Below are 48763 nucleotides of genomic sequence, written 5' to 3' on the forward strand. Positions count from 1 at the left end.
GCCGCCAACCTAGAATATCATATCATATTCTCTGTTGTCAATTTTCGCTTTCCGGATCGCTCCGAAGCAACTTTTCTATCCTAGAACATCTCGTTTCCGGCTGTCAAACCCGGTCCCGAGCCGCCCTCCGGACAGCAACTTCTCCATCCTACCCTATCCGTCTGACCCGTGCAAACTCGGTGTCTCACCGAATTCTCTGGGCCATCCTCAAGGATGAGCGTCAAGAAGCCCTGTGACGTGACCGCCACAGTGTGCTCTGCACCGGGTTTCTGCCTTTCGGCTGTCTTCCCTGTGCCCTGAGCACGAGTAGAAACTTTACACAGCACCTCGCCCCCGCGCAAACCGGATCGGGGGTGATGTGCGTCTCAGACGAGAACAGCCGCGGCGCCGGCGTCCCAAGGGACGTCCGGGCCGCGGCTGCCGTGCCGGTCTGGGTCTCGGTGATCAGTCGCCGTTCCGGCGCACGATGGCCAGATTCTTCTTGCCGCGACGCACCACCAGGTACCGGCCATGGAGCCAGAGCTCCGAACCGGCCGGGGTCTCGCCGTCGTCGACCTTGGTGTTGTTCACATAGGCGCCGCCGTCCTTGACGGTGCGCCGTGCCTCGGACTTCGAGCTGACCAGACCGGTGGAGACCAGCGCCTCCACCACGGAGGCTGACTGCGGGTCGAGGTCTGCGACCGGCAGCTCAGCGGAGGCCGCGCGCAGGGTCGGTTCGTCGATCTCGGCGATCTCCCCCTTGCCGAAGAGCGCCTCAGAGGCTGCAATGACCTTTCGGGTCGCCTCCTCCCCATGGACCAGCGTGGTCACATCCCATGCCAGAGTCCGCTGCGCCTCCCGGGAGAAGGGGCGCTCCTCCACCTCGCGAGCCAGGGCGTCGATCTCTTCCCGACTGCGGAAGGTGAACACCTTCAGCCGCTCGATCACATCGGCGTCGGCCTGGTTGAGCCAGAACTGGTAGAAGGTGTACGGCGAGCACAGCTCGGCGTCGAGCCAGATCGCGTTGCCCTCCGACTTGCCGAACTTGGTGCCGTCCGAGTTCGTGATCAGCGGCGTGCCGAGGGCGTGCACCTGGGCATTCTCCACTCGCCGGACAAGCTCCGTTCCAGCGGTGATGTTCCCCCACTGGTCGGAACCCCCGAACTGGAGCGTGCAGTCGTAGTCTCGGTACAGCTGCAGGTAGTCCAGACCCTGGAGGATCTGGTAGCTGAACTCCGTGTAGGAGATTCCCTCATCAGAGTTCAGCCGCTTGGCCACCAGGTCCTTCTTGATCATGGTGCCCACACGGAAGTACTTGCCGATGTCCCGCAGGAACTCGATGGCGGTGATCCCCTGGGTCCAGTCCAGGTTGTTCACCATCTGCGCAGCGTTCTCCCCCTCGAAGGAGATGTAGGGGCGCACCTGGTCCTGGATGCTGCGCACCCAGCCGGCCACAGTCTCCGGAGTGTTGAGCACCCGCTCCCCCGACTCGCGGGGGTCGCCGATGAGGCCGGTGGAGCCGCCGACGAGCGCCAGGGGCCGGTGACCGGCCAGCTGGATGCGTCGCATCGTGAGCAGCTGCACCAGGTGACCCAGGTGCAGAGAAGCCGCCGTCGGATCGAATCCGCAGTAATAGGTGATGGGGTCCCCCGCGAGGGCCTCCTCCAGTGCTGACTCCTCCGTCGACACGTGCACCAGGCCGCGCCACTTCAGCTCCTGCCAGATGTTCTCGAAGCTGTCATCGTTGCGCTGGGTCTCCAGCGCCGCTGGGTTCTCCACGAGGTTCTTCTCCATCACAACTCGTACGGTAGCAGTGTCGGGCCCTGGTCCGGGGCCCGGTCTCGTCTCACCGCGCGTCGAACCCCGCCGGGAGCTCGCCCGAGTGCACGACGTGCAGCGACTGGGTGGGACGGGTGAGCGCCACATACAGGCTGCCGATCCTGCCCGCGGCCTCCTCGCGCAGCTCGGCGGGCTCGACCACCACCACGGCGTCGAACTCCAGACCCTTGGCGTCATCGGCGGTGAGGACCACGATGTCCTGGCTCAGTGAGCCCGCGCCGTCGCCGACCCGTTCGCCGAAGCGTTCCCGCAGGGCGCGCCGGGCGGACGCGTGGAGCCGCTCCGGGACGATGGCCGCCACCAGGCCGTCTCCGACCTTGCCGAACTCGGCGTCGACGGCCTCCACCACCGCCGGCACCACGGCATCGTCCGCCACCTGGTCCACTGCGGGAGCATGGTCGCCCTCGCGGACCGTGCGCAGCGAGGTGATGTCCAGTCCTTCGGAGCGGGCCACGGCCTCGGCCAGATCCACGATCCGGCGCGGGGTCCGGTAGTTGACCGTGAGCTCCTCGACGCGCATCCGCTCGCCGACGAAAGGCTCCATGGCGGCCTGCCAACTCGTCGCCGCCGACGCCGAGGAACCCTGGGCGATGTCGCCGACCACGGTGAAGGATTTCAGGGGGCACCGCCGCATGAGCACATGCCACTGCATGGGTGAGAGCTCCTGGGCCTCATCGACCACGACATGGCCGTAGGTCCAGGTGCGGTCCACCTGGGCGCGCTCAGCAGCACTGAGGCGGGCGGCGGTCTCCTCGTTGAGGCTCACCACGTCCTCCGCGCTCAGGAAGCCTTCGATGCCCATCTCGGCCATCGCGGGGGTGGCGTTCTCCACGGCCTTGCGGGCGTCCTCGAGCTGCCGCTCCCGGGCGGCCTTCTGCCGAGCCTCCTCCCGTCCGGCGGACTCGTCGAGGTCGCCCAGCAGCTCGGCGGCCTCGTCGAGCAGCGGGACGTCGGCGACGGTGAACGGCTCCCCGGGTTCCCGCCGCAGCAGGTCCCGCTCGGTCCGGGTCAGCATCGGTGCGGCCGCCTCCAGATAGGCCGGCCGGCTCCACAGGTCCTCCAGCAGATTCTGCGGCGTCCGCGGCAGCCAGCAGAGGTTCAGCAGCACGCGCACGTCGCGGGCGGTGCGGACGTCCTCCACCAGATAGGAGCGGTCCGCCTCGTTGCCCTCGGACCGCTTGGCCAGGATGCGCTCGAGCTTCTCCGCGATGTCCTTCACCACGACCTTCACGAAGGTCGTCCGCGCCTCGTTGTAGGGCTTGCCGGTAGCCCGGGCCCGTTCCCGGGCGCGGTTGATCATCGCCGGGGTGACCGAGACCTTGACGCCGTCGACGTCCACCTCTCGCGGCTCCGCATGGTGCGTTGACGCTGGGCCACGGCCGCACCGATGACCTCCGCCATCTGCAGCCGCCCCTTGATCTCAGCGACCCGGGAGTCCTGCTCCTCGACGCCGCGCACCCCGGGGTACAGCTCAGCCACCGACGACATCACCACGCCGGTCTCGCCCAGCGAGGGCAGGACACGGTCGATGTAGGACATGAAGGTGGAGTTCGGCCCCACGATCAGCACCCCGGCGGACTTCAGCCGCTCCCGATGGCTGTACAGCAGATAGGCGGCCCGATGGAGGGCCACCGCAGTCTTCCCCGTCCCCGGCCCACCCTGGACCACCAGGACTCCCGGCAGGTCCGAGCGGATCACTCGGTCCTGCTCCGCCTGGATGGTGGCGACGATGTCGCCCATCTGACCGGTGCGCCGGGCGTTGAGCGCCGCGAGCAGAGCCCCGTCCCCGTGGTTCTCCGCCGTCTCCTCGAGCAGGTCTGGGTCCAGGACCTCATCCTCCACGCCCTGGACGTCCCGACGCCGCAGCATCAGGTGCCGGCGTCGTCGCACGCCCTGCCGATCGAAGGCGGTGGCCTGGTAGAAGACGCCGGACTCCGGGGCTCGCCAATCCAGCATGAGCCGCTGCCGCTCGGCGGTGGTCAGCCCGATGCGGCCGATGTACCGACAGTCGCCGCCGTCGAGATCCAGGCGCCCGAAGACGAGCCGATCGTCCACGGCGTTGAGCTGAGCCAGCCGATCCTCATACATGGTGGCGAAGGCGTCGCGCTCCGAGACGTTCTGCATGGTGCCCACCGCCCCGGTGCTGCGCACCTCGGAGAGCTGGGTCTCCTTCTCCTCGCGGAGCTCGTCGAGCCTGCGGTACAGCAGGCCCACGTACTCCCGCTCCTCCTCGACGGCGGCGTCGAGCGCCGGGACGGGGACCTCACCGTCGGTGGGCATGTCTCCGGAGGCCCTCCGGAACGGCCGTTGCGCGCGGCCGGACGATCCGGGATGACCTCGGATGCGCTCGAGCTGGTCGTGTCACTCATCAAGCAGTACGGCTCTCATGTCTGAAACAGATGACCACCTATCCTACCCGCAAGAGGGTGAACAGGACATGACGGCGTCGCCGTCAGCTCTGCCGACGCTCCAGCACCTCCCGAGCGGGCACATCCCGACCCGGCCGGTAGGCCGAGACACTGGCTTCACCGGCCAGCCAGCAGCGCCAGGGGAACTCCGGGCCTCCGCCGACACCGGAGACGCCCACCCGCGGGCCCCAGAGCCTCTCGCCGACCGGCTCCCCGGGCGGCGAGAGGAGGAAAGCGACGTCTTCGGGGTCCGGATCCGCAGGCTGCGGCGCCTCGGGCGGCACCAGTGTCACCGGCGCGGCGTCCATGGTGAGCGTGATGCCCAGCCCTTGACCCAGACGCCCAGGCCCCGAGAGCAGCTTCACCCCGGTGTCCCGCCCCCGGCGCTCGACTGCGAGGCCGCGTCCGGCGAGCACCTCGCCGGCGCGCAGCAGCACTCCCCCGGCCGTGCCCTCGGGTCCGCAGGCCAGGTTCAGACAGCGATGGATCCCGTAGTTCAGGTAGACGTAGGTGCGCCGCGGAGGCCCGAACAGGGAGTCATTGCGGGCCGTGCGGCCGCGGAAGCTGTGCGCTCCGGGGTCCTCGCCCTGGTCACCGTAGGCCTCGACCTCAGTCAGCCGGACGGTGACAGCACCCTGTACGGTCACCACGGTCAGGCGGCAGCCCAGCAGGGCCGGAGCGAGCGCCGTGGCGTGCCCGTCGAAGAGCGTGTCAAGCTGATGAAGGTCCACGGCCGACCATTCTTCCATCCCGCACCTGTGGGACTCACCGTGCTCACAGATTCGGTGCGGTGCGCCAGTCCGGGAAGGGATCGGGGAAGGTGGACCAGGCCATGGGACCGGCCGCGAGCTCGTCGTCGTCCAGAGCCGCCTCGTCCAGGGCCGCGGTGAGCCTCCGGGTGTCCAGACCGAGCCCGACGACGGCGACGTCCTGCCCGAAGGCCAGCACTTCGTCCTCCTCCCGCATCTGGTGGTCGAAGCTCACCGGTTCCAGGGCGAATCCGGCCCCCACATGGTCCCACTGGGCGGTGACATGTGGCCGGGTCGCCAGTCGGCAGAACCCGGCGGAGCGCAGCACCTGCCCGGCGCCGCGTTCGAAGAAGAAGGTCTCCAGGACTGCATGCAGCCGGCCCGGGTGGAAAGGTCGCAGCTGGTCGTACCGCATCACCGTGACGTCCTCGGTGGTCACCTCCGGGGCGAAGTCCCCGTTGAGCTGGCAGATCCACCCGGCCCTCGTCTGCTCCTGGGAGTACTCCGTGCTCCGCCGAGGCCATCCGTTCGAGACGCCACCGTCGCGTCGCACCGTGGCCCGCGGACTCAGCGCGCTCAGCAGCGCCTCGAGCGTGCGGAGCCGGTGAGCCGGAAGGCCGGAGGTGTTGACCAGCACGATGTCCGAGGCGTATTCGATCTGCTGGACCATCAGTTCCGCCCGGGCCGCGTGGTGGGCCCCGTCCTGCAGCGGCACGAAGTCCTCCGCCTCCAGATCGTCGAGCAGATGCGCGGCGTCCACCACGCAGACCACGGCGGAGAGCCGAGTGGCCATGGTGGGGTCGGCCAGAAGGCCGATGATCTCCATGGCCGGCGTCTCCAGCGGGTGCTCGACCACCAGGCCCTGCGCCGCACGCATCCGGCCCAGGAGCGTCACCGCCTGATCGAGCACCTCCGGCTCGGCGCGCATCCTGCGCGCGGGCAGCAGCACCCGGTTCTCGGCGCGGGCCAGGCGCGCCGCGAGCTCCTGCCGCTCCGGTGCGCAGGCTCCGACGACGGCGACGACGTCCACCCGCCCTCCGATGCTCGCTCCCTGCGGCTCGTCCTCCGGCGTGATCTCCATTCGCGTCCTTCCAGGGTTGAAGCGTATGATCACTGCTAATGCTACTCATTATCACTAGGAGGATGCCATGAAGGTCCGAAAGTCCCTGCGCTCGCTGAAGAACAAGCCCGGCTCCCAGGTGGTGCGCCGCCGCGGCAAGACCTACGTCATCAACAAGAAGAACCCCCGCCTCAAGGCCCGCCAGGGCTGACAGCATGCCTAGGTCCCAACTCGACGAGTACGAGCTCATCGGTGAGCTCCATGATCTCTTCCTGAGCGAGGAGACGTGGAGCCCCATCAGGCCTGTTCTCCAGGAGCTCTTCGGAGAGCTGGGAGACAGCGCCGTGGTGATGGACATCGGCGCCGGCACGGGGCTGGGAGTCGACGCCCTGTCCCGGGTGTTCGACGGCCGCATCGCCGCCGTCGAGCCTTCGGCCATGATGCGGGCCGGCCTGCTGACCAGGATCTCGACCGACGAGGACCTGGCCGGGCGCGTCCGCATCATCGCCGAACCTGCACCCGCGGCCTTCGCCCAGCTCACCGGGCCCATCGACGGCTTCCTCTGCACGCATATGCTGGGCCACCTCAGCGGCCACCAGCGCCGGGAGATGTTCGCGCAGCTGGAACAGCGTATGGCGCCCGGAGCGTCCGGACTCGTCACCGCCGACCGGCACCTCGCACCGCCGTCGGGTCGGTCCGTGGAGCAGCATCGGCGCCTCGGCGGACTGGACTACGTGGCGCGCTTCCTCCCCCAGCCGGACGGCCTAGTGCAGCGCTACGAGGTCCGCGACGGCGGCACGGTGCTGCGCAGCGTGGAGGCTGTGAGCCGATGGCAGCCCGTCACACAGGCCGCGCTCGCCGCTGAGGCGGCGCCGGCCGGCTTCGAGCTGGTGAGCCGGGGCGACGGGCTCGCCACCCTCAGAAGGAGCCCGTTCAGAACGCCCCCGCGTACCGCTCAGCCCACCGGGCGACGTCATTGATGTAGGGCATTGAGCGGTTGTAGGCCCCCACCGCGGTGGCGAAACCCTCATCCTGCGTCAGCGGCCCACCACGCTCACACAGATAGACCGCGGCGGTCAGCGCGGCGTCATCGATGTTCTGCGGGTCCGGGCCCTCTTCGCGTGCCCCGGCAGAGCCGTCCTGAGCGTAGAGCCCCCAGGTGGTCGGGATGAACTGCATCGGTCCGACGGCTCTGTCCCACTCATCGTCGCCGTCGAGCTCGCCGCCGTCGGTGTCCCGGATCTCCGCCACACCCTCACCGCCGTCCAGGGCGATGCCGATGATCGGCGGTGAGGCCGTGCCGTCTGCCTCCAGGCTCGAGCCTGCGTAGGTGCCGTGCAGGGACTCCACCTGCCCGATCCCCGCCAGGGTGTTCCAGCCCAGACCGCATCCGGGCCTCTCGGCACGCTGCCGCAGGGCGGCACCCGCATAGGCCTCCAGCGCGCGCGGCGGAATCTCCTCCGACTCGGCCGTCGCGGCGACCCAGTCCGGGTCGGCGATCTCGCGCACGGGAAGATCCGCCAGCGAGGCCGCCTCACGCGCCTGCGCGGAGAACGGGGCCTGCCGCTGGACCGGAGCCTCCGGCAGCTCGGCGGACGTCTGATCGTCAGGCTCCTCCGGAGCTCCCCCGCAGGAGGTCAGGAGCACGACGACGCAGGCGGCCGCCCCGAGGAGTCGGGGCCGCCGCCTGCGCTGCGTCGTGGGATCTGAGATCGAGCGTCCGGAGGCCATCTCAGTCATCTGCGTCGCGCCGACCGCCGATGCTCAGCCTCCCAGCGCCGCGCGGCGCCGTGCCGACTCGGCGGCGGCGCCTCGAGCTGCTCGGCGACCCGCACCGGAGCGGTGCCGCCAACGGCGTCACGGGAGGCCAGGGAGCCCTCCACGCTGAGCACGTGACGCACCTCGGGCGTGAGAGCCGGGTGGATGGCGGCCAGCTCCTCATCGGTGAGCTCGTGCAGCTCCTTGACGGGCGCATGCTGCTCACAGGCCCGCACACATTCTCCGGCCACCTCATGGGCCACCCGGAACGGCACACCCTGCCGGACCAGCCACTCCGCGACGTCCGTGGCCAGGGAGAACCCCTGCGGGGCCAACTCGGCGAGTCGCTCGGGGTGGAACTCGAGCGTGGCGATCATCCCGGAGACCGCCGGAAGGAGCAGCTCGAGGGTGTCGACGGCGTCGAAGGCCGGCTCCTTGTCCTCCTGCAGATCCCGGTTGTAGGCCAGCGGCAGCGCCTTGAGCGTCGCCAGCAGACCGGTGAGGTCACCGATGAGCCGGCCGGCCTTGCCGCGGGCCAGCTCCGCGATGTCCGGGTTCTTCTTCTGCGGCATGATCGAGCTGCCCGTGGAGTACGCGTCGTCGAGCGTGACGAAGCCGAACTCCTTGGTGGCCCAGAAGATGACCTCCTCGCTGATCCGGGAGAGGTCCACCCCGATCATCGCGGTCACCCAGGTGAACTCCGCCACCAGGTCCCGCGAGGCGGTGCCGTCGATGGAGTTCTCCGTCGGCCCGTCGAAGCCCAGCTCGGCGGCCACCTGCGCCGGGTCCAGACCCAGCGAGGAGCCGGCCAGCGCTCCGGAGCCGTACGGGGAACGCGCCAGACGACGGTCCAGGTCCGCCAGACGGTCGACGTCGCGCAGCAGCGGCCACGCATGGGCGAGCAGATGATGGGCCAGCAGCACCGGCTGCGCATGCTGCAGATGGGTGCGGCCCGGCATCGGCGCCGTCGGGTGCCGCCGCGCCTGGGAGACCAGGGCCTCGACGACGTCGAGGACGCCGGATGAGATGACCGCGACCTGATCCCGAAGGTACATGCGCACCATCGTGGCGATCTGATCATTCCTCGACCGTCCGGCGCGCAGCTTGCCGCCGAGCTCCTGGCCCGCCCGCTCCAGCAGCCCGCGCTCCAGCGCCCCGTGGACGTCCTCGTCGGACTCCGCGGGAGTGAAGGCCCCGGAGCGGACGTCCTCGGCGAGGGCGTCCAGCGCCGAGAGCATCCCCTCCAGCTCGGACTCCGTCAGCAGCCCCGCCCGGTGCAGCACTCGGGCGTGCGCCCGGGATCCGGCGATGTCATAGGGGGCGAGCTTCCAGTCGAAATGCGTGGACTTGCTCAGCGCCGCCATCACATCGGCCGGCCCGGAGGCGAAGCGCCCACCCCACAGGGAGCCCTCGTTGGTGCCGTGCGTCTGGCTGGTCGACTCCGTTCCCATGCCGGCTGCGCTCACTTCTCGACGCCGGCGCCGGAGAGGTCGGGCTTGCCGTGGATCCGCTCCTCGCGCTGCGAGGCCGTCCGGGCGGACAGCCCGAAGATGTCGATGAATCCGGGCGCCGACGACTGATCGAAGGAGTCGCCTTCGTCGTAGGTGGCGAGGTTGAAGTCGTACAGTGAGGTCTCGGAGCGCCGGCCCTGCACCGTGGCGCGGCCGCCGTGGAGCTCCAGGCGGATCTCCCCGGAGACGTACTTCTGGGTCTCGTCGATGAAGACGTCGAGGTTGTTCTTCAACGGCGAGAACCACTGGCCGTCATAGACCAGCTCGGTCCACCGCTGATCGACCGTCTTCTTGAACCGCGCCTGCTCGCGCTCCAGGGTGATGTTCTCCAGCTCCCGGTGGGCGGCCATCAGGGCCATCGCGCCCGGCGCCTCATAGATCTCCCTCGACTTGATGCCCACCAGTCGGTCCTCCACGATGTCGATCCGCCCGATGCCCTGGGCGCCGGCGCGGCGGTTGAGCTCCTCGATGGTCTCCAGCGGCGTCACGCTGCGTCCGTCGAGGGCCACCGGCACGCCCTGATCGAAGGTGATGGTCACGACGTCGGCCGCCGGCGGGAAGGCCGGGTCTTCGGTGTAGTCGTAGACGTCCTTGGTGGGGCCGTTCCAGATGTCCTCCAGGAAGCCCGTCTCCACGGCCCGTCCCCAGACGTTCTGGTCGATGGAGAAGGGGTTCTTCTTCGTCGTCTCGATCGGCAGGTCGTTCTTCTCCGCGTACTCGATGGCCTTCTCCCGGGTCAGGGCGAGGTCGCGGACTGGGGCGATGCACTTCAGCTCCGGGCCGAGCGTCTGGATGGAGACCTCGAAGCGCACCTGGTCGTTCCCCTTGCCGGTGCAGCCGTGGGCGACAGTGGAGGCCCCGAACTGCTGAGCGGCGGCGACGAGGTGCTTCGAGATCACCGGTCGCGAGATGGCCGAGACCAGCGGGTAGGCGTCCATGTACAGCCCGTTGGCCTTCAGCGTGGGCATGCAGTACTGCTCGGCGAACTCGTCGCGAGCGTCGGCCACGTAGGCCTCGACGGCGCCGCAGTCCAGGGCGCGCTGGCGGACGGTCTCCAGGGACTCTCCGCCCTGTCCGACGTCGACGGCGACGGCGACGACCTCGGAGCCGGTCGCCTCGGCGATCCAGCCGATGGCCACTGAGGTGTCGAGGCCGCCCGAGTAGGCGAGAACGATGCGATCGGTCACGGGTCCAGCTCCTTGCATGTCGTCCCTGGGCGGCCAGGGAGGTGTGGTGGTCGGCTCACCGAGGAGTCTACATAAATATTCAGTCCATTGCATACTCACGCAGTGGGGCTCGGGGAACCGCCGTCTCCCTGGCAGGCTATCGCCTCAGGACGCCGCCGTCAGCGGCTCCGCGACACCGAGCCTCCGACTCCGACGACGATCCCTGCGACGACGCCGGCGCATCCACCATGACACCGCCGCCAGATGCGGGAACTCCAGCAGCATGCCGAGCACGATCACCGCAGTCACCACGGGATCCTCGCCCAGCACCAGGGCCGTGACGGCCAGCATCAGCGGCGCATTCCGAGCCGCCGTCGTGAAGATGACCAGGATCAGATCCGGCTCGGCCAACGCGGCACGCCGCGACACGGCCACAGCGAGCCCCATGCTGAGCGCGAAGAACAGGGCGACCACGATCAGCACCTGGACGAAGACCCACGGCGCCAGGACCGCCTCCGACGCCCCGGCGGCGAAGAGCACCAGGATCAGCGCGGCGATCACCCAGGGCAGGGCCGCGCCTCCGGCCCGCTGAACGGCGGCGAGCGCGTCACGGCCGGCCGCCCGACCGACCAGCAGGCGCACCAGCACCGCCGCTGCGGCCGGAATCAGCAGGCCTTCTGTGACAGCCGGCCACAGCGCCTCCATCACTCCAGGGAGGCTGCGCCCGGTGACCAGCGAGATCCACACCGGGTAGAGGAGCAGCTGCAGCACCAGGGAGACCGGGATCAGCGCCGCCCCCAGCACAGCGTTCCCACCGGCCACCCGGGTGAATCCGAGGAACCAGTCCGTGCAGGGGAACAGCAGATAGATCAGCAGCCCCAGACGCACGGCCTCGCTGTCGGGAACCAGCAGCGTCACCAGCCCCAGGGCGGCCGCCGGCAGCACGAGCATGTTGAGCACCAGCGCCACGACGGCGGCGCGGCGCGAGCGCAGCAGCTCCCGCGCCCCACCGACTCGCAGCTCCAGGAACACGAGCCCGAGCAGCAGCATGATCAGCGGATCCGTCGCATGCTCCGCCCAGGCGGCGTCCGAGCCGGTCAGTCCCAGCAGCAGGCCGACGGCGATCGCCAGCAGGAACAGCCAAGGCGGCGAAGGACTCAGCACGCGCATTCGGCCCCGCAGGACTCGACGTCCTCGGCGAGCATGCCGGCCTGACGCCAGGCCTCGAGCGCCGTGCAGTCCTTCCCGAGGGACTCGCCGACCACGCGGGCGACATGGGCGAAGCGCTGCCGGAACTTGTAGACGAAGCAGAAGCGCTGCGACCCGTGACGCAGCGCCGCTCCGGCGAGGAAGAGCCCGGGGGCTCGGGTGGACTGATCGTCGGCGTCCACCAGGGGCCAGCCGTCCTCCCTGCGGTCGAACAGATGCGCCGCGGGTCCGAGACCAGGCCCGAACCCGGTGCCCGCCACAGGTGCCGAGTCGGCCTCCAGCACGGTGCCGTCACTGAGAGAGACCGACCAGCGGTCTCCGTCGCGGGCCACCGACGAGGCATGCCGAGCCAGCAGGCGGAGCCTGCCGGTCTGCTGGGCGCGAGCCAGCCGCATCCTGGTGCGCGGCGCCAGGCGGAAGGACGGATCGGACCCTTCGCCGGCGTCCCAGGGATGGTCGGCATCGAGCACAGTGACCTCCGCGCCGGCCTCGACATGGTGGCAGGCGACGTCGAGGCCGGACTCGTAGCCGCCGAGCACCACGAGGCGACCCTGCCGCGGCCCCCAGGCCTCCTGGCGGGAGGTGTGGACCAGCGCGCCCTTCCCCGCCATCTGTGGCACGGCGGGGTCTTGGAACTCCCCGCCGGCCCAGACCACCGTCCGCGCTGGGATGGGCCCGTGCGGGGTGGTGGCGACGAAGCCGGCGTCGTCCTGCCGCAGCGAGGTGACCTCACACTCCGGAGCGACCGGCACCTCGAAGACCCGGGCGACACCGCGCAGGTACTTCGCGTAGCCGCGCCCGTCGGGATAGTCCACACCGAGGCTGAAGGCGGGAGAGGTCTCCGGGTGCACGGAGTTCAGGTCCGTGGACCCGTAGCCGTTGCCGGTGAAGGACGGGGTGAGGAATCGCTGCTCCTGCGGCCATCGCCGGAAGGTCTCGCCGATCTGGCCGCGGTCGACGACGCCGACGGTCAGTCCGTCGACGGCGTCGAGGGCGAGGGCGCACCCGATGCCGGCGGGGCCCGCCCCGACCACGAGGGCGTCGAGGGCCTGCGCTGGAGAGGGGGTCATGGAGCGACCTTCCTAGTTATTGAGAATGACTTTCAATAACCCAGCATACGCGACGGCGTCGATGACCTCGGACGACATGACACGCCGCCGTCGCCGGCTCGGCCTCCGATACACTCGGGGCCATGCCACACGACTCCTCCCCCGCCGCCGGACAGCCCCAGGACACCGGCGACGTCCCCGAGCTGACCGACGAACAGCTGGAGTTCCTCAACTCCATGTTCGACCTCGCGCGGCAGGGCCGTGGCGAAGAGCTGCTGGGCCTCATCGACCAGGGGATCCCGGTCAACCTGGCCAACGCCAAGGGCGACACGCTGCTGATCCTGGCCACCTACAACAACCACGTCTCCCTGGTGAAGGGCCTGCTCGACCGGGACGCCGACGTCGACCGGCTCAACGACCGCGGCCAGTCCGCCCTGACCTGTGCGGTGTTCCTGCAGAACGAGGAGACGGTGCGCCTGCTCCTCGACGCCGGCGCGGACCCCCGCCACGAGGGCCAGAACGCCTATGCGGCCATCGAGATGTTCGGCCTCGACGCGATGCGTGCCGTGCTCGACGAGCACCAGGGGAACCGCTCCGGGAAGTGACGAGGCCCCGTCATCCCACGGGAGCCCCGCCGATCCAGACACCGGCCACATCCGCCGCTGAGCCCAGCGAGAAGATCTTCGCCACCACATCCTGCGCATCACGGGCGTAAGGCAGGACCTGCTCCAGCGTCCCGCCCGTCTGGGGCCGCACCAGCACCGCGTCGAACTGACGTCCCACCGACAGATCCCCGATCTCCTCGGCCAGTCCCAGCACCTGAGCGCCGGAACGTGTCGCCAGATGCAGCAGGTCCGAGGGGCGCAGGTCCAAGCCCTCAGCACCGAGCAGACGCTGCCCGAAATAGGCCTGCAGGCCTTCCGCCACCAGGAAGAACCCCGCCCCGGCGCCGACATCGGTGCCCAGCGCGACCGGCACGCCCGCGTCCCGATGGCGCCGCCAGGGGAACAGCCCGCTGCCGAGGGAGAAGTTCGACGTCGGGCAGTGGGCCACCGCTGCACCCCGCTCCCCCAGGATGACCAGCTCCTCCTCCGTGGGATGCACATCATGGGCCAGCACCGCACGTGAGCTCAGCAGCCCGGCCCGGTCATAGGTGTCCACGTAGTCCCGGGCCTCTGGAAACAGCTCGCGCACGGCGGCGATCTCCGCCGGGTTCTCATTGACATGCGAGGTGAACCAGAGACCCTCGTCGCCCGGCCCCGTGCCCGCTCCCGCGGCGAGCAGCTCACCGCACGACCGCAGCATCTCCTGGCTCGCCGAGAGCGAGAACCGCGGAGTGACCGCATAGCGCAGCCGTCCTCGGCCATGCCATCGCCCCGCCAGGGTCCGGCCGGCCTCCAGAGCCCGCTCCGGGGTGACCAGCAGGCTCTCCGGGAGGAGGCGGTCGCTGACCACCAGGCCGGAGGTCATCCGCAGTCCGATCCGCTCCGCCTGCGTGAAGAGCGCGTCCATCGCCGCCGGGAAGTGGGAGCCGAAGACCAGCGCCGACGTCGTCCCGGACCGCACCACGGAGGAGAGGAAGTCCTCGGCCACCGCCTGGGCATGCGTCGCCTCGGCCAACCTCTCCTCCTCGGGCAGCGCGCACTGGTCGAGCCACTCCAACAAGGGCATCCCGAGCCCGCCGATGACGCGGATCTGGGGGAAGTGGACGTGGGTGTCCACCAGGCCGGGCAGCAGAACGCCGTCGCGAAGATCCACGACCTCGTGACCGGGATGGCCGGCGACGGCGGCGTCGAGCCCGGTCCGGGCGACGATCACCCCGTCCTCGACGACCAGGGCGCAGTCGTGGTCCGCCCGCAACGCGTCAGGGTCTCCCAGCTCCCCTGGAGTGTCCAACACCTGCGCCCGATAGATCGTCATGCGCTCGCTCCCCCAGGAGCTCCGACGGACCCACGGCGCAGATAGTCCGCCACGACGCTGACCGCGATGCTCACCGGGTCCTTGCCGGGCACCTCAGAGAGCCCGATGGGGCAGGTGATGCGGTCGAGGTGCTCCTCGGGGTGCCCGCTCTCCTGCAGCCGACGACGGAACCGGGCCCATTTCGCCCGTGACCCGATGAGCCCCGCGTAGCCGAGATCCTCCCGCCCCAGGGCGGCCTCACACAGGAACAGGTCCTCGGCGTGGTCATGGGTCATGATCAGCACGTGGGCCCCCGCTGGCAGCTGCGCCATCACCGTCTCCGGGGCCGGGGCGTGGTGGACCTCCACCTGGGCCCGAGACTCCGTCAGGTCCAGGGCGCGGGCCCGGCCCGCCTGTTCCTCGCGGCTGTCCACCAGGTGCAGGGTCACGGACAGGCGAGAGAACATCCGCGCCGTCTCCAGGCCTACGTGGCCGACGCCGAAGATCGCCACGACCGGCGGCGCACCGATCCGTTCGAAGAGCAGCGAGACCTGCCCACCGCAGCACTGACGACCGTGGACGGCAGGCGCATGCTCGGTCAGGGACAGCTCCAGGGTCTGGGGGCTCTCCGACCCCGGGGCCAGCAGGGATCGGGCATGCTCGATGGCGGTCTGCTCGAGGTTCCCTCCCCCGATGCTGTCCCAGGAGCCGTCCGCGGCGACGACCATCTTGGCCCCCGCCTCCCGCGGGGCGTGACCGCGGGTGCTCAGCACGGTGACGAGCACGCCCGCCCGGCCCCGAGCCCGCAGCCGGCCCAGCGCCTCATGCCAGTCACCCGTCAGCTCCACCGTCAGCCGCCGCACACCAGCTCTGCGGCCTCATCCCGCGCCGCCTCGTCCCCTGCCGCCTCCCGGGCACGCCGCAGCGCCCAGAACACCGCCTCCGGGGTGGCCGGACTGGGCAGCTCCACCGAGGATCCGCCGGGGCCGAAGGCGGCCACCGCGGCCCGCAGCGCCTCCCGGACGCTGAAGGCCAGCATGAGGGGAGGCTCCCCCACCGCCTTGGATCCGTACACCACCCCGGGCTCGGTGGCGCGTTCGTAGAGATGCACCGTGAAGTCCTCCGGCGTCTCCGAGAAGCTGGGGAGCTTATAGGTGCTCGCCGCCTGGGAGAGCACCCGGCCGCGTCCCGGCGAGTCGCCTTCGTCCCAGCGGAGGTCCTCCAGGGTCAGCCACCCGACGCCCTGGACGAAGCCGCCCTCGATCTGGCCCACATCGATCAGCGGGGACAGCGAGTCGCCGACGTCGTGGAGGATGTCGGTGCGGAGCAGCCGGTGGGCTCCGGTGAAGCCGTCCACCTCGACCTCGCTGACGGCCGCACCGTAGGCGAAGTACTTGAACGGTTCGCCTCGCATCGCCACCGGGTCCCAGTGGATGCCCTCGGTGCGGTGGTAGCCGGCGGCGAAGAGCTGGACCCGCTGCAGATAGGCGTCCCGCACGACGTCGGCGAAACTCACCGGCTCGGTCCCCAGCCCCCGAACCTCGCCGTCGGAGAATCGGACGTCATGGGAGTGGACCCCGAGCCGCCGAGAGGCCACCTCCGCCAGCCTCTGGCGAATCTGCTCGCAGGCGTTCCTCACGGCTCCGCCGTTGAGGTCCGCGCCCGAGCTGGCCGCCGTGGCGGAGGTGTTGGGCACCTTGTCCGTGCGGGTCGGGGCCAGACGCACCTGCTCCAGCGGCAGGCCCAGAGCCGTGGCCGCCACCTGCCGCATCTTGGTGTGCAGCCCCTGGCCCATCTCCGTGCCGCCGTGGTTGATGAGCACCGAGCCGTCCTTGTAGACGTGCACCAGGGCGCCGGCCTGGTTGAAGGCGGTGAAGTTGAAGGAGATCCCGAACTTCACCGGGGTCAGTGCCAGTCCGCGCTTCCGGTGGCCATGCCGGGCGTTGAACTCCTCCACCTGCCGACGTCGGGACACGACGTCGGCGCGATCCTCCAGCTGGTCCCAGATGTCTCCGAGACGTTCGGCGTGCCGCACGGGCTGCCCATAGGGTGTGACGTCTCCGGGGCGGTAGAGGTTCCGGCGCCGCAGCTCGTCCGGGGCCAGCCCCAGCAGCGGCGCGCACCGCCCCAGGATGTCCTCGATGATGAGCATCCCCTGCGGCCCTCCGAATCCGCGGAAGGCGGTCTGCGAGGTCTTATGCGTCTTCGCGATCCGGCCCAGGACCTCCACGGCCGGGATGAGATAAGCGTTGTCGATGTGGCACAGGGCCCGCGAGAGCACCGGCTCGGAGAGGTCCAGGGACCACCCGCCGTCCGAGGTGATGACCGCCTTCAGCGCCCGGAGGCGGCCGGCGTCGTCGAAGCCCACCTCCCATTGCGCGGCGAAGGGGTGGCGCTTGCCGGTCATCGTGATGTCCTGGGTGCGGGTCAGGCGCACGCGGACCGGGCGGCCCGTACGCACCGCTCCGAGCGCGGCGACCGCGGCCAGACCATGGGGCTGCATCTCCTTGCCGCCGAAGCCTCCGCCCATCCTCAGCGCCTGGACCGTCACCTCATGGGAGGCGACCCCCAGCACGTGGGCCACGATCTCCTGCGTCTCGGTGGGGTGCTGGGTGGAGCTGTGGACCATCACCTGCCCGGCCTCGTCCACCAGGGCGAGGGAGGCGTGGGTCTCCAGGTAGAAGTGCTCCTGGCCGCCGAAGGAGAACGTCCCCGAGAAGCGGTGGGGCGCCTCCGCGAGACCGGCGCCGACATCGCCGCGGCGCAGCACCGGCTGCCGGCCCTGGAAGCTCTCCGCGGCGATCGCCTCGTCCAGGGTGATCAGCGCGTCCAGGGGTTCGTAGTCTACGACGACGGCCTCGGCACCCCGCCGGGCGGCCTCCTGGGTCTCCCCCAGCACCCAGCACACGGCGTGCCCGTGGAACATCACCACCCGTGGAAAGAGCGGTTCGTCACCCTTCACCCCGGCGTCGTTGATGCCGGGGACGTGCTCGGCGGTGAGCACCTCCACGCGCCGTCGACGCGCGGGCACCCGCAGTGTCCAGGGCCAGCACGCGAGCATGGGCATGCGGAGCCTGGACGGGCCAGGCGTGCAGGGTCCGCGGGTCGCGGACGGCGATGTCGTCGGTGTACTGGGCTGCTCCCGTCACGTGCAGGGCCGCGCTCTCATGCGGTTCGGCGGCGCCGACGCCGCGGTGCTCGGACGGGGACTCAGGCCGGATCTGAGGGTCGGTCTGCGACGTCATGGCCTCGTCTCCTCCTTCACGGGCTCCTCGGGACGATCCTCGCGGTCCTCCCGCTCGGCGAGGAACCGGTGCAGGCTCTGGGCGAGCATCTCGGCGCGGTAGTCCGCACTGGCCCGCAGATCGTCCATCGGCGTGCCCTCGGCCCGCAGGACCGACGCCGCCTCGTCGACGGTCGCGGGCGTCCACTCCCGGCCGCGCAGGGCGTCCTCCGCGGCCAGCGCACGCAGCGGCGTGGCGGCCACCCCGCCGAGTCCGATGCGGACATCGTCGACGTGCCCGTCGCGCAGCGTCACGGCGTAGGCCACGGCCACCGAGGAGATGTCGTCGAACCGCCGCTTGGCGATCTTGTGGAATGCGGTGTGCGGCTGCAGAGGCAGGGGGATCCGCACCGCCCGGATGAGCTCCCCGGCCGTCCGCACGGTCTGCCGATACCCGGTGAAGAAGTCCTTCAGCGGGACCGTCCGCCGCCCGTCGGCGGAGACCAGGTCCAGCTCCGCATCCAAGGCGAGCAGTGCCGGGGCGGCGTCGCCGATGGGCGAGGCCGTGCCCAGATTGCCGCCGAGGGTGGCGCTGTTCCTGATCAGCCGCGAGGCGAACTGCGGGAGCAGCTGGGCCACCAGCGGGACGCGGCCGGAGACGGTGCGCTCGATCTCTGAGAGGGTCGCGGCCGCGCCGATCTCGACGGCGTCATCCGCCCAGGTGATCGCCTGCAGTTCGGGCAGATGGTCGATCGCCAGCAGGCTGCGAGGGCGGGCGTGCCGGATGTTCCGCCCCACTCCGAGGTCGGTGGCGCCGGCGATCACCACCGTCTCAGGGTCCTGGGCGAGCCGGTCCAGAGCCTCCGCCAGGGTCGCCGGACGGAGGAACCAGCCGTCCTCGGCGGCCACCGACGTCGTCGCGGCCGCAGGTGCGGCGGAGGCACAGCGGCGCACCAGCGGGTCTTCAGGGTGCGGCCGACCCAGCGCATAGGCGGCGTCCCGGATGGGCCGGTAGCCGGTGCAGCGGCACAGGTTGCCGCTCAGGGCGTGCAGGTCGAAGCCGTTCGGGCCGTGCGAGTCGCCGCAGGGCGCGGAGACGCCGGACGAGCCGTCAACACCCTCGTCAGCATCGTCGTCGCCGGTGGCCCGCCGTTCGGGCCGGTAGAACTCGGCGGCCATCGAGCAGATGAATCCGGGGGTGCAGTATCCGCATTGGGATCCCCCGCGCTGCGCCATCTCCTGCTGGACGGGGTGGAGGCCGTCCGCGCCGTCGGCGAGGCCTTCCGCGGTGACGATCTCTTGGCCGTCGAGAGCCGCCGCCGGCGGCAGGCAGGAGTTGACCGCAGTCCACCGGACGGAGCGCCGCCGTCGGGGCGGGCCACCAACACGGCGCAGGCGCCGCACTCTCCCTCGGCGCAGCCCTCCTTCGCGCCGGTCAGTCCGAGCCCGCGCAGCCAGTCCAGCAGGCTCATCCGAGGGGGCGCCGCCTGCACCCGCTCACGAGCGTTGACGGTGATCCGGATCGGGTTCGTCGTCATCCTGTGCTCCTGGTCGAGGTCGTCGGCCGAGCCCCCGCCAGGGTCTGCGGAGCGACCGACGAGACCAGTATCACACGTGACGATCCAGAACGGAGAGCATATTCCGCGATGCGGAGATGCAGTGTCGCGGGTCAGGACGCCTCGTCCGCTTCAGGGTCCCGTCCTTCCGCGAAGGCGCGGAAGCGTTCCGCGAGCGCCGGACCGCTCTGCGGCCCGGCGGTGACCAGCATGATGGTGTCATCCCCGGCGATGGTGCCCAGCACGTCCCGGAGACCGGCATGGTCGACCGCGCTGGCCAGGAACTGCGCGGCCCCCGGCGGCGTCCTGAGGATGACCAGGTTGGCGCTGGCCTCCGCCGAGACCAGCAGGTCCCGACACAGGCCCACCAGACGGGCCAGCGTGGTGGCCTCCGTCTGATCCGCCTGGAACTCACGCTCATGGCCTTCGGCGGGGACGGCGTAGATGAGCGCCCCGTCGGCTCCCCGCACCCTTGCGGCGCCGATCTCCACCAGGTCCCGGGACAGCGTCCCCTGGGTCACCCGCACCCCCTCCTCGGCGAGCTGCTCCACCAGCTCGCCCTGCGACCGGACGGTGCCACGAGTGATCAGCTCCCGGATCTTGGCATGCCGGGCGGTCTTGGTGGTGGGGGTGCTCTGCGTGCTCATCGTCGCGGCAGCTCCTCGCCACGTTCGCCGGCACGCACCAGCGCCACCGTCTCCTCGTCGGCCAGGCCTGACTCCACCAGCAGCCAGGCCATGAGGGCCTTCTGCGCGTGCAGCCGGTTCTCCGCCTCGTCCCAGACCACCGACTGCGGGCCGTCGATGACCTCGGCGCTGATCTCCGCCTCCCGATACGCCGGCAGGCAGTGCAGCACGATCGCGCCCTCGGCCGCCTGCGCCAGCGCGGCCGCATCGACCCGATAGTCCCCGAAGAGCTGCAGCCGCTGCTCCTTCTCGTCCTCCTGCCCCATGGAGATCCAGGTGTCGGTGGCCACGACGTCGGCCCCGGCCAGCGCCTCGGAGGCCTCGGTGGTGATGGTCACCGAGCCGCCGGTCTCCGCGGCCCGCACGCGGGCGGCGGAGACGATCTCCTCGGCCGGCAGGTATCCCTCGGGTCCGGCGATGCGCACGTCCATGCCGGCGTTGACTCCGGCCAGCAGGTACGAGTTGGCCATGTTGTTCGCCGCATCCCCGAGATACGCCAGGGAGCGCCCCGTCAGCTCGCCCAGATGCTCTCGGACCGTGAGCAGGTCCGCCACCAGCTGGCAGGGGTGGTAGTCGTCGGAGAGCGCGTTGATGACCGGCACGCGGCTGTGGGCGGCCATCTCCTCCAGACCGGACTGCTCATAGGTGCGCCAGATGATCAGCGAGACCATGCGCTCCAGGACCTTCGCGGTGTCGCTGATCGACTCCTTGTGGCCCAGCTGGGACTCCCCCGGATTGATGATCAGCGGCGCCCCACCGAGGGCGGAGATGCCTGCGGCGAAGGAGATCCGGGTCCGGGTGGACGTCTTGTCGAAGTAGACGGCCGCGGTCTGCGGTCCCGCCAGCGGCGTGATCGCGTAGGGGGCGGCCTTCATGGCCGCTGCCAGGGTCAGGACCCGGCCCAGCTCCTCGGGGCTGAGGTCCAGGTCGGTGAGGAAGTGGCGGGTCATAGGGTCTCCTTCGCAGCGCGGTGGATCCCGGGCAAGGCGTCCACGAAGCGCATCATCTGGGTCTCGGTGATGGTCAGCGGCGGGGCGAGCCGCAGCGTGTGCGGTCCCGGGGCGTTGATGATGAAGCCGGCTTCCAGCGCGGCCGACACCATCGCCGGGGCGAGGGCGGGGCCGCCGTCGTCCCCACGATCGCCGCCGTCGACGTCGAAGCCGATCAGCAGGCCATGGGCCCGGACCTCGGTGACCAGCTCCAGCTGCTCCAGAGCCGCCGCCGTCGCCGCGCCGACCCGACGCACGTTCTGCAGGACGTCCCCGGACTCCAGGGCGTGGATGGTCGCCAGCGCCGCCGCCGTCGCCACCGGGTTCCCACCGAAGGTGGTGCCGTGCTGTCCGGCGGAGAGCAGCCCGCTGACCTGCTCGCCGAAGGTGATCATGGCACCGATGGGGAATCCGCCGCCGAGGCCCTTGGCCAGCGTCATGGCGTCGGGCCGCGCGTCGGTGGACGCGAACCACTCCCCGGTGCGGCCCACCCCGGTCTGGACTTCGTCGACGATCATCAGCGCGCCGGCCTCCCGGGTGATCTCCCGGACGGCCTGGAGGTACCCCTCCGGCATCCCGCGGACCCCGGCCTCTCCCTGGACGGCTTCGACGACGACGGCGGCCACCGTGGGGTCGACCGCCTGGCGCAGCGCCTCCACGTCACCGGCGGGCACCCACTCGACGCCGTCCGGCAGCGGTTCGAAGGGTTCCCGATGGGCGGGCTTCCAGGTCAGCGCCAGGGCTCCCATGGAGCGACCGTGGAAGCCGTCCTCCAGCGCGATGATGCGCGGACGGTCCGCCCCGCCATGCCGTCGGGCGAGCTTGAAGGCGGCCTCGTTGGACTCGGTGCCGGAGTTGGTGAAGAACACCTTGGAGCCCTCGGGTGCCGCAGACAGCTGCAGAAGCTTCTCGGCCAGGGCGACCTGGGTGGGACTGGTGAAGAAGTTGGAGATGTGCCCCAGGGTGGCCGACTGGCTGGCCACCACGGAGGTGATCAGCGGGTGGGCGTGGCCCAGCGCGTTGACCGCGATCCCGGCCAGCAGGTCCAGGTACTCTCGTCCGTCCGCGTCCCACACGGTGGCTCCGGAGCCGCGCACCAGGACCCGCTGCGGGGTCCCGAAGACGCCCAGCAGGGACTCTTGGTAGCGCTCCAGCAGGGCCTGGTCGGGCTGCGCCTCGGCCAGGGCGGAGGTGGTGAGCTCCTCCGTGGTCGGACGGTGAGCGCTCGGCTGGTGGCTGCTCGGCTGATGCGGCGCGGTCATGGGGTGACCTCCTCGTCCGGGACCACCTGGGTGCCGACGCCCTCGGTGGTGACGATCTCCAGCAGCATCGAATGGGGGGCGCGGCCGTCGACGATGTGAGCCCTCGGGACCCCGCCGTCCACGGCGGTGAGTGCGGCGGTCATCTTCGGGATCATCCCGGACTGCAGCTCCGGCAGCATGGCGCGCAGGTCGGAGGCGGACAGCGAGGAGATCAGCGACGACCGGTCCGGCCAGTCAGCGTAGAGGCCCTCCACATCGGTGAGCATGACCAGCTTGGCGGCTCCCAGGGCGGAGGCCACGGCGGCGGCCGCCAGATCCGCATTGACGTTGAGCACCTCGCCGGTGGGCTGACCGGCGTCGTCGAACTCCGGGGCGACGGTGGAGATCACCGGGATGCGCTTGGCCGCGAGCAGATCCTCCACGGCGGCGGGATTGACCCCGGTGACCTCGCCGACCAGGCCGAGGTCGATCTCCTCCCCGCCGAGGTGGGCGGTCTTGCGCCGGGCGCGCAGCAGGGCGGCGTCCTCCCCCGAGAGGCCCACCGCATAGGGGCCGTGGCTGTTGATCAGGCCGATCAGCTCCCGGCCCACCTGGCCGGTCAGCACCATGCGCACCACATCCATGGCCTCCGGCGTCGTGACCCGGTAGCCGGCCCGGAACTCGGACTCCACGCCGACGGTCTCCAGCATGGCGTTGATCTGCGGGCCGCCGCCGTGGACCACCACCGGGTTGACCCCCACGTGGCGCAGGAAGACCACGTCCTCGGCGAAGGCACGACGCAGCTCATCGTCGACCATGGCGTTGCCGCCGTACTTGATCACGATGGTCTCGCCGGCGAACTTCTGGATCCAGGGCAGCGCTCGATGAGCGTGGCGGCCTTGGCGCCGGCGTCGGCCCGCGGGTCCCGCTCGCGGGGCTGCAGGCTGGTGGTCTTCTCGATCACGGGTTCCCCTCAGGTGGATCGGCTCAGCTGGAGTAGGCGCTGTTCTCGTGGACGTAGTCGTGCGTGAGGTCGTTGGTGAGGATGGTGGCCTCGGCGTCCCCGGACTTCAGGTCGATGGTGATCTCCACCTGGCGTCCGCTGAGGTCCACCAGGGAGCGGTCCTCCCCGATCCCGCCGCCGCGGCAGATCCACACGCCGTTGACGGCGACGTCGATTGTGGCCGGGTCGAAGGCCACATCGGTGGTGCCCACGGCGGAGAGGATGCGCCCCCAGTTGGGGTCCCGGCCGAAGATCGCGGTCTTGAAGAGGTTGGACCGGGCCACCGCGCGTCCGGCGGTCTCAGCCTCGTCCTCGTTGGCGGCATGGATCGTGGTGATGGCGATCTCGTGATGCGCGCCCTCGGCATCGGCGATGAGCTGCGCGGCGAGGTCACGGCAGACCTCGGTGAGCGCCGCTTGGAACTCTCTGAGGTCCACGCCGGAGGCGTCAGCCTCAGGGTGTGCGCCGGAGGCCAGGGCGACCACGGTGTCGTTGGTGGACATGCAGCCGTCCGAGTCGGCCCGGTTGAAGCTGACCCGCACTGCCTCGCGCAGTGCGGCGTCCAGATCCGGCTGGGTGATCACGCGTCGGTGGTGAGCACCGCGAGCATGGTGGCCATGCCGGGGGCGAGCATGCCGGCCCCTTTGGCCATGCCGCCGACGACGAAGCCGGTCCCGCCGGACTGGGCCGTCTTGGAGACGGTGTCGGTGGTGCGGATCGCCTCGGCAGCGGCGGCGGCCGCGCCGTCGTCATCGGTCAGGGCCGCGGCGGCCGCATCCACGGCGGGCAGCAGGGCGCCCATGTCCAGCCGCTCCCCGATCAGCCCGGTGGAGCAGACGAGCACGTCCTGGGCGGAGATGTCCAAGGCCTGAGCCACGCGTTCAGCGGTGTGGTGGGTATCGGCGAAGCCCTCCGGCCCGGTGCAGGCGTTGGCGCCTCCGGAGTTGAGCACGACGGCGTCAGCTCGGCCGTCACTGACGGCCTGTCGGGACCACAGCACGGGCGCGGCGGCGACCCGGTTGCTCGTGAACACAGCCGCGGCGTGGCGCTGCGGACCGATGTTGACCACCAGGGCAAGGTCGCGTCCGGCGCTCTTCAGACCGGCGGTGACGCCTGCGGCGGTGAAGCCGGCGGCTGCGGTGACGCTCATGGGGAGACTCCCAACAGGTTCAGCCCGAGGGTCTCGTCGAGGCCCAGGGCGAGGTTCATGGACTGGACGGCACCGCCGGCGGTGCCCTTGGTGAGGTTGTCGCTGGCCGAGACCACGATCAGCCGTCCTGCGCGTTCGTCGACGGCGAGCTGGACGGTGACGTGGTTGGACCCGATCACGTGCTTGGTGGCGGGCCACTGTCCCTCCGGCAGCAGATGGACGAAGGGCTCGTCGTCGTACCGGGCGGCATAGGCCTCCCGCAGGGCGGAGGCCGTGGCGCCCTCGGCGAGCCGGGCGGTGGAGGTGGCCAGGATGCCGCGGGCCATAGGCGCCAGCGTCGGGGTGAACGAGATCTGCACCCCGGTGCCGGCCACGGTGCTGAGTCCCTGCTCGATCTCCGGGGTGTGACGGTGCACCCCGCCCACGCCGTAGGGGCTCATCCCGCCCATCACCTCGGATCCCAGCAGATGGGGCTTCAGCGACTTCCCAGCTCCGGAGGTCCCGGTGGCGGCCACGATGACGACGTCGGTGGGCTCGACCAGGCCTGCGGCGAAGGCCGGCGCCAGGCCGAGCAGGATCGTGGTGGGATAGCAGCCGGGTACGGCGATGCGTCGGGCCCCGGTGAGCTTCTCGCGCTGCCCGGGCAGCTCCGGCAGTCCGTACGGCCAGGTCCCCTGGTGCGCGGAGCCGTAGAACGCCTCCCAGGCCTCAGCGGACTCCAGTCGATGGTCGGCTGCGGCGTCGATGACGAGGACGTCCTCGGGCAGCTGGGCCGCGATCTCGCCGCTGGCCCCGTGCGGCAGGGCGAGGAAGACGACGTCGTGGCCGGCGAGGTTCTCGGCCGTGGTCTCCAGGATGGTCTTCTCCGCCAGCGGTCGCAGATGGGGCTGGAGGGAGCCGAGGGCCTCCCCGGCCGAGGAGTGCGCGGTGACCGCGCCGATCTCAACCTCGGGATGCCCGGCGAGCAGGCGGAGCACTTCGCCTCCGGCATAGCCGGAGGCGCCGGAGACAGCGATCGAGTACGTCATGCCTGCCAGTCTACGCACATGTATGCAGACATATCAATATTTATGCATAGGGGGCGCGGGCGGGATCTCGTTCTTCATGTCCAGCCGACTTCGATAGTCTGACCCGCATGAACGAACAGAGCGTCTTCCCCGAGGACCTGCCCAGTGCCGCACGCGTGACGCGCACCGAGCAGGCCGGCGGAACTGAAGTGTTCAGCACGGTGGAGGTCTCCCTGCCCGAGCCCGGCCCCGGCCAGGTCCTGGTGGAGACCGCGGCCGCGGGAGTCAACTTCATCGAGACCTACCAGCGCAGCGGGGTCTATCCCGTGGAGCACCCCTTCGTCCCCGGCGGCGAGGGCACCGGCACCATCATCGCCGCCGGAGAGGCCGTCGAGGGCCTGGAGATCGGCCGACGGGTCACCACCAGCGAGGCGGCCACCGGCACCTACGCCACCCATTTCCTGATCGACGCCGCCAAGGCCGTCCCGGTCCCCGACGAGGTCACCGACGAGCAGGCCGCCGCCCTCCCCCTGCAGGGCGCGACCGCCCACTACCTGATCAACTCCACCTACCGGGTGGCACCGGGCGAGACCGTGCTGACCCACGCCGGCGCCGGCGGCGTCGGCCAGATCCTCACCCAGCTGCTCAAGGCCAAGGGCGCCCGGGTGATCACCACCACCTCCACTGCCGAGAAGGCGGAGATCGCCCAGGCCGCCGGCGCGGACTACGTGCTGAGCTACGACACCTTCGCCGACGAGGTCCGCGAGATCACCAAGGGCGAAGGCGTCTCGGTGGTCTACGACGGCGTCGGCCGCGACACCTTCACCGGCTCCCTGGAGAGCCTGGGCGTGCGCGGCACCCTGGTGCTCTTCGGCGGGGCCTCCGGCCAGGTCCCGCCCTTCGACCTCCAGGAGCTCAACCGCCGCGGAGGGCTGTTCGTGACCCGCCCGTCACTGCAGTGGTACCTCCGCAATGCCGAGGAGCGCGCCTGGCGGTTCTCCGAGCTCTTCAAGGCGCTGACCTCCGGGGACCTGACCCTGAGCATCGGCGGAAGCTACCCCCTGGCCGAGGCCGGCCGCGCCCATGACGACCTCGAGAACCGCAGGACCACGGGCAAACTGCTGCTGGTCCCCTGACCCCGCCTTCCCACACATACCCCGCAGACGACGTCGGCCCCTCTCCCTGGATCACCAGGGCGAGGGCGAGTCGTCTGGGCTGGGTCTCAGCGCTGGACGGCGCCGTGGCGTGTGGTCGCCAGCGCCACGGCCGCCTCCCGGGCCTCGGAGGCCTCTTCGGCGGTCAGGGTGCGGTCCTCGGCCCGGAATCGCAGGGCATAGGCCAGTGACTTCCTACCGGGCTCGATCCCCTCTCCGGAGTAGACGTCGAAGAGCCGGATCTCCTCGAGCAGCTCGCCGGCGCCCGATGCCAGCGTGGACTGCAGCTCGCCGGCGGGCAGGGACTCCTCCACGATGAGCGAGACGTCCTGCGTGGACGGCGGGAACGTGGAGATCTGCTCCGCCACCACCTTCTCCGGTGCGGCCGCCAGCAGGGCACTGAGGTCCAGCTCCATCACGGCAGTGCGCGCCGGAAGGTCCCAGCCCTCGGCCACCTTCGGGTGCAGCTCGCCCGCGTGACCGACGACGGCGCCGTCAACCACCAGCTCCGCGGTGCGCCCGGGGTGGAAAGCCTGGTGATGCCCCTGCCGCACCGTGAGGTCCACGCCGAGAAGCTCTGCGGCGGTGCGGGCGGCGTCCACAGCGTCGGCCCAGTCTCGGACACGCCCCGGCTGCCCGGGGGTGGGTGCCGGCTCCGAGCCGGCCACCGCGACGGCCAGATGCCACGGCTGGCGGGGGATCCCCGCCTCCAGCCCGGCCAGCGCGTCGTCACCCGGGCGGGCGCCCAGCGGCGGGATGCTCGGACTGCCCACGGTCTCGCCCGGCAGATACACCAGCCCCGCCTCATAGAGCGCGAGGTCGGCGAATCCGCGGGAGACGTTGCGACGCAGCGTGTCCAGCAGCCCCGGGAGCACCGTGGTGCGCAGGGTGCCGTGCTGGGCGGCGATCGGGTTGGCCAGGCGCAGCATGTCCAGCTCGCCCTCGTCGGCGCGACCGAAGAGGGTGTTGGCCTCCTCCGAGTAGAACGGATAGCTCAGCGTCTCGGTGAAGCCTGCCGCCGCCATGCCGCTGAGCACCTGGCGGCGCCGCTGCTGCTCGCGGGTCAGGCCCCGGCCGGCCGGGGCGACCGGAAGCCGGGAGGGGATCTGGTCGTAGCCGATCAGGCGTGCGATCTCCTCGACCAGCGCCTCCGGGATCGTGAGGTCGGGACGCCAGCTGGGCGGGGTGACCCGCAGCGTCTCCCCGGCGTCCTCCACCTGGGCGCCGATCTCCTCCAGCGTGGCCACGACCTGGTCTCGGGTGTAGTCCACGCCGACGACCCGGGCGGGCAGCGCCGGATCCAGCGCGATGGGCTCGGGCAGCCGGGGAGCTCCGACTGCGGTGACCTCACCGGTGTCCGTCCCGCCTGCCAGCTGGACCAGCAGGTCCACCGCCCGCTGAGCGGCGACCGCCGGCAGCAGCGGGTCCACGCCGCGTTCGTTGCGCTTCGACGCCTCGGAGGGCAGCTTGTGGCGGCGCTTGCTGCGGCTGACGCTGACCGGGTCGAAGTGTGCCGCCTCGATGAGGATGCTGGTGGTGCCCTCCCCCACTTCGGTCTCCGCGCCGCCCATGACCCCGGCGATGCCGATCGCGCCGCGGTCGTCGGCGATCACCAGGTCCTCGGCATGGAGCTGACGGGCTTTCTCGTCCAGGGTGGTCAGCGTCTCGCCGGCCTGAGCGCGGCGGACCCGGATCGGGCCGCGCAGCGTCTCGGCATCGTAGAAGTGCAGCGGCTGGCCGAGCTCCCACATCACGTAGTTGGAGATGTCCACCGGCAGGGAGATCGGCCGCATCCCGGCCAGTCGGAGCCGGGCTGCCATCCACGGCGGGGTGGGCGCATCGACGTCGACATCCTCGACCTTGCGCGCGACGAAACGGTCACAGCCGGCGACGCCGTAGATGGGCGCCTCGTCCTCCAGCAGCACCTCGTGCCCCGGGGTGCCGTCGGTGCGGACCTCGACAGTGGAGGCCGGATCCGTGAAGGAGGTCCCCGTGGCGTGGGCGTATTCGCGGGCCACACCGCGCATGGAGAACGCGTAGCCGCGGTCCGGGGTCACGTTGATCTCCGCGGCGGAATCGTCCAGCCCGAGCAGCTCCAGAGCATCGGAGCCGATCTCCGGGTCCAGTCCGAGGGTGGAGAGCACGAGGATGCCGTCGTGGTCCTCGCCGATGCCGAGCTCACGGACCGAGGCGATCATACCGGCCGAGACGTGTCCGTAGGTCTTCCGCGCGCTGATCCGGAAGTCGCCGGGCAGCACGGCGCCGGGCAGGGTCACCACGACCTTGTCCCCGACCTCGAAGTTGTGGGCGCCGCAGACCACGCCCTGGACGCCGTCGGGCGAGATGCCGTCCCCGGTGAGGGCCTGCTCCTGGTCCTCCGGGACCACGCGGACCCGACACCAGTTGATGGTCTTGCCGTTGCTCTGCGGCTCGGGGGTCTTCTCCAGGACCTCCCCGACGACGATGGGCCCGGAGATCTCGTCGGAAGGACGGTGGACGTCCTCCTCCTCGAGTCCGACGCGGACCAGGTCGGCCATGAGGTCCTCCGGCGTGGCGTCCGCCGGGAGCTGGGTGAGTTCACGAAGCCAGGACAGGGGGATGCGCATGCCCTCAGACCTCCATTCCGAAGTGCTGGCTGAAACGGACATCGCCTTCGATCATGTCGCGCATGTCGGAGACGTCGTTGCGGAACATGAGCGTGCGTTCCACACCCATGCCGAAGGCGAACCCGGTGTAGACCTCCGGGTCCACACCGGCCGCCCGCAGGACGTTGGGGTTGACCATGCCGCAGCCTCCCCATTCGATCCACTGCGGGCCACCTGTGGCCCCGGGGTGCCAGATGTCCATCTCCGCGCTCGGCTCGGTGAACGGGAAGTAGGACGGGCGCAGGCGGATGGCCGCCTCCGGTCCGAACATCTGGCGGGCGAAGTGCTCCAGGGTGCCGCGCAGGTCGGCCATGGTGAGACCCTTGTCCACGGCGAGGCCCTCGAACTGGTGGAACACCGGAGTGTGGGTGGCGTCCAGCTCGTCCGTGCGGAACGTCTTGCCGGGGCACAGCACGTAGACCGGCAGCTCCCGTTCGAGGAGGGAGCGGACCTGCACCGGAGAGGTGTGGGTGCGCAGCACCAGATGGGAGTCCTTGGGCTCCACGAAGAAGGTGTCCTGCATCTCTCGGGCCGGGTGGTCCGGGTCGAAGTTCAGCGCATCGAAGTTGAACCACTCGGACTCCACCTCAGGCCCTTCAGCGATCTCCCAGCCCATGCCGACGAAGACGTCACAGACCCGCTCCTGCAGAACGGTCAGCGGGTGGCGGGCTCCGAGGGGGTGACGTCGGGGCGCGGCGGTGACGTCGACGGCTTCCTCCACGAGGATCCGCTCGGCATGCTCGGCCTCCAGCACCTCGGTCCGGACGGCGAGCGCCTTCTGGATGCGGCCGCGGGCGCCGCCGAGAAGCTTGCCGGCGTCCTTCTTCTCGTCTTTGGCGAGGTCCTTGATCTGCCGGTTGGCCAGCACGATCGGGGACTTCTCACCCGTGTGGGCCAGTCGCGCCTCCTTGAGCTGGTCGAGGTCTGCAGCCTCGTCGAAGGCGGCGAGGGCATTCTGGACGCAGGTCTCGACGGCGTTCTCGTCGAGCGGATGCGGTGCCGCGCGGTCAGCGGCGGACGCGGCCTCCTGCTCCTGGACCTCGGGGCTGGTGTCAGTCCTGGACATGCTTCTCCAACTGTGAGCGAAATGGGGACGATCCCGGTCAGTTTATGCGCTGGCCCGCCAGGCTGCCGAGTCGAGTCACGACGCCGTCTCGAACCCGTGTTCTGACAGTTTTCTCACAGACTCCCCGAGTCGAACACATCTTCGATGAAGCGCACCGAAGGCTTGCGGGGCGTGTAGAATACGTGTTCTAATGGCTGTGCGCGATGGGAAGCGCGACGCGCGCAGAAGCCCTCCTCACTGCTTCTGCGCGCGTCTCCCATGTCTGGGGGCTGCGTGACAGGACTGCCGGGCGTGTCAGAGCGCGGATCCCGGCAGCGTCAGGCGTAACGCCGCAGCAGCTCCTCCACGATGGGCCGGTCCGCCGGAATCCACGGGTGATCGAGCAGCTGAGGGTTCACCGGTACCCAGTCCAGACGATCATGATCCTGCAGGGGCCACGGGACACCCTCGATGAGCTCCCCCTGGAACAGGCGCATCACCGCGGTGCCGGAGAGCCGCCAGCCGAGTCCGGGCACGCCATTCTCTCCCAATGCGCAGATCTCCTCACCGAGGGCCACCTGGATGCCCAGCTCCTCGGCCAGCTCCCGGTGCACGCCGTCGCGGGCGTTCTCTCCCGGCTCCAGCTTCCCTCCGGGGAACTCCCAGAGCCGACGCATCGCCTCAGGTCTGGTGCGGCGGGCCATGAGAAGCTCGGGCGGCCCCTGGGCCGCCTGGCGGAGGACCGCGGCGGCGACGACAGTGGTGATGGGGCCCGTCACGCGGACTCGGCGAGTGCCTTCAGGCGGCTGACCGAGGCCGCAAGCATCTCTGCGGTCGTGGTGCGCGCCCGCTCCACACGGGCCTCGTCGGTCAGCTGCGACCAGTCATAGGTGTGGGTGACCTCCACTCCGCCGGAGGACAGCTCCGCCAGCGACCACCGCCACAGGTGTCCCGCCGGCGGCTCACCCATGGTGGCGGGCCGCCAGGCGATCAGTTCTCCCTCGAGGAATTCCACCACGTGGTTCTCCCGAGTCTTGCCGTTGGTCAGTGTCATCCGAAAGACGTCACCGACCGCCCTGACCCGCTGCCCGGGCTCCGCGTGCGCGAGGTTCTCATTGCCGTCCCATGCGGACTGCTGGGAGGGGTCCGCAATGAGCTCGAAGATGGCCGCGGCATCCGCGCGGACGACGTCATGCGCGGTGACCACACGGCCGCAGTGGTCTGGGTCGTAGCCCAGGTCCTGCGCACCGTTCTCGCCATAGGCGGCACACTCGCGCGGCGCCTGACCGGCGCCCTGATGGTGGGATCCCCGCTGCTCTGCGCTCATACGCTCCAGCCTACGCGAACCCGCCGGTAGGGTCAGGAGCCATGGGTGAATTTGACGAGCTGAGGAGCTGGGCTGCGAACCTGCTCACCGGAGACAAGGTGGCGCTGCGCGCCACGATCGAAGACGACCTGCCGGTGCTGGCCGAGTGGTGGAACGAGCCGGACGTCGCGCTGTTCCAGCAGACACGGATCGTCCAGCAGCCTCAGACCCACGTGCGGGAGCTGATCTCCGCCTGGGCACGGAACGACTCCCCCGGGGCCGTCGGCTACACGGTCACCCGGGTCGACGACGGCACGGTGGCCGGGCACATCTCCCTGCACGGACTCACCGTGCCGGCGCGCATTGCGACCCTGGGCGTCGTGCTCGGTCCGCCCGCCCAGGGCCAGGGCCTCGGAGAGGAGGCGGTGCGGCTGATGCTGCGGCTGGCCTTCGACGAGATGGGGGCCCGGAAGGTGGAGCTCACGGTCTTCTCCTTCAATGCCCGTGCTATGAGCCTCTACGAGAGGCTCGGCTTCGGCGTGGAGGGTCGACGTCGGGAGTCCGTCCTCCACCGCGGACGATTCTACGACGAGGTCTCCATGGGGCTGATGGAGTCCGAGTACCGGGCCTGGCCTTCGTCCTGATCCGGGGCTATTCTGAACTCGGCCCTGTCGTCGACCACGAGGTGACCGGTGAAGAACTGACGTCTGAGACCTGCACAGCCCGTCCGCCGTCGCGCGGCAGGGTCACTGTGCTCTCTGACGGTTCGGTGCTTCGCCTGCGTTCGGCCCCATCTGCGGCACGACGCCTTCGGCCCGACAGCCGCCTCGCTGTGCAGCGTCTCCACGCATCCCCCGCCCCTGCGCACCCCGGAGACTCCTCATGTTGCACATCACTGGTGCTCTGACCTGCACCGATCTCACTTTTCGCCTGCCTGACGGCCACACGGTCCTCGACGGTGTCACATTCAGCCTCGGCCCTGGGCGCCACGGGATCGTCGGCGACAACGGCGCCGGAAAATCGACGCTGCTGAAGATCATCACGGGGGAGCTCGCCCCCACCGGGGGCCACGTCCGGTTCTCCGGTGAGCTCGCGAGCCTCCCCCAGGACCCGGCCATCGACCCTCGACGTCGGGTCGCGGCCCTGCTCGGTGTGGAGACGACCCAGTCGGCGCTGCGCCGGATCGAGGCCGGTTCGGTGGAGGTCCGAGACTTCGACCTCGTCGGCGAGGACTGGGACATCGATCAGCGACTCACCGCGGCCCTGTCTCGGATCGGTCTCGACGCCATCGACCTGGACCGGCCCGTCGGATCGCTCTCCGGCGGGGAGCTGATGCTGCTGAGCCTCACTGCGCAGCTGCTGCGGCGCCCCGACGTGCTGCTGCTCGATGAGCCGACGAACAGCCTCGACTCCGCGACTCGGAGCCGCGTCCATGACCTCATTCTGGACTTCCCCGGCACCCTGGTGGTGGTCAGCCATGACCGTGACCTGCTCGAGCGCGTGGACAGCATCGCAGAGGTTCGCGACGGCGGCGTCCACTGGTACGGAGGAGGCCTGTCGTTGTTCGAGGCGGCAGTGGCAGCCGAACAGGAGGCGGCCGCCCAGGCCGTGGCGACCGCGCAGTCCGACGTTCGGCGACAGCAGCGCGACCTGACCGCCCAGCACACCAAGCAGGCCCGTCGGGACCGCCAGGGACGGAAGAAGGCGGACAGCCTGCCGCCCATCGTCGCCCACGCCTACCGGCGTCGCGCCGAAGAGTCGGCGGGTCGGCTCAAGGCCCTGCACGAGGGCCGGCTCGGTGAAGCCAGGGAGACCCTCCAGTCGGCAGAGCGCCGGGTCCGGGACGACGCAGAGATCCGCATCGACCTGCCGGACACCGCCGTTCCCGCCAGTCGGGACGTCCTGAGAGCACGGTCGCTGCGTCCGGCCTACGGCTCCGCTGTGCTGGATCTGATGCTGCGCGGGCCTGAGCGCGTGGCGCTGACCGGGCCCAACGGCGTGGGCAAGACGTCCCTGCTGCGGTGCCTCTCCGAACAGGAGGACCCCGTCGACGGCGAGGGCGAGCTGCTGGTGCCGCACCGCCTGCTTCCGCAGGACCTCCAGGTGCTGGACCCCGGGCTGAGCGTGCTGGAGAACGTGCATCGCCACGCACCGGAGGCCGACCTCACTCGGATCCGGCATCAGTTGGCGCACTTCCTCCTGCGGGGCGACGCCGTCCATCAGTCGGCAGGCAGCCTCTCCGGCGGCGAACGATGGCGGGCGACACTGGCCAGTCTGCTGCTGGCCGAGCCCGCACCCCAGCTGCTGATCCTCGACGAGCCGACCAACAACCTGGACTTCGCCAGCGTGCGGCACCTGGTGCAGGCCCTGCGGTCCTACCAAGGGGCCCTGCTCGTGGTCAGCCATGATGAGCACTTTCTCGAGCAGCTCGACCTCGACCGCAGGATCCTGGTGGCCGGCAGGAACATCGACGACGGAAGGATGACCGCCGATGCCTGAGCTCCGACCGCTGGTCACCGACGACGCCCCACACGTGCTCGCCGCCTTCCACTCCGACCCGGCCATGCCCCGCCAGGGCGAGGTGTCCGACCTGTCCACGGCAGAGGCCTACATCCGTGCCGTCACAGACACCGGAGCAGGACGGTTGGCCTTCGCCGTCGATGTCGGCGGCTCCTCCGTCGGGCTGGTGGGCCTGAGCATCGACCGGGCGAATCGGGTGGGTTGGTTCTTCTACTGGATGCACCGGGAGCACCGGGGGCGTGGCCTGATGACGACGGCGGCCCGTACCGCGGCCGACTGGGCCCTGGCGCCCACAGACCAGAGCGGCGGCGGTCTGCACCGCCTGGAGCTGGGCCACCGGCGCAACAATCCGAGCTCCGGTGGGGTCGCCCGCGCGGCCGGTTTCGTCCAGGAGGGCGTGGAGAGGGAGAAATTCCTGATTGCCGGAGCCCGCGTGGATGTGCTGACCTGGGGTCGACTCCGTGATGATCCAGTTCCTTCCGGAGGCAGGATGATGATTAACACGAATGAAACATGATTGTAGCGAACTACTTAAGCACTTTTGCCAGGATGGCTCTGTCACCGCAACCGCGGTGACCGACACAATATCGACACCCGACGAAAGGTGCTCCACCATGATCTCTGGCCTGCTCGACACTGTCCTGGCCATCGCCGGCGGACTGACCGACACGATTCTCGACCTGCTGGCCGGCCTGGGACTCTGAGCCCTTCGATCAGCTGCACTGTGCCGTCCCCACGGCCGAGCGCCACGCCCGGCCGTGGGGACGGCACAGGCATGAACTGCCCCACCACCGGACGACGTGGTGTTCGCCGACGGTGCAACGTCGTCCCCGAGAGAACTGACTACCCTGGCCCTATGCGCATCACCGTGGTTGAAGGCGACATCACCGAGCAGGACGTGAGCGCGATCGTCAACGCGGCGAACTCCTCCCTGATGGGCGGCGGCGGCGTGGACGGCGCCATCCATCGCGCGGCCGGCCCGGGGTTGTTGGAGCATTGCCGCGCGCTGCGCGCCACGCGCTGGCCCGAAGGCCTGCCGCCCGGCCGCGCGGCGTCCACACCGGGAGCCCGACTCCCGGCGGACTGGGTCATCCACACCGTGGGTCCGAACCGTCACGCCGACGAGACCGACCCGTCCGTGCTGGTCTCGTGCTTCCGGGAGTCTCTGCTGGAGGCCGTGCGCCTGGGCGCCGACAGCGTCGCTTTCCCAGCCATCGGCGCAGGCGTCTACGGGTGGGCGGCCGACGACGTCGCCCGCGCCGCCCGCCGTGCCCTGACCGAGGAGCCGACCCACTGGGCGGGACTCGTGGAGGTCCGATTCGTCCTGTTCTCCGCACCTGTGGCCGCAGCCTTCCGCGAGCACCTCTCCGACCTCTGCGCGTGATCACAGGCCGCAGCGGAAGATCACCCCGCGTACTCGGCCCAGTCGAAGCTCTCCCCGACGTCCCGGGCGTTGAGCGCATAGGCGATCTGTCCGTCCAGGTGCTCACGGATGATGTCCGCATGTCCCGCATGCCGCGCGACTTCGGCCACCAGATGATGGGCCACCCATCGGACGTTCCAGGACTCGAGCTCCTTCGGGAACCAAGGAGCATCCGGGATCGGCACCCGCGCATCGAAGTCCGCGTCCGCCAGCACGGGACGGACCAGATCCCGCGCCGTCGCCAGGCGGTCACGCAGCTGCGTGCCGGTCTCCTCCGGGACCTCTTCTCCGGTCCAGAATCCGTCGAAGCCCAGGACGAAGGCCTCCTCGGCAAGCCCCCTGTCCTGCACGGCGACTCCGTGGACGTAGACATGATGCAGCCAGCGGACAACGGCCTGTGCCACATGGGCGATCAGCCCGCCCATGCTCAGAGTGCCGGCGGTGGGGGCCGCACGGAGTTGGGCGTCGTCAAGATCCAGCGCGGCGATGCGCAGCTGCTCCAGCTGCTGGACGGCGTAGGTGGCGCAGGCGTCCCGCTCATCGGTCACCTCGGGGGTCAGGAAGGGCATGACGGTCTCCTCTCGGGGTTGTTGTGATTCAGTGTCCACACCATTGCGGACAGATTCGGTCCGCGTCCGGCGGTACGGTAGAACCATGCCCCGCGACACCACCGACCCCACCCGCCGCGCCCTGCAGATCCTCGCCTTCATGCAGGCACGATCCTCGGCCAGCGCCGAGGAGATCGCGGAGCGACTGGGTGTGACCACTCGCACGGTGCGGCGGGACGTCCAGCGGCTGAGGGACCTGGGGTACGGGATCGAGTCGACGGCCGGACAGGGCGGCGGCTACCGGCTCGTGGCGGGATCCGACCGGCCGTTGCTGGTCCTGGAGCCGGAGGAGGCCTCCGCCGTCGTGCTCGGCCTGGCCCACCTGACGGACCTCGGCCTCTCCGGCCTGGAGGATGCCGCACTGTCCGCCCTGGCCAAAGTCAGCCGCACGATGCCCCCGCAGGTGTCCGCGACCGCGGAGAAGGTGCGGCGGGGAACCGCTGTGATCGGGAACCGCGACGCCGGGACCCCGGTGGAGCATGTGGCGCGGCTGGCCGAGGCCTCGGCGGAACGCCGCACCGTCACCTTCACGCACCGCCGGGACGGGCGTCCCGCCGCCCGACGGGTGGACCCCTACCGCGTGGTCTCCTTCGCCGGACGCTGGTACCTGTTCGCCTGGTGTCACCTGCGCCGAGACTGGCGCACCTTCCGGGTCGACCGGATCAGCGACCTGCATGTGACCACGCTGCGCTACACGGCGATCCCGTCCCCGGACCCCGTAGCCACCGTGAAGGAGGCAGTGCTCCGTTCCCCCTACGCCCTGGTGGCGCGAGTGATCGTGGAGGCGCCCGCGGACCAGGTGCGCGCCCGGATCTCGCCGCATGCCGCCGACGTCGTCCCCGCCGGGCCGGACCGCTGCCTGATGACCGTGGGAGCCCACGAAGCCGAATGGGTGGCCGTGCACCTGGCGGAGCTGAGGCTGCCGATGCAGGTGGTCGATCCTCCGGAAGTGCTGGAAGCCATCCATCGGCTCGGCCACGATCTGATCTCGGTACGCACCGCGGCTGACCCTGACGTGGCACGCATCATAGACTGACCCTCATGGCGCCCTCCACCCTGCTGTCCTCGCTCAAGGCCCTCCGTCTGCGCCCCGTGGTGCCTGATGAGGCGCAGGCCCATCTGCGGCGCCTGCCCATCCGTCGCGGCCCGGTCAACATCGCCCGCCAGGTGATGCTGCGCTCGGCGAACCTGGGCCTGACGGCGGCCTACCGCCTCTACCGCGCCGACCCGCTGCTGTGGCGGTTCACCGCCCGGAACTACCACCCCGCCCTGGAACGCTTCGCCCAGCTCAACGCCTGGATGATCTGCCAGCACGCCTCCCTCGACGTGCCCGCATACCAGGACTATCTGGCCCGCACCGGCTACCGGTTCAGCTGGTGGGACCTGACCTCCTACACCCCGACGTCCAAGGACGAGTACGTCCGCTGCTACGAGGAGGCGCCCCGCTGCTGGCGGGGACGCATCGACGTCGCCGGGACCGTGGTGGACGAGTCCTCCGGTTCCTCGGGCACCCCGTTCAACTGGATGCGCTCCAAGCAGGAGCTCGACACCGTGCACAAGAACGTGGCCGGCTATGTGACCATGCTCTTCGGCGAGGAGAACCTGTTCTGCATCAACGCGTTCTCCATGGGGGCCTGGGCCACCGGCACCAACACCGGTCAGGCGATGGCGAAGATCGCCATGGTGAAGAACACGGGTCCGGATCTGGAGAAGATCCTCGACACGCTGCGCCACTTCGGTCCCGGCTTCACCTACCTGATCACCGCCTACCCGCCGTTCCTGAAGCATCTGGCGGACCGGCTCGACGCCGCCGGGGAGGAGTTCGCCGACTTCCGGCTCAACGGGTTCGTCGGCGGCGAGGCCATGACGGAGGGTCTCCGGGATCACCTGGAACGTCGCTTCCACCGGGTCTACGCCGGCTACGGCGCCTCGGACCTGACCATCGGCATGGGTGGGGAGACTGATCTCTCGGTGACGCTGCGCCGCGAGCTGATCAGCAACCCGGACTTCCGCGAGCGGGTCCTCGGGGAGGAGGAGACCCGCATTCCGATGGTCTTCCAGTACAACCCGTTGGAGACCTTCCTGGAGACCACCGAGGACGACGAGCTGGTGGTCACCATCAACTCGGCAGCGGTGATGAGCCCGCGGCTCCGCTACAACATCGGCGACGAGGCCCGCCTGCTCACCTTCCCTAAGATGGTGCAGCTCACCGCCGACTTCCCCGACCTGGTCCCACGCCTCAAACGCGCGTACCGGCACCAACGGATGAAGCTGCCCTTCCTGCTGCTGTTCGGCCGCAGCGACTCGACGATCTCCTACATGGGGGCGAACATCTACCCGGTGGACGTGCAGAACGGCCTGTATCGGGACCCTGAGGTCGCCCGGCTCATCGAGTCCTTCCAGATCGAGCTGCAGCAGACCGGGGACCTGGAGCACCGGCCTGCATTGCACGTCCAGCTGCGGGACCCGGAGTTCTTTCCCGACGCCGCCCTCGCCGACGGCGCCCGCGAGCGCCTGGCGGAGACCATCGCCACCGGCGTGCTGGAGCATCTGGCCTCCGTCTCGCGGGATGTCGCCGAGTCTCTCGAGGAGGACCCCAGCGCCGCGGAACTGCTCGTGCATGTCCACCCCTGGCGTTCGGGCCCCTTCACCGACGACGTCTCCCGACGGAAGATCAAGAACGTGTACCTCCGGCGCAGCGAGGGATGAGGATGCGCACCCGTGACTTCTCCGCCTGCCGCGCCCCGCAGGCCCGCACCGGGGCGCTGTTCCTCGGCTGCAACGAGTACCGCTCTCCCCGAGCGTTCCTGGAACAGCTGGTGACCTGGGGCCCTCTGGCGAAGGCGCTGAAGAACGCGCCGGGCTACCTGTGGCATCGCAGCTACTACGAGTTCCCGCTGCGCATCGGCCTAGTGGTGTGCTTCGAATCGCGAGAGTCGCTGATGGCCTTCGCCAAGGCCCCGGAGCACCATGCGATCATGCACTGGCTGGTGGGCACCTCCCCGGAGACGGGCACCGGATCGGCCGACCCGTCGAAGGCGCCGGTGGTCGGCGGGTTCATTCGGATCCTGGAGGCTGAGGAGGTCGGCTACGTCAACGGCACCTGGCGGGCCGAGGGCAACGAGCTGCGCATGGTGGAGAACTGGCAGGATCGCTCGCCAGGTGCCCGTCGGCCCGGCGACCTGCCCGAGGACCTCCGCGCCACCATCACCGGTGCCGGGCGGGTGAGAGCTCTCGCCCGGGCGCTCAATCCGCTGCGCCGGAGACGCTGATGCCGGCGTCACGGCTGACCGTTGAGGAGGTCCGCACCCGCACGGCCTGCGAAGAGTTCCTCGCTCTGGGTTCCCGCACGGCCCAGGCAGTGCCGCTGCTCGCCGATGACGTCCGGGCCTGGTTCCGCGGCGACCACCCCCATGTCGACGAGCTCTCCCTGCTGCTGGTCCGCGACGACGACGGCGTCCCGGTGGGCCGCTGCGTCACCCACTGCTCCGCCGAGCTCGACTCCGTGCTGAGCGCCCCGCTCGGCCCCGGCCCCTCCCAGCTCTTCGGCGCCGTGGAGGCGCCCTCACCTGCCGTGCTGCAGACGCTGCTGGGCGCCGTCGAGAACCGCGCGCTCCGCGCCGGCGCGACCGGTCTGCTGGGCCCGATGGAGCTGCTGCCCAATCAGCAGGGTGGCGCCCTGACCTCCGGGTTCGCCGCAGACGCGTTCTTCGACTCCCCCTGGACCCCGCCCGAGCTGGCCGACGGGCTCCGCGCCGCGGGGTTCTCCCCCTGGCATCCGGCGTCGACCTGGGAGGTGGCGGTGCGGGACATCCCGCCCGCGCGCCGTCGTCGTCCCGACCCCACCGAGCTGGAGGCCTCCGGGGTGCGCCGCGAGCCCGCCTCGCGTCTGCGGCTGCGCGGCCGCGGCGGCCAGGTGGAGCGGCTGCGGGAGGCACTGAACGACTCCTTCGCCCAGCTGCCGTACTTCACCCCGATCTCCCGTCGCCAGATGGCCCGCCAGACTGCTGGCCTGGAGCTGCTGATGGACCCCCGGCTGGTGGTGCTGCTGACCGATGAGTCCGGGCGGATCGTGAGCTTCGCCCTGGTGGTTCCCGACCCGGCCCCGATGCTGCGCCGGTCCCGCGGCGAGCTCGGGCTCCGGGAGCTGCCGAGGCTGCTGGGCGAGAACCGGGATGCGGTGCTGATCGTCCAGGGCACCCGACCGGACCGCCAGGGAGAAGGCCTGCTGTCCCTGGTGTCGCGGGAACTGTTCGCGGAGCTGCATGACGGAGGCTGGGAGCATCTGCGGGTGACCAGCATCGGCGAGGACAATCCCGGCTCGTCCCGGGTCTTCGCCCACGCAGGCGGGCATCCGCTGCACCGGCTGAGCTTCTTCCACCGCCGGGTCGGCCCGGGCGACGGCGCGACGTTGCAGGGGCCTCAGTGGTGGTGCCAGGTGGCGGAGCGGGCGCCCAGCGCACACAACACCCAACCATGGGCGCCCCAGCCGGAGGCCGCAGCGTCGGCGCTGCGCCTGACCGTGGACCCCTCGTGCACCCTGCCGGTGGGAGACCCGACCCATCGCGACCTGCATCTGAGCCTCGGCGCGTGGATCGAATCCTTCGCCGTCGCGGCCGCCTCCGAAGGCCAGCACGTCAGCCTCGAGGAGGTCACCGGGGTCGGCCCCGACATCAGGATCCGCCTGAGCTGGAGCCCGGAGGACGCCACCCGGCCCGCCGTCGGTGCGGCAGCCGCCACCGTCCAGGACGTCCTGGACCGGCGGGTCCACCGGGGGCGCCTGCTGCCTCCCGGGCCGCTGGACCTCCCGGAGGGCTTCCACATCCTGGACGCCCTCGACGCCGACCCGCTGGAGCGCCGCGCCGGTCGCCACTTGGCGGCCACTCCGGAGTTGGCCGCCGAGTTGCTGGACTGGCTGCGCCTGGACCCTCAGGATCCCCGCTGGCATGAGGACGGGCTCTCCGCCGAGTGTCTGCAGCTGCCCCGGGCGGTGCAGTCCCGACCCGTGCAGCGGCTGCTCACAGGTCTCCGGCCGGCCCTCCCCGCGCTGCTGGGGCGGATCTCCCCTCCGCTGGCCGACGCAGGCACGGGCGTGCCGGTGGTGATGTCCTGCCCGGATCGCTCGCCGGCCGGCCTGGTGGAGGCGGGGCGGCGGCTGCAGCGCCTGGTGCTGCGGGCCTGCACCGGCAGGGGCTTGCGGTCTCCCCGGCCTCGGAGGTCATCGACTGCCCAGCCACGGTGGGGCGGCTGGGTCTTGAGCACCCGGTGGCGTACTTCCGGGTGGGGATCCCCGACGACGTCCCGCCCCGCTCGGCTCGGCGCTCAGTGCAGCGGCACGAACCGATACTGCCCGTGTCGAGTGGTGTGGACGCCGTCCTCGGTGCGGCGGATCCGGTGCATCTCCCCCACCACGGGGGCCACCATGACCCCGTCCGGTGACAGCTGGTCGATCAGCTCGTACGGGGTCTGCGCCGCATCCGCTGAGACCAGGATCCGGTCGAAGGGTGCGACGTCGGGCAGGCCGAGGACGTCCTTCTCGGCGGGACGCACCTGCACCCAGGGCATCGCCTGCAGCTCCACCGCCTGGCGCGCCCGGGCGGCGAGCTCGGGGATCAGCTCCACCCCGAAGACCCGACCGCCGGGGCCCACCAGGTGACCCAGCAGGGCCGCCGTCCAGCCGGAACCGGAGCCGACGTCGAGCACGCGCTGACCCGCGCGCACGTCGAGGAGCCGCAGCATGCGGGCCACGGTGCTGGGCTGGGAGTTGGTCTGGCCGTGCCCGATGGACAGCGGCTCGTCGGCGGCGGCGAACCGCCGCTGCGGCCACGGGAGGAAATCGACGCGTGGCACCTCGTCCATCGCGCGGGCGACGGCGTCAGGTGAGTACGGCTCTGCCATGGTGTCCTCATGATACGTCCCTGCGGGCCGCCTGCCGTAGGTCCTAGGATCGAGGCATGACCAGCATCAGTCTTCCCTCCGGCTCCACCATCCCTCGGCTCGGCTTCGGCACGTACAAGACCCGTGACACGGCAGCCGCAGTCACCGAGGCGCTGCGCGCGGCTACCGCCACGTGGACACCGCGCAGATGTACGCCAACGAGGCCGGCGTCGGCGCAGGGCTGCGGGCCTCCGGTCTGCCGCGCGAGGAGGTGTTCGTCACCACGAAGCTGCGCAACGATCGCCACCGTCCCGAGGATGTCCGTCCCAGCCTGGAGGGCTCGCTGCAGGAGCTCGGCCTGGAGCAGGTGGACCTGTTCCTCATCCACTGGCCGCTGCCCACCCTCTACGGCGGCGACTTCGTCTCCACCTGGGAGGCGATGATCGAACTGGCCGAGGCGGGGCTGACCCGTGAGATCGGAGTCTCCAACTTCCAGCCGCACCACCTGGACCGGCTCGTCGAGGACACCGGCGTGGTGCCCGCGGTGAACCAGATCGAGGTCCACCCCTACTTCACCAACGACGCCGTCCGCGCCCACTGCGCCGAGCTGGGCACGGCGGTGCAGGCCTGGAGCCCGCTGGGCCGCGGGGACGAGTTCGCGGACCCGGTGATCGCCGACGTCGCCGCCGCCACGGAGTGTCCCCGGCACGGGCCATCCTGCGCTGGCACGTGCAGCGCGGCGACGTGGTGATCCCCAAGACCGACAGCCCCGAGCGGATGCGGGACAATGCCGACCTCTTCGGGTTCGCCCTCTCGGAGCAGGAGATGGCGGCGATCACCGGTCTGGACAAGGGCCAGTCCGGGCGCCGCGGAGGGCACCCGGACTCGTTCGAGGGCTGATCGGTCCCGACTCAGGGGACCCGGTGGCCTGCGGCGCGCAGCAGCTCGTACCACTCCGGGCGGGTCAGCGGGATCTCGGAGCCCGACGCGGCCTCAGCGACTCGGTCCGCCCGGGTGGTGCCCAGCACCACCTGCATGCGTGCGGGGTGACGGGTGATCCAGGCGGTGGCGATCGCCGTCGGGGTCACCGCGTACTTGTGCGCCAGCCGGTCCAGCACGGCATTGAGCTCCGGGTACTGCGTGGAGCCGATGAACACGCCGTGCGGCGACTGATACGGGGACCATGCCTGCAGCGTGATGCCGTTGATCCGGCAGTACTCCACGATCCCTTCCCCGTTGGGTGAGACGGCCGAGGTCTGGCCGACGGTGTTGGCCATGATCCCTTCGGCCAGGATGGCAGCGTGCGAGATGGACAGCTGCACCTGATTGACCACCAGGGGCTGGTTCACGGCGGTGCGCAGCAGCTCGATCTGCGCGGGTGTGTGGTTGGAGACCCCGAAGTGCCGCACCTTCCCGGTGGAGGCCAGGTGGTCGAAGGCGCGGGCCACCTCCTCCGGCTCCACGAGGATGTCCGGGCGGTGCAGCAGGAGGATGTCGATGTAGTCGGTCTGCAGGGAACGCAGCGACTCCTCTGCCGAGCTGACGATGTGCTCATAGGAGAAGTCGTAGTACGGGCCGTCCTTGACGATCCCGGCCTTGGTCTGGAGGGTGATCTCTTCCCGTTCAGCCTGGCTCAGCCGCATCGCCTCCGCGAACCGGCGCTCGCACCCGTGGGTGGTCAGCCCTGTGCTGTAGATGTCCGCGTGGTCGAAGAAGTCGACGCCGGCCTCACGCGCCGCGGTGACGAGCTCGCGGATCTCCTCATCGGTCTTCTCCGCGATCCTCATCAGGCCGAGTGTGACGCTGGGGGCGGTAATGTCGGTCTGTGCGATCTGCTGTGTGCGCATGGTCACAACCCTATCGCGGCCCCTGGTCAGCGGGTCACAGACGCGCAGGGTCCTCCGGCATGCCGTCGCGGAAGGCGGTCTGCCGGGTGTGTCGATGCGCCTCACGCAGCGTCTCCAGCTGCGCGTGGGCATCCTCGATCAGCTCGGTGAACACGGCCGCCTCCACGCCCAGCTCCTCGGCATGCTCCCGGCAGACCAGCCACCCGTGGAGCTTGCCGGTCACCGCGCTGGACATCAGTTCGCACTCGAGCAGCAGCGCCGTGGGCGAGCGGCGCAGCGGGGCCCGCCCATAGGGCTTGAGCCGGGCGGCCTTCGCCCCCATCCAGGCCAGTGAGGCCGAGGGGCCCGGACGCGGGAAGCCCTGGCGCAGCATGAGGCCCTGCAGAAAGGCGTGCTCACGACGGATCGCACCCGCCACCTCGGAGATCTGTGGGAAGACGGGCGTGTCCTGATACGCCTCCGCCATCGCCTCGATCCGCTTGACCCCTGCCGTGGCGCCCGTGAGGTGATCAGCCAGGTACTGGCGCAGCAGCCCGGCGTCGACCGACCCGGTGAGCCGGTGACCGGCGTTCGGCAGATCGGGACTCTCCGGCTCCGGGCCGGAGCGGGGCCTCAGGGGAGGCGAGGCCACGCCGTCGCCGGAGATCATGCCCTCTAGGACGCTCTCCACAGCCTCGGCCGCGCTGCGCAGCGGACGCCAGCCCAGTTCCTGCCGGGCGCGCGTCGTGTCCAGCACCGGGGCGCGCAGGCTCAGGTCCAACCAGCCTTCGTCAGCGGGCACCATCCCCGCACGATGGGCGGCGCGCAGGGCCGAGCGCACAGGCTTGACCGGGACCGTCACAGCCCTGCCCCGTCCTCCGGAGAACACCTTCGCCAGCTGGTGCGCGTCCAGCAGGTCGTCGGCAGCGATGTTGAAGGGCCCCTCGGCACCACGGGTCACCGCCTCGGCGAAGGCTGACGCCACGTCGGCGGCATGCACGGCGTGGACCCGCAGACCGGCCGGAAGGGGGACCAACGGCGGACGGACCGCCCCGAGCACCTGCACCGGCGCCCATCGTCCGGCGAAGTACCGCTGGATCTCCGAGCCTGCGCAGCCCTGGAAGACCAGGCCCGGACGCAGGCGGGCGAGCGATACGTCAGGATGTGCCCTCTCGAATTCGTCCATGACGCGTTCCTGAGCGCATTTGTCCTCGCTGTAGTGCGAGCCGGGGATGCCGTCGGTCGGCCAGTCCTCGGCCCGGGGATCGTCGTCCTCCACCGGCGAGTAGGCACCCACCGACGAGGCCACGGCGACACGCCGGACCCCCGCCGCGGCGGCCGCCTCCAGCACGTGACGGGTGCCGTCGACGTTGACCCGGCGCAGCAGCTCCCGCTCCGTGTTCGGCTGGACGAGCCATGCCAGATGGACGACGGCGTCGATGCCGGCGAAGGCATCGGTCAGGGCGGCCACCGACTCGCGGAACTGGACGTCGATCGTGGCCCATTCGGGAGAGGCATAAGGCTCGACGTCGGTGTCAGGAAGGCGGCGGGCGATGCCGACCACGGAGGTGACCTCCTGACGGAGATGCAGCTCTCGGAGCACGGCCGAGCCTACGTTCCCGGTGGCTCCCACGACGGCGATGTGCACGGGGTCCACCTTCGATCCGGCGGTGCTGTGCTGTCTCAGCACGCTGTGTGGTCATTCAAGGTGGTCTTCCACCAGACCATGCCTGCCGCCGGGGCACAAGGGGTGGTCAGAGGAGCAGGTTCACCGCACCGACGGCGGTGAGCACCAGCACCAGCCGGTCGAAGAGCCGCTGGGAGATGCGCACGGCGATCCACCGTCCGATGAAGGCCCCGATGACGACCAGCGGCACCAGCATCCCCGCGATCGCCAGCACCTGCAGGTTCAGCAGGCCCAGGCCCACCTGGAACGGCAGCTTCGACAGGTTGACCGCGAAGAAGAAGTAGGCGGTGGTGCCGAGGAAGGTCTTCACCGGCAGTCGCATGGCGAGCAGGTACATGCTCATCACCGGTCCCCCGGCGTTGGCGACCATGGTGGTGAACCCGCCCAGCCAGCCGTAGCCGTAGGCGGCCGTCCTGCCCAGCTCTGCGGCGTCGGCGGCCGATCGACGCCGCCACAGGGTGAAGGCCAGCAGCGCCAGCAGGATGGCACCGATCACTCGCCGGACGACGGCGTCAGAGGCCAGCCCCAGGAACACGGCGCCCACCAGCAGGCCCACCAGCACGGCGGGGACCAGGCGCCGCAGGGTGGCCCAGTCGACGTCGCGCCGATACATCCAGACCGCGAAGAGGTCACCCACCAACAGCAGGACCAGCAGGGCCGCGGTGGACTCACGGGCCGGCATCGTGGCGGCGAAGATCGCCACCGCCAGGGTGGCGGCACCCGGCACTGCCGTCTTGGACAGGCCGACGATGAGCGCGCCGACGGCGAGCATCGCCCACCCGAGAAGGTCGAGGTCGATCACCGTGACAGCCTAATGCGCCGCCGGCCGGGGTCGGGACGGCGCACCTTGCCAGCTGCGGGACGTCGTCGTTGCATGGATCCATGACAGTGCAGAGAGTGACACCCATCTTCACGGTGGACGACCTGCCGTCGGCCGTGCAGGAGCACCGGGCGGTGCTGGGACTGGAGCTGGTGATGGACCTGGGCTGGATCGCGTTCCTCGCCGACAGCGCCGGGGCCCAGATCGGCTGATGACGCAGGACGCCTCCGCGCCGGTGAATCCGCAGGCGTCGGTGTTCGTCGACGACGTGGAGGATGCCTACAGGCTGGCTCAGGAGGCGGGACTCGAGATCGTCCATCCGCTGACGGTCGAGGCCTGGGGCGTGCGCCGCTTCTTCTACCGCGACAGCTCCGGCACGGTGGTCAACGTGGGCATGCACCTGTGACCGCTCAGCGCCGAGGGTCGATCATGGTCATGCCCGCCTGTGGCGCACGGTCCATGAGGGGCAGCGCGGCGGCGGCCTGATCGAGGCCGATGGTCCGAGCGATGAGCCGCTCCGGGTCCAGGCGGCCGTCGGCGATCATCGCCAGCATCTCCGGGTAGGCGCCAGCAGCCATTCCATGGCTTCCCAGGACGTCCAGCTCCCAGGCGATCACCCGGTCTATGGGCACCCGTGGGTGCCCGGACACCGCGGGCAGCAGTCCGATCTGCACGTGCCGGCCCTGACGCCGAAGACTGTGGATCGCATCCGCGCAGGTCTGCTCGGAGCCCACGGCGTCGACGGCGACGTCGGCCCCGCCGTCGGTGAGCTCCGAGACCCTAGCTGGGACGCCCTCGTCCTGCCCTGGCGTCCCCGGGCCCTGCGGGGCGAGGATGGTATGCGCAGCACCCAGGCCACGGGCCAGGTCGAGCGCCGATTGACTGCGATCCACCGCGATCACCTCCGCGCCGAGCGCGCGTCCGATCATCACCGCACTGAGCCCGACCCCGCCGGCACCGATCACCGCCAGCGTCTCTCCCCCGCTGATCCGGGCCCTGCCGACGAGCCCTCGATACGCGGTGGCGAATCGACAGCCGAGACTCGCCGCGGCCTGTGAGCTCACGCCGTCCGGGATGGCGACGAGGTTGGCGTCCGCGGCGTGCAGGACGACCCGTTCGGCGAAGGAGCCCCAGTGCGTGAATCCCGGCTGCTGCTGGTGGGGGCAGACCTGCGGCTCCCCCTGAAGGCACCAGCGGCACCGACCGCAGCCGCACACGAACGGCGCCGTGACACGGTCCCCGGGCCGCCAGTTCTTGACCCCGGCGCCGACCGCCTGGATGATCCCCGCCAGCTCATGACCCGGCACATGCGGCCACGCGATGTCCTCATGTCCTGCCCAAGCATGCCAGTCGCTGCGGCACAGGCCGGTGGCCTCCACACTCACGACGACGCCGTCCTCCGGCGCGTCGGGGGCGGGCACCTCTCGCACCTGAGGGTGGGCGCGGATCTCCTCGATGACGACTGCTCGCATGGGAAGAAGCATGGCACGGTTCGGTGCCTGGGCTCGATGGATGTGTCACAAGTAGGTCGTAGGGTACTGGCGCGCGGACAGAATCGGCTCGGAGGGTGCGCTCGGAGGTCGGATCCTGTCTCTCCGGGATGTGTCAGAGGTTGCCGGAAGACTGAGCAACACCAGGAGGAGCCGGGGAAGGACCCCCGCGACAGGGCAGCCGGGACGGGCTCCCCCGCAGGGGCGGCAGAGACGGGCACCCCGGCAGAGACGTCAGAGGAGGTGGATAGCGTGGGAGACATGGAGGACCAGGACGGGGTGAACCAGCACCCAGACCAGCACGGCCAGCACGGCCAGCACGGCCAGCACAGCGACGACGGTGCGGCTGGCTCCGTGTTCTGGCCCGCCCGGGCCGCGCACCTGGCCCAAGAACCAGAACTCTCCCACGCCCGAGCACTGATCATCACCACCCGCCAGACCGAAGCCCAAGCCCTCACCGGACTGCTGGACTACCAAGACCGCAGAGCCCGAGAAGCTCACGCCGCCGAAGTCGACCATCACACCCGCCGCGCCCTGCGGGAGGCCGCCACCACAGACACCGCCCACATCCTCGGAGTCAGCGAACAGGTCGCCTCCGGGATGCTGACCGCCGCCCGCACCGCCCGGACCACCCTGCCGGTCACTTGGAAGACCTATCTAGCCGGGATCATCGACACCGCCCGACTGCGCGCGATCACCACCACCGCCACCACCCTGATCCGGGCTGCGCACTGTGAGGCCTTCGACTCTGCTGCTGCTGGTGCGGCAGCGAGGATGACCGTCGGTGAGCTGCGGGCCTGGCTGCGTCGCTACACCGCCACCCTGGACCCCGCCCAATACCAGGCCGACTGCGACCGTGCCCGGGCGGATCGATGGGTAC

41 protein-coding genes and 5 pseudogenes are annotated in these 48763 nt (G+C 70.4%); 16 read left to right on the plus strand and 30 right to left on the minus strand.

Annotation, left to right across the window (positions count from 1 at the left end; all coding sequences use genetic code 11):
* Positions 1 to 444: 444 nt before the first annotated feature.
* The 4 genes and pseudogenes from tyrS to BCY76_RS09245 form a co-directional block, all read right to left on the minus strand.
* Complete coding sequence (gene tyrS, locus BCY76_RS09230; protein ID WP_085437567.1) at positions 445 to 1773, minus strand: tyrosine--tRNA ligase; 1329 nt, start codon at positions 1771 to 1773, stop codon at positions 445 to 447.
* A 52-nt stretch (positions 1774 to 1825) separates the two neighbouring features.
* A pseudogene (locus tag BCY76_RS09235) lies at positions 1826 to 4098 on the minus strand (HelD family protein).
* Positions 4099 to 4270: 172 nt separating this feature from the next.
* Positions 4271 to 4975 carry a DNA-3-methyladenine glycosylase gene (locus tag BCY76_RS09240; RefSeq protein WP_083277365.1) on the minus strand — a complete coding sequence of 235 codons (705 nt, stop codon included), beginning with the start codon at positions 4973 to 4975 and terminating at the stop codon, positions 4271 to 4273.
* 25 nt (positions 4976 to 5000) lie between these two features.
* Entirely contained in the window at positions 5001 to 6056 is a 1056-nt protein-coding gene (locus tag BCY76_RS09245; RefSeq protein ID WP_070159155.1) for a GTP-binding protein, read from the minus strand.
* Between the two features lie 67 nt (positions 6057 to 6123).
* Between BCY76_RS09245 and ykgO the strand changes: the two genes are divergently transcribed.
* Both ykgO and BCY76_RS09255 read left to right on the plus strand, forming a co-directional pair.
* On the plus strand, positions 6124 to 6246 hold the full coding sequence (gene ykgO, locus BCY76_RS09250) for a type B 50S ribosomal protein L36 (RefSeq protein WP_070159154.1): 123 nt from the start codon (positions 6124 to 6126) through the stop codon (positions 6244 to 6246).
* Positions 6247 to 6250: 4 nt separating this feature from the next.
* Positions 6251 to 7015, plus strand: coding sequence for a class I SAM-dependent methyltransferase (locus tag BCY76_RS09255; protein ID WP_085437569.1), 765 nt, complete (start codon positions 6251 to 6253; stop codon positions 7013 to 7015).
* Here BCY76_RS09255 and BCY76_RS09260 read toward each other — a convergent pair.
* The 5 genes from BCY76_RS09260 to BCY76_RS09280 form a co-directional block, all read right to left on the minus strand.
* A complete protein-coding gene (locus tag BCY76_RS09260; RefSeq protein ID WP_139827709.1) occupies positions 6969 to 7775 on the minus strand; it encodes a lytic transglycosylase domain-containing protein in 807 nt (268 codons plus the stop codon). The two genes, BCY76_RS09255 and BCY76_RS09260, sit on opposite strands and share 47 nt — an antisense overlap.
* Complete coding sequence (argH, locus tag BCY76_RS09265) at positions 7772 to 9244, minus strand: argininosuccinate lyase (protein WP_085437571.1); 1473 nt, start codon at positions 9242 to 9244, stop codon at positions 7772 to 7774. The genes BCY76_RS09260 and argH overlap by 4 nt, the downstream gene beginning before the upstream one ends.
* An 11-nt stretch (positions 9245 to 9255) precedes the next feature.
* A complete protein-coding gene (locus tag BCY76_RS09270; protein ID WP_070159150.1) occupies positions 9256 to 10491 on the minus strand; it encodes an argininosuccinate synthase in 1236 nt (411 codons plus the stop codon).
* A gap of 144 nt (positions 10492 to 10635) precedes the next feature.
* A complete protein-coding gene (locus tag BCY76_RS09275) occupies positions 10636 to 11634 on the minus strand; it encodes an arsenic resistance protein (protein WP_170922644.1) in 999 nt (332 codons plus the stop codon).
* Positions 11628 to 12749 carry an NAD(P)/FAD-dependent oxidoreductase gene (locus BCY76_RS09280; RefSeq protein ID WP_070159147.1) on the minus strand — a complete coding sequence of 374 codons (1122 nt, stop codon included), beginning with the start codon at positions 12747 to 12749 and terminating at the stop codon, positions 11628 to 11630. Before BCY76_RS09280 ends, BCY76_RS09275 begins: the two co-directional genes overlap by 7 nt.
* Before the next feature lie 122 nt (positions 12750 to 12871).
* Here BCY76_RS09280 and BCY76_RS09285 point away from each other — a divergent pair, with 122 nt between their 5' ends.
* Positions 12872 to 13333, plus strand: a complete 462-nt coding sequence (locus BCY76_RS09285; protein ID WP_083277363.1) for an ankyrin repeat domain-containing protein — start codon at positions 12872 to 12874, stop codon at positions 13331 to 13333.
* A gap of 10 nt (positions 13334 to 13343) precedes the next feature.
* On the opposite strand, the gene BCY76_RS09290 is transcribed toward BCY76_RS09285, so the two are convergent.
* The 11 genes and pseudogenes from BCY76_RS09290 to argC form a co-directional block, all read right to left on the minus strand.
* A complete protein-coding gene (locus tag BCY76_RS09290; protein ID WP_070159146.1) occupies positions 13344 to 14648 on the minus strand; it encodes a guanine deaminase in 1305 nt (434 codons plus the stop codon).
* Complete coding sequence (xdhC, locus tag BCY76_RS09295) at positions 14645 to 15475, minus strand: xanthine dehydrogenase accessory protein XdhC (protein ID WP_237090071.1); 831 nt, start codon at positions 15473 to 15475, stop codon at positions 14645 to 14647. The genes BCY76_RS09290 and xdhC overlap by 4 nt, the downstream gene beginning before the upstream one ends.
* Positions 15476 to 15477: 2 nt before the next feature.
* Positions 15478 to 17872, minus strand: a pseudogene (xdhB, locus tag BCY76_RS09300) (xanthine dehydrogenase molybdopterin binding subunit).
* Entirely contained in the window at positions 17869 to 19254 is a 1386-nt protein-coding gene (locus tag BCY76_RS09305; protein ID WP_442935354.1) for a xanthine dehydrogenase small subunit, read from the minus strand. The pseudogene xdhB and the gene BCY76_RS09305 overlap by 4 nt, the downstream one beginning before the upstream one ends.
* A 32-nt stretch (positions 19255 to 19286) precedes the next feature.
* Positions 19287 to 19388 (minus strand): annotated as a pseudogene (locus BCY76_RS20710) (hypothetical protein); the annotation flags it as partial.
* A 131-nt stretch (positions 19389 to 19519) separates the two neighbouring features.
* On the minus strand, positions 19520 to 20053 hold the full coding sequence (locus tag BCY76_RS09310; protein WP_070159145.1) for an arginine repressor: 534 nt from the start codon (positions 20051 to 20053) through the stop codon (positions 19520 to 19522).
* Positions 20050 to 21042, minus strand: coding sequence for an ornithine carbamoyltransferase (gene argF / locus BCY76_RS09315; RefSeq protein WP_085437575.1), 993 nt, complete (start codon positions 21040 to 21042; stop codon positions 20050 to 20052). The genes BCY76_RS09310 and argF overlap by 4 nt, the downstream gene beginning before the upstream one ends.
* Positions 21039 to 22343 carry an acetylornithine transaminase gene (locus tag BCY76_RS09320; RefSeq protein WP_083277362.1) on the minus strand — a complete coding sequence of 435 codons (1305 nt, stop codon included), beginning with the start codon at positions 22341 to 22343 and terminating at the stop codon, positions 21039 to 21041. The genes argF and BCY76_RS09320 overlap by 4 nt, the downstream gene beginning before the upstream one ends.
* A pseudogene (gene argB, locus BCY76_RS09325) lies at positions 22340 to 23283 on the minus strand (acetylglutamate kinase). Before argB ends, BCY76_RS09320 begins: the two are co-directional and overlap by 4 nt.
* 26 nt (positions 23284 to 23309) lie before the next feature.
* Positions 23310 to 24475, minus strand: a pseudogene (gene argJ, locus BCY76_RS09330) (bifunctional glutamate N-acetyltransferase/amino-acid acetyltransferase ArgJ).
* Positions 24472 to 25503: an N-acetyl-gamma-glutamyl-phosphate reductase gene (gene argC / locus BCY76_RS09335; RefSeq protein ID WP_070159144.1), complete on the minus strand. Its 1032-nt coding sequence runs from the start codon at positions 25501 to 25503 to the stop codon at positions 24472 to 24474. Before argC ends, argJ begins: the two are co-directional and overlap by 4 nt.
* 107 nt (positions 25504 to 25610) lie before the next feature.
* On the opposite strand from argC, the gene BCY76_RS09340 reads away from it, so the two are divergent.
* A complete protein-coding gene (locus BCY76_RS09340; protein WP_070159143.1) occupies positions 25611 to 26618 on the plus strand; it encodes a quinone oxidoreductase family protein in 1008 nt (335 codons plus the stop codon).
* An 86-nt stretch (positions 26619 to 26704) separates the two neighbouring features.
* On the opposite strand, the gene pheT is transcribed toward BCY76_RS09340, so the two are convergent.
* The 4 genes from pheT to BCY76_RS09360 form a co-directional block, all read right to left on the minus strand.
* Positions 26705 to 29242, minus strand: a complete 2538-nt coding sequence (pheT, locus tag BCY76_RS09345) for a phenylalanine--tRNA ligase subunit beta (RefSeq protein WP_070159142.1) — start codon at positions 29240 to 29242, stop codon at positions 26705 to 26707.
* Between the two features lie 4 nt (positions 29243 to 29246).
* A complete protein-coding gene (gene pheS, locus BCY76_RS09350; protein ID WP_070159141.1) occupies positions 29247 to 30347 on the minus strand; it encodes a phenylalanine--tRNA ligase subunit alpha in 1101 nt (366 codons plus the stop codon).
* Between the two features lie 317 nt (positions 30348 to 30664).
* Entirely contained in the window at positions 30665 to 31105 is a 441-nt protein-coding gene (locus BCY76_RS09355) for an NUDIX domain-containing protein (RefSeq protein ID WP_070159140.1), read from the minus strand.
* A complete protein-coding gene (locus BCY76_RS09360) occupies positions 31102 to 31653 on the minus strand; it encodes an SRPBCC family protein (RefSeq protein ID WP_139827711.1) in 552 nt (183 codons plus the stop codon). The genes BCY76_RS09355 and BCY76_RS09360 overlap by 4 nt, the downstream gene beginning before the upstream one ends.
* 41 nt (positions 31654 to 31694) lie before the next feature.
* On the opposite strand from BCY76_RS09360, the gene BCY76_RS09365 reads away from it, so the two are divergent.
* From BCY76_RS09365 to BCY76_RS09380, 4 genes are all read left to right on the plus strand, one after another.
* A complete protein-coding gene (locus tag BCY76_RS09365) occupies positions 31695 to 32276 on the plus strand; it encodes a GNAT family N-acetyltransferase (protein WP_070159139.1) in 582 nt (193 codons plus the stop codon).
* Between the two features lie 238 nt (positions 32277 to 32514).
* Entirely contained in the window at positions 32515 to 34131 is a 1617-nt protein-coding gene (locus BCY76_RS09370; RefSeq protein ID WP_070159138.1) for an ABC-F family ATP-binding cassette domain-containing protein, read from the plus strand.
* Positions 34124 to 34669 (plus strand): GNAT family N-acetyltransferase, encoded by a 546-nt coding sequence (locus BCY76_RS09375; protein WP_070159137.1) that lies wholly within the window; start codon positions 34124 to 34126, stop codon positions 34667 to 34669. Before BCY76_RS09370 ends, BCY76_RS09375 begins: the two co-directional genes overlap by 8 nt.
* 339 nt (positions 34670 to 35008) lie before the next feature.
* Positions 35009 to 35536 carry an O-acetyl-ADP-ribose deacetylase gene (locus BCY76_RS09380; protein WP_070159136.1) on the plus strand — a complete coding sequence of 176 codons (528 nt, stop codon included), beginning with the start codon at positions 35009 to 35011 and terminating at the stop codon, positions 35534 to 35536.
* Between the two features lie 20 nt (positions 35537 to 35556).
* Here the strand turns inward: BCY76_RS09380 and BCY76_RS09385 are convergent, their stop codons facing one another.
* A complete protein-coding gene (locus BCY76_RS09385; RefSeq protein ID WP_070159135.1) occupies positions 35557 to 36144 on the minus strand; it encodes a mycothiol transferase in 588 nt (195 codons plus the stop codon).
* Between the two features lie 85 nt (positions 36145 to 36229).
* On the opposite strand from BCY76_RS09385, the gene BCY76_RS09390 reads away from it, so the two are divergent.
* From BCY76_RS09390 to BCY76_RS09400, 3 genes are read left to right on the plus strand one after another with little or no spacing between them, the layout of a single operon-like run.
* On the plus strand, positions 36230 to 37219 hold the full coding sequence (locus BCY76_RS09390) for a helix-turn-helix transcriptional regulator (RefSeq protein WP_070159134.1): 990 nt from the start codon (positions 36230 to 36232) through the stop codon (positions 37217 to 37219).
* Between the two features lie 5 nt (positions 37220 to 37224).
* Positions 37225 to 38892, plus strand: a complete 1668-nt coding sequence (locus tag BCY76_RS09395; protein ID WP_237090072.1) for a phenylacetate--CoA ligase family protein — start codon at positions 37225 to 37227, stop codon at positions 38890 to 38892.
* A 2-nt stretch (positions 38893 to 38894) separates the two neighbouring features.
* Positions 38895 to 39455, plus strand: a complete 561-nt coding sequence (locus tag BCY76_RS09400) for a hypothetical protein (protein ID WP_070159133.1) — start codon at positions 38895 to 38897, stop codon at positions 39453 to 39455.
* A 2050-nt stretch (positions 39456 to 41505) separates the two neighbouring features.
* Here the strand turns inward: BCY76_RS09400 and BCY76_RS09405 are convergent.
* Complete coding sequence (locus BCY76_RS09405) at positions 41506 to 42081, minus strand: protein-L-isoaspartate O-methyltransferase family protein (protein WP_070158715.1); 576 nt, start codon at positions 42079 to 42081, stop codon at positions 41506 to 41508.
* 172 nt (positions 42082 to 42253) lie between these two features.
* On the opposite strand from BCY76_RS09405, the gene BCY76_RS09410 reads away from it, so the two are divergent.
* Both BCY76_RS09410 and BCY76_RS20410 read left to right on the plus strand, forming a co-directional pair.
* Positions 42254 to 42811 carry an aldo/keto reductase gene (locus BCY76_RS09410; RefSeq protein WP_336582043.1) on the plus strand — a complete coding sequence of 186 codons (558 nt, stop codon included), beginning with the start codon at positions 42254 to 42256 and terminating at the stop codon, positions 42809 to 42811.
* Entirely contained in the window at positions 42790 to 42960 is a 171-nt protein-coding gene (locus BCY76_RS20410) for a hypothetical protein (RefSeq protein ID WP_336582044.1), read from the plus strand. The genes BCY76_RS09410 and BCY76_RS20410 overlap by 22 nt, the downstream gene beginning before the upstream one ends.
* 11 nt (positions 42961 to 42971) lie before the next feature.
* Here BCY76_RS20410 and BCY76_RS09415 read toward each other — a convergent pair whose 3' ends face one another.
* The 3 genes from BCY76_RS09415 to BCY76_RS09425 all read right to left on the minus strand — a co-directional run bounded on the left by BCY76_RS09415 (position 42972) and on the right by BCY76_RS09425 (position 46375).
* A complete protein-coding gene (locus BCY76_RS09415) occupies positions 42972 to 43907 on the minus strand; it encodes an aldo/keto reductase (RefSeq protein ID WP_085437577.1) in 936 nt (311 codons plus the stop codon).
* A gap of 34 nt (positions 43908 to 43941) precedes the next feature.
* On the minus strand, positions 43942 to 45576 hold the full coding sequence (locus tag BCY76_RS09420; RefSeq protein ID WP_237090073.1) for an NAD-dependent epimerase/dehydratase family protein: 1635 nt from the start codon (positions 45574 to 45576) through the stop codon (positions 43942 to 43944).
* A 64-nt stretch (positions 45577 to 45640) separates the two neighbouring features.
* The gene (locus BCY76_RS09425) at positions 45641 to 46375 is read right to left on the minus strand and encodes a sulfite exporter TauE/SafE family protein (protein WP_237090074.1); all 735 of its coding nucleotides are present in this window, start codon (positions 46373 to 46375) and stop codon (positions 45641 to 45643) included.
* Between the two features lie 80 nt (positions 46376 to 46455).
* On the opposite strand from BCY76_RS09425, the gene BCY76_RS19270 reads away from it, so the two are divergent.
* Both BCY76_RS19270 and BCY76_RS19275 read left to right on the plus strand, forming a co-directional pair.
* Positions 46456 to 46605 (plus strand): hypothetical protein, encoded by a 150-nt coding sequence (locus BCY76_RS19270; RefSeq protein ID WP_237090075.1) that lies wholly within the window; start codon positions 46456 to 46458, stop codon positions 46603 to 46605.
* Positions 46605 to 46799, plus strand: a complete 195-nt coding sequence (locus tag BCY76_RS19275) for a VOC family protein (RefSeq protein WP_237090076.1) — start codon at positions 46605 to 46607, stop codon at positions 46797 to 46799. The genes BCY76_RS19270 and BCY76_RS19275 overlap by 1 nt, the downstream gene beginning before the upstream one ends.
* Positions 46800 to 46803: 4 nt before the next feature.
* Here the strand turns inward: BCY76_RS19275 and BCY76_RS09435 are convergent, their stop codons facing one another.
* Entirely contained in the window at positions 46804 to 47865 is a 1062-nt protein-coding gene (locus BCY76_RS09435; protein ID WP_085437578.1) for a zinc-dependent alcohol dehydrogenase family protein, read from the minus strand.
* A 279-nt stretch (positions 47866 to 48144) separates the two neighbouring features.
* Between BCY76_RS09435 and BCY76_RS09440 the strand changes: the two genes are divergently transcribed.
* Positions 48145 to 48763 (plus strand): hypothetical protein (locus BCY76_RS09440; protein ID WP_170922645.1); only part of this gene is annotated, 619 nt, incomplete at its 3' end.

This window comes from Nesterenkonia sp. PF2B19, from assembly GCF_001758425.2.
Taxonomy (GTDB): domain Bacteria; phylum Actinomycetota; class Actinomycetes; order Actinomycetales; family Micrococcaceae; genus Nesterenkonia; species Nesterenkonia aethiopica.

Coding starts and splice junctions, on each gene's coding strand:
- tyrS (WP_085437567.1), bottom strand. CDS start 1,773: ATGGAGAAGAACCTCGTGGAGAACCCAGCGGCGCTGGAGACCCAGCGC.
- BCY76_RS09240 (WP_083277365.1), bottom strand. CDS start 4,975: ATGGAAGAATGGTCGGCCGTGGACCTTCATCAGCTTGACACGCTCTTC.
- BCY76_RS09245 (WP_070159155.1), bottom strand. CDS start 6,056: ATGGAGATCACGCCGGAGGACGAGCCGCAGGGAGCGAGCATCGGAGGG.
- ykgO (WP_070159154.1), top strand. CDS start 6,124: ATGAAGGTCCGAAAGTCCCTGCGCTCGCTGAAGAACAAGCCCGGCTCC.
- BCY76_RS09255 (WP_085437569.1), top strand. CDS start 6,251: ATGCCTAGGTCCCAACTCGACGAGTACGAGCTCATCGGTGAGCTCCAT.
- BCY76_RS09260 (WP_139827709.1), bottom strand. CDS start 7,775: ATGACTGAGATGGCCTCCGGACGCTCGATCTCAGATCCCACGACGCAG.
- argH (WP_085437571.1), bottom strand. CDS start 9,244: ATGGGAACGGAGTCGACCAGCCAGACGCACGGCACCAACGAGGGCTCC.
- BCY76_RS09280 (WP_070159147.1), bottom strand. CDS start 12,749: ATGACCCCCTCTCCAGCGCAGGCCCTCGACGCCCTCGTGGTCGGGGCG.
- BCY76_RS09285 (WP_083277363.1), top strand. CDS start 12,872: ATGCCACACGACTCCTCCCCCGCCGCCGGACAGCCCCAGGACACCGGC.
- BCY76_RS09290 (WP_070159146.1), bottom strand. CDS start 14,648: ATGACGATCTATCGGGCGCAGGTGTTGGACACTCCAGGGGAGCTGGGA.
- BCY76_RS09310 (WP_070159145.1), bottom strand. CDS start 20,053: ATGAGCACGCAGAGCACCCCCACCACCAAGACCGCCCGGCATGCCAAG.
- argF (WP_085437575.1), bottom strand. CDS start 21,042: ATGACCCGCCACTTCCTCACCGACCTGGACCTCAGCCCCGAGGAGCTG.
- BCY76_RS09320 (WP_083277362.1), bottom strand. CDS start 22,343: ATGACCGCGCCGCATCAGCCGAGCAGCCACCAGCCGAGCGCTCACCGT.
- argC (WP_070159144.1), bottom strand. CDS start 25,503: ATGACGTACTCGATCGCTGTCTCCGGCGCCTCCGGCTATGCCGGAGGC.
- BCY76_RS09340 (WP_070159143.1), top strand. CDS start 25,611: ATGAACGAACAGAGCGTCTTCCCCGAGGACCTGCCCAGTGCCGCACGC.
- pheT (WP_070159142.1), bottom strand. CDS start 29,242: ATGCGCATCCCCCTGTCCTGGCTTCGTGAACTCACCCAGCTCCCGGCG.
- pheS (WP_070159141.1), bottom strand. CDS start 30,347: ATGTCCAGGACTGACACCAGCCCCGAGGTCCAGGAGCAGGAGGCCGCG.
- BCY76_RS09360 (WP_139827711.1), bottom strand. CDS start 31,653: ATGAGCGCAGAGCAGCGGGGATCCCACCATCAGGGCGCCGGTCAGGCG.
- BCY76_RS09365 (WP_070159139.1), top strand. CDS start 31,695: ATGGGTGAATTTGACGAGCTGAGGAGCTGGGCTGCGAACCTGCTCACC.
- BCY76_RS09370 (WP_070159138.1), top strand. CDS start 32,515: ATGTTGCACATCACTGGTGCTCTGACCTGCACCGATCTCACTTTTCGC.
- BCY76_RS09375 (WP_070159137.1), top strand. CDS start 34,124: ATGCCTGAGCTCCGACCGCTGGTCACCGACGACGCCCCACACGTGCTC.
- BCY76_RS09380 (WP_070159136.1), top strand. CDS start 35,009: ATGCGCATCACCGTGGTTGAAGGCGACATCACCGAGCAGGACGTGAGC.
- BCY76_RS09385 (WP_070159135.1), bottom strand. CDS start 36,144: ATGCCCTTCCTGACCCCCGAGGTGACCGATGAGCGGGACGCCTGCGCC.
- BCY76_RS09390 (WP_070159134.1), top strand. CDS start 36,230: ATGCCCCGCGACACCACCGACCCCACCCGCCGCGCCCTGCAGATCCTC.
- BCY76_RS09395 (WP_237090072.1), top strand. CDS start 37,225: ATGGCGCCCTCCACCCTGCTGTCCTCGCTCAAGGCCCTCCGTCTGCGC.
- BCY76_RS09400 (WP_070159133.1), top strand. CDS start 38,895: ATGCGCACCCGTGACTTCTCCGCCTGCCGCGCCCCGCAGGCCCGCACC.
- BCY76_RS09405 (WP_070158715.1), bottom strand. CDS start 42,081: ATGGCAGAGCCGTACTCACCTGACGCCGTCGCCCGCGCGATGGACGAG.
- BCY76_RS09415 (WP_085437577.1), bottom strand. CDS start 43,907: ATGCGCACACAGCAGATCGCACAGACCGACATTACCGCCCCCAGCGTC.
- BCY76_RS19270 (WP_237090075.1), top strand. CDS start 46,456: ATGACAGTGCAGAGAGTGACACCCATCTTCACGGTGGACGACCTGCCG.
- BCY76_RS19275 (WP_237090076.1), top strand. CDS start 46,605: ATGACGCAGGACGCCTCCGCGCCGGTGAATCCGCAGGCGTCGGTGTTC.
- BCY76_RS09435 (WP_085437578.1), bottom strand. CDS start 47,865: ATGCGAGCAGTCGTCATCGAGGAGATCCGCGCCCACCCTCAGGTGCGA.